At 36.6% G+C, this 57,671-nt stretch carries 60 protein-coding genes, 1 other RNA gene and 1 pseudogene (2 of these 62 running past the window's edge); 30 read left to right on the forward strand and 32 right to left on the reverse strand.

Features of this window, described 5'->3' with window-relative positions:
- The 3 genes in view from kdsB to SJY44_RS14095 are tightly spaced (at most 41 nt apart) and all read right to left on the reverse strand, a layout consistent with a single transcriptional unit that may run on beyond the window.
- Positions 1-415, reverse strand: the 5' portion of a protein-coding gene (gene kdsB / locus SJY44_RS14085; protein ID WP_396592094.1) for a 3-deoxy-manno-octulosonate cytidylyltransferase. Its footprint begins 299 nt before the window's first position; only the first 415 of its 714 coding nucleotides appear in the window; the start codon lies at positions 413-415; its stop codon lies beyond the left edge, outside the window.
- Between the two features lie 41 nt (positions 416-456).
- Entirely contained in the window at positions 457-1,032 is a 576-nt protein-coding gene (locus SJY44_RS14090) for a DUF4126 domain-containing protein (protein ID WP_396590223.1), read from the reverse strand.
- 24 nt (positions 1,033-1,056) lie between these two features.
- Entirely contained in the window at positions 1,057-2,490 is a 1,434-nt protein-coding gene (locus tag SJY44_RS14095; RefSeq protein ID WP_396590224.1) for an ATP-dependent RecD-like DNA helicase, read from the reverse strand.
- Between the two features lie 194 nt (positions 2,491-2,684).
- Between SJY44_RS14095 and SJY44_RS14100 the strand changes: the two genes are divergently transcribed.
- The 4 genes from SJY44_RS14100 to SJY44_RS14115 all read left to right on the forward strand — a co-directional run bounded on the left by SJY44_RS14100 (position 2,685) and on the right by SJY44_RS14115 (position 5,352).
- Positions 2,685-3,335, forward strand: coding sequence for a hypothetical protein (locus SJY44_RS14100; RefSeq protein WP_298927836.1), 651 nt, complete (start codon positions 2,685-2,687; stop codon positions 3,333-3,335).
- The gene (locus SJY44_RS14105; RefSeq protein ID WP_396590225.1) at positions 3,313-4,152 is read left to right on the forward strand and encodes a DUF3822 family protein; all 840 of its coding nucleotides are present in this window, start codon (positions 3,313-3,315) and stop codon (positions 4,150-4,152) included. The genes SJY44_RS14100 and SJY44_RS14105 overlap by 23 nt, the downstream gene beginning before the upstream one ends.
- Positions 4,152-4,694 (forward strand): RsmD family RNA methyltransferase, encoded by a 543-nt coding sequence (locus SJY44_RS14110; RefSeq protein WP_298927577.1) that lies wholly within the window; start codon positions 4,152-4,154, stop codon positions 4,692-4,694. Before SJY44_RS14105 ends, SJY44_RS14110 begins: the two co-directional genes overlap by 1 nt.
- A 97-nt stretch (positions 4,695-4,791) precedes the next feature.
- Positions 4,792-5,352, forward strand: coding sequence for a hypothetical protein (locus tag SJY44_RS14115; RefSeq protein WP_396590226.1), 561 nt, complete (start codon positions 4,792-4,794; stop codon positions 5,350-5,352).
- Positions 5,353-5,437: 85 nt separating this feature from the next.
- On the opposite strand, the gene rnpB is transcribed toward SJY44_RS14115, so the two are convergent.
- An RNA gene (rnpB, locus tag SJY44_RS14120) (RNase P RNA component class A) lies at positions 5,438-5,740 on the reverse strand.
- A gap of 107 nt (positions 5,741-5,847) precedes the next feature.
- Here rnpB and dnaX point away from each other — a divergent pair.
- A pseudogene (gene dnaX, locus SJY44_RS14125) lies at positions 5,848-7,568 on the forward strand (DNA polymerase III subunit gamma/tau).
- A 94-nt stretch (positions 7,569-7,662) separates the two neighbouring features.
- Positions 7,663-8,244 (forward strand): tRNA-(ms[2]io[6]A)-hydroxylase, encoded by a 582-nt coding sequence (locus tag SJY44_RS14130; protein ID WP_298927584.1) that lies wholly within the window; start codon positions 7,663-7,665, stop codon positions 8,242-8,244.
- On the opposite strand, the gene SJY44_RS14135 is transcribed toward SJY44_RS14130, so the two are convergent.
- From SJY44_RS14135 to rpsA, 9 genes are all read right to left on the reverse strand, one after another.
- Positions 8,245-9,132, reverse strand: coding sequence for an exopolyphosphatase (locus tag SJY44_RS14135; protein WP_396590227.1), 888 nt, complete (start codon positions 9,130-9,132; stop codon positions 8,245-8,247).
- A 10-nt stretch (positions 9,133-9,142) separates the two neighbouring features.
- On the reverse strand, positions 9,143-11,224 hold the full coding sequence (gene ppk1, locus SJY44_RS14140) for a polyphosphate kinase 1 (RefSeq protein WP_396590228.1): 2,082 nt from the start codon (positions 11,222-11,224) through the stop codon (positions 9,143-9,145).
- A 3-nt stretch (positions 11,225-11,227) separates the two neighbouring features.
- Positions 11,228-11,713: a SixA phosphatase family protein gene (locus SJY44_RS14145; RefSeq protein WP_396590229.1), complete on the reverse strand. Its 486-nt coding sequence runs from the start codon at positions 11,711-11,713 to the stop codon at positions 11,228-11,230.
- 35 nt (positions 11,714-11,748) lie between these two features.
- Positions 11,749-12,396, reverse strand: coding sequence for a pyridoxamine 5'-phosphate oxidase (gene pdxH / locus SJY44_RS14150; RefSeq protein WP_396590230.1), 648 nt, complete (start codon positions 12,394-12,396; stop codon positions 11,749-11,751).
- A gap of 84 nt (positions 12,397-12,480) precedes the next feature.
- On the reverse strand, positions 12,481-13,386 hold the full coding sequence (locus tag SJY44_RS14155) for a ribonuclease Z (protein WP_396590231.1): 906 nt from the start codon (positions 13,384-13,386) through the stop codon (positions 12,481-12,483).
- On the reverse strand, positions 13,383-13,715 hold the full coding sequence (locus SJY44_RS14160; RefSeq protein ID WP_298927598.1) for a ribonuclease Z: 333 nt from the start codon (positions 13,713-13,715) through the stop codon (positions 13,383-13,385). Before SJY44_RS14160 ends, SJY44_RS14155 begins: the two co-directional genes overlap by 4 nt.
- A 1-nt stretch (position 13,716) precedes the next feature.
- Positions 13,717-14,643: an aspartate carbamoyltransferase catalytic subunit gene (locus SJY44_RS14165; protein ID WP_396590232.1), complete on the reverse strand. Its 927-nt coding sequence runs from the start codon at positions 14,641-14,643 to the stop codon at positions 13,717-13,719.
- Between the two features lie 6 nt (positions 14,644-14,649).
- The gene (gene pyrR / locus SJY44_RS14170) at positions 14,650-15,189 is read right to left on the reverse strand and encodes a bifunctional pyr operon transcriptional regulator/uracil phosphoribosyltransferase PyrR (protein ID WP_396590233.1); all 540 of its coding nucleotides are present in this window, start codon (positions 15,187-15,189) and stop codon (positions 14,650-14,652) included.
- Positions 15,190-15,310: 121 nt separating this feature from the next.
- Positions 15,311-17,149, reverse strand: coding sequence for a 30S ribosomal protein S1 (gene rpsA / locus SJY44_RS14175; protein ID WP_396590234.1), 1,839 nt, complete (start codon positions 17,147-17,149; stop codon positions 15,311-15,313).
- Positions 17,150-17,408: 259 nt separating this feature from the next.
- On the opposite strand from rpsA, the gene SJY44_RS14180 reads away from it, so the two are divergent.
- The gene (locus SJY44_RS14180) at positions 17,409-17,789 is read left to right on the forward strand and encodes a LysM peptidoglycan-binding domain-containing protein (protein ID WP_163423400.1); all 381 of its coding nucleotides are present in this window, start codon (positions 17,409-17,411) and stop codon (positions 17,787-17,789) included.
- Positions 17,790-17,838: 49 nt separating this feature from the next.
- Here SJY44_RS14180 and cmk read toward each other — a convergent pair whose 3' ends face one another.
- On the reverse strand, positions 17,839-18,531 hold the full coding sequence (gene cmk, locus SJY44_RS14185) for a (d)CMP kinase (RefSeq protein WP_396590235.1): 693 nt from the start codon (positions 18,529-18,531) through the stop codon (positions 17,839-17,841).
- A gap of 52 nt (positions 18,532-18,583) precedes the next feature.
- Entirely contained in the window at positions 18,584-21,034 is a 2,451-nt protein-coding gene (gene lon / locus SJY44_RS14190) for an endopeptidase La (RefSeq protein WP_396590236.1), read from the reverse strand.
- Between the two features lie 217 nt (positions 21,035-21,251).
- On the opposite strand from lon, the gene SJY44_RS14195 reads away from it, so the two are divergent.
- From SJY44_RS14195 to SJY44_RS14215, 5 genes are read left to right on the forward strand one after another with little or no spacing between them, the layout of a single operon-like run.
- Positions 21,252-21,809 carry an RNA polymerase sigma factor gene (locus tag SJY44_RS14195; protein WP_298927615.1) on the forward strand — a complete coding sequence of 186 codons (558 nt, stop codon included), beginning with the start codon at positions 21,252-21,254 and terminating at the stop codon, positions 21,807-21,809.
- Positions 21,810-21,811: 2 nt separating this feature from the next.
- Positions 21,812-22,372, forward strand: a complete 561-nt coding sequence (locus SJY44_RS14200; RefSeq protein ID WP_396590237.1) for a hypothetical protein — start codon at positions 21,812-21,814, stop codon at positions 22,370-22,372.
- Positions 22,353-23,444: a hypothetical protein gene (locus tag SJY44_RS14205; RefSeq protein ID WP_396590238.1), complete on the forward strand. Its 1,092-nt coding sequence runs from the start codon at positions 22,353-22,355 to the stop codon at positions 23,442-23,444. Before SJY44_RS14200 ends, SJY44_RS14205 begins: the two co-directional genes overlap by 20 nt.
- A 33-nt stretch (positions 23,445-23,477) precedes the next feature.
- Entirely contained in the window at positions 23,478-24,215 is a 738-nt protein-coding gene (locus SJY44_RS14210) for a hypothetical protein (protein ID WP_396590239.1), read from the forward strand.
- 23 nt (positions 24,216-24,238) lie between these two features.
- Positions 24,239-24,964 (forward strand): head GIN domain-containing protein, encoded by a 726-nt coding sequence (locus SJY44_RS14215; RefSeq protein ID WP_396590240.1) that lies wholly within the window; start codon positions 24,239-24,241, stop codon positions 24,962-24,964.
- A gap of 77 nt (positions 24,965-25,041) precedes the next feature.
- On the opposite strand, the gene SJY44_RS14220 is transcribed toward SJY44_RS14215, so the two are convergent.
- From SJY44_RS14220 to glgB, 5 genes are all read right to left on the reverse strand, one after another.
- A complete protein-coding gene (locus SJY44_RS14220; protein ID WP_298927626.1) occupies positions 25,042-25,530 on the reverse strand; it encodes a nuclear transport factor 2 family protein in 489 nt (162 codons plus the stop codon).
- Positions 25,531-25,552: 22 nt separating this feature from the next.
- On the reverse strand, positions 25,553-26,878 hold the full coding sequence (locus tag SJY44_RS14225; RefSeq protein ID WP_396590241.1) for an MFS transporter: 1,326 nt from the start codon (positions 26,876-26,878) through the stop codon (positions 25,553-25,555).
- Between the two features lie 87 nt (positions 26,879-26,965).
- Positions 26,966-27,775 (reverse strand): M48 family metallopeptidase, encoded by an 810-nt coding sequence (locus SJY44_RS14230; RefSeq protein ID WP_298927631.1) that lies wholly within the window; start codon positions 27,773-27,775, stop codon positions 26,966-26,968.
- Between the two features lie 38 nt (positions 27,776-27,813).
- Complete coding sequence (locus tag SJY44_RS14235; protein WP_298927634.1) at positions 27,814-30,213, reverse strand: glycoside hydrolase family 31 protein; 2,400 nt, start codon at positions 30,211-30,213, stop codon at positions 27,814-27,816.
- A gap of 94 nt (positions 30,214-30,307) precedes the next feature.
- Positions 30,308-32,203 carry a 1,4-alpha-glucan branching protein GlgB gene (gene glgB, locus SJY44_RS14240; protein ID WP_299167892.1) on the reverse strand — a complete coding sequence of 632 codons (1,896 nt, stop codon included), beginning with the start codon at positions 32,201-32,203 and terminating at the stop codon, positions 30,308-30,310.
- Positions 32,204-32,362: 159 nt separating this feature from the next.
- Between glgB and SJY44_RS14245 the strand changes: the two genes are divergently transcribed.
- The 6 genes from SJY44_RS14245 to SJY44_RS14270 all read left to right on the forward strand — a co-directional run bounded on the left by SJY44_RS14245 (position 32,363) and on the right by SJY44_RS14270 (position 36,350).
- Positions 32,363-32,941: a collagen-like protein gene (locus SJY44_RS14245; RefSeq protein ID WP_396590242.1), complete on the forward strand. Its 579-nt coding sequence runs from the start codon at positions 32,363-32,365 to the stop codon at positions 32,939-32,941.
- Positions 32,942-33,055: 114 nt separating this feature from the next.
- Positions 33,056-33,547, forward strand: a complete 492-nt coding sequence (gene msrB / locus SJY44_RS14250) for a peptide-methionine (R)-S-oxide reductase MsrB (RefSeq protein WP_298927641.1) — start codon at positions 33,056-33,058, stop codon at positions 33,545-33,547.
- Positions 33,548-33,622: 75 nt separating this feature from the next.
- Positions 33,623-34,033, forward strand: coding sequence for a peptide-methionine (R)-S-oxide reductase MsrB (msrB, locus tag SJY44_RS14255; protein WP_396590243.1), 411 nt, complete (start codon positions 33,623-33,625; stop codon positions 34,031-34,033).
- Positions 34,030-34,566 (forward strand): DUF1572 family protein, encoded by a 537-nt coding sequence (locus SJY44_RS14260; RefSeq protein WP_396590244.1) that lies wholly within the window; start codon positions 34,030-34,032, stop codon positions 34,564-34,566. The genes msrB (SJY44_RS14255) and SJY44_RS14260 overlap by 4 nt, the downstream gene beginning before the upstream one ends.
- Before the next feature lie 98 nt (positions 34,567-34,664).
- Complete coding sequence (gene lpdA, locus SJY44_RS14265) at positions 34,665-36,056, forward strand: dihydrolipoyl dehydrogenase (protein WP_396590245.1); 1,392 nt, start codon at positions 34,665-34,667, stop codon at positions 36,054-36,056.
- 12 nt (positions 36,057-36,068) lie between these two features.
- Complete coding sequence (locus SJY44_RS14270) at positions 36,069-36,350, forward strand: DUF3817 domain-containing protein (RefSeq protein ID WP_396590246.1); 282 nt, start codon at positions 36,069-36,071, stop codon at positions 36,348-36,350.
- Here the strand turns inward: SJY44_RS14270 and aroQ are convergent.
- From aroQ to SJY44_RS14290, 4 genes are all read right to left on the reverse strand, one after another.
- Entirely contained in the window at positions 36,342-36,758 is a 417-nt protein-coding gene (aroQ, locus tag SJY44_RS14275; protein WP_299167899.1) for a type II 3-dehydroquinate dehydratase, read from the reverse strand. The genes SJY44_RS14270 and aroQ overlap by 9 nt on opposite strands.
- Positions 36,759-36,838: 80 nt before the next feature.
- Positions 36,839-37,342 carry an outer membrane beta-barrel protein gene (locus SJY44_RS14280; RefSeq protein WP_396590247.1) on the reverse strand — a complete coding sequence of 168 codons (504 nt, stop codon included), beginning with the start codon at positions 37,340-37,342 and terminating at the stop codon, positions 36,839-36,841.
- A 176-nt stretch (positions 37,343-37,518) separates the two neighbouring features.
- Positions 37,519-37,980, reverse strand: a complete 462-nt coding sequence (locus tag SJY44_RS14285; RefSeq protein ID WP_299167903.1) for a hypothetical protein — start codon at positions 37,978-37,980, stop codon at positions 37,519-37,521.
- 53 nt (positions 37,981-38,033) lie between these two features.
- Positions 38,034-38,549 (reverse strand): hypothetical protein, encoded by a 516-nt coding sequence (locus SJY44_RS14290; protein WP_396590248.1) that lies wholly within the window; start codon positions 38,547-38,549, stop codon positions 38,034-38,036.
- A gap of 266 nt (positions 38,550-38,815) precedes the next feature.
- Here SJY44_RS14290 and xerD point away from each other — a divergent pair, with 266 nt between their 5' ends.
- A complete protein-coding gene (xerD, locus tag SJY44_RS14295) occupies positions 38,816-39,712 on the forward strand; it encodes a site-specific tyrosine recombinase XerD (protein WP_396590249.1) in 897 nt (298 codons plus the stop codon).
- A 25-nt stretch (positions 39,713-39,737) separates the two neighbouring features.
- The gene (locus SJY44_RS14300) at positions 39,738-41,426 is read left to right on the forward strand and encodes an alpha-glucosidase (protein WP_396590250.1); all 1,689 of its coding nucleotides are present in this window, start codon (positions 39,738-39,740) and stop codon (positions 41,424-41,426) included.
- Positions 41,427-41,682: 256 nt separating this feature from the next.
- Here SJY44_RS14300 and SJY44_RS14305 read toward each other — a convergent pair whose 3' ends face one another.
- Together SJY44_RS14305 and SJY44_RS14310 are read right to left on the reverse strand one after the other, a co-directional pair.
- Positions 41,683-42,534, reverse strand: a complete 852-nt coding sequence (locus SJY44_RS14305; RefSeq protein ID WP_396590251.1) for an alpha/beta fold hydrolase — start codon at positions 42,532-42,534, stop codon at positions 41,683-41,685.
- A gap of 189 nt (positions 42,535-42,723) precedes the next feature.
- Complete coding sequence (locus SJY44_RS14310) at positions 42,724-44,007, reverse strand: NAD(P)/FAD-dependent oxidoreductase (RefSeq protein WP_396592095.1); 1,284 nt, start codon at positions 44,005-44,007, stop codon at positions 42,724-42,726.
- Positions 44,008-44,108: 101 nt separating this feature from the next.
- On the opposite strand from SJY44_RS14310, the gene SJY44_RS14315 reads away from it, so the two are divergent.
- The 3 genes from SJY44_RS14315 to SJY44_RS14325 all read left to right on the forward strand — a co-directional run bounded on the left by SJY44_RS14315 (position 44,109) and on the right by SJY44_RS14325 (position 46,752).
- Positions 44,109-45,536: an amidohydrolase gene (locus tag SJY44_RS14315; RefSeq protein WP_396590252.1), complete on the forward strand. Its 1,428-nt coding sequence runs from the start codon at positions 44,109-44,111 to the stop codon at positions 45,534-45,536.
- Between the two features lie 73 nt (positions 45,537-45,609).
- Positions 45,610-46,104 (forward strand): sigma-70 family RNA polymerase sigma factor, encoded by a 495-nt coding sequence (locus tag SJY44_RS14320; protein WP_298927673.1) that lies wholly within the window; start codon positions 45,610-45,612, stop codon positions 46,102-46,104.
- A 3-nt stretch (positions 46,105-46,107) separates the two neighbouring features.
- Positions 46,108-46,752 carry a hypothetical protein gene (locus tag SJY44_RS14325; protein ID WP_298927676.1) on the forward strand — a complete coding sequence of 215 codons (645 nt, stop codon included), beginning with the start codon at positions 46,108-46,110 and terminating at the stop codon, positions 46,750-46,752.
- Here SJY44_RS14325 and SJY44_RS14330 read toward each other — a convergent pair.
- Together SJY44_RS14330 and SJY44_RS14335 are read right to left on the reverse strand one after the other, a co-directional pair.
- Positions 46,749-47,561: a lysophospholipid acyltransferase family protein gene (locus SJY44_RS14330; RefSeq protein ID WP_298927678.1), complete on the reverse strand. Its 813-nt coding sequence runs from the start codon at positions 47,559-47,561 to the stop codon at positions 46,749-46,751. The two genes, SJY44_RS14325 and SJY44_RS14330, sit on opposite strands and share 4 nt — an antisense overlap.
- Before the next feature lie 36 nt (positions 47,562-47,597).
- Positions 47,598-48,239 (reverse strand): NUDIX hydrolase, encoded by a 642-nt coding sequence (locus SJY44_RS14335; RefSeq protein WP_396590253.1) that lies wholly within the window; start codon positions 48,237-48,239, stop codon positions 47,598-47,600.
- Here SJY44_RS14335 and SJY44_RS14340 point away from each other — a divergent pair.
- Positions 48,238-48,954, forward strand: coding sequence for a peptidylprolyl isomerase (locus SJY44_RS14340; protein ID WP_396590254.1), 717 nt, complete (start codon positions 48,238-48,240; stop codon positions 48,952-48,954). The genes SJY44_RS14335 and SJY44_RS14340 overlap by 2 nt on opposite strands.
- Here the strand turns inward: SJY44_RS14340 and SJY44_RS14345 are convergent, their stop codons facing one another.
- Together SJY44_RS14345 and SJY44_RS14350 are read right to left on the reverse strand one after the other, a co-directional pair.
- On the reverse strand, positions 48,955-49,566 hold the full coding sequence (locus SJY44_RS14345; RefSeq protein WP_298927686.1) for a trimeric intracellular cation channel family protein: 612 nt from the start codon (positions 49,564-49,566) through the stop codon (positions 48,955-48,957). It abuts the gene before it with no gap.
- A 2-nt stretch (positions 49,567-49,568) separates the two neighbouring features.
- On the reverse strand, positions 49,569-50,294 hold the full coding sequence (locus tag SJY44_RS14350; protein WP_298927688.1) for an RDD family protein: 726 nt from the start codon (positions 50,292-50,294) through the stop codon (positions 49,569-49,571).
- A gap of 34 nt (positions 50,295-50,328) precedes the next feature.
- Between SJY44_RS14350 and SJY44_RS14355 the strand changes: the two genes are divergently transcribed.
- From SJY44_RS14355 to SJY44_RS14380, 6 genes are read left to right on the forward strand one after another with little or no spacing between them, the layout of a single operon-like run.
- The gene (locus SJY44_RS14355) at positions 50,329-51,303 is read left to right on the forward strand and encodes a stage II sporulation protein M (protein ID WP_298927691.1); all 975 of its coding nucleotides are present in this window, start codon (positions 50,329-50,331) and stop codon (positions 51,301-51,303) included.
- Entirely contained in the window at positions 51,278-52,216 is a 939-nt protein-coding gene (locus SJY44_RS14360; protein ID WP_396590255.1) for a hypothetical protein, read from the forward strand. Before SJY44_RS14355 ends, SJY44_RS14360 begins: the two co-directional genes overlap by 26 nt.
- Positions 52,216-52,935 carry a hypothetical protein gene (locus SJY44_RS14365; protein ID WP_396590256.1) on the forward strand — a complete coding sequence of 240 codons (720 nt, stop codon included), beginning with the start codon at positions 52,216-52,218 and terminating at the stop codon, positions 52,933-52,935. Before SJY44_RS14360 ends, SJY44_RS14365 begins: the two co-directional genes overlap by 1 nt.
- Before the next feature lie 5 nt (positions 52,936-52,940).
- Complete coding sequence (locus SJY44_RS14370) at positions 52,941-54,152, forward strand: DUF4350 domain-containing protein (RefSeq protein WP_396590257.1); 1,212 nt, start codon at positions 52,941-52,943, stop codon at positions 54,150-54,152.
- Between the two features lie 4 nt (positions 54,153-54,156).
- Complete coding sequence (locus tag SJY44_RS14375; RefSeq protein ID WP_396590258.1) at positions 54,157-55,155, forward strand: AAA family ATPase; 999 nt, start codon at positions 54,157-54,159, stop codon at positions 55,153-55,155.
- A 12-nt stretch (positions 55,156-55,167) separates the two neighbouring features.
- A complete protein-coding gene (locus SJY44_RS14380; RefSeq protein WP_396590259.1) occupies positions 55,168-56,502 on the forward strand; it encodes a DUF58 domain-containing protein in 1,335 nt (444 codons plus the stop codon).
- Between the two features lie 6 nt (positions 56,503-56,508).
- Here the strand turns inward: SJY44_RS14380 and SJY44_RS14385 are convergent, their stop codons facing one another.
- Both SJY44_RS14385 and SJY44_RS14390 read right to left on the reverse strand, forming a co-directional pair.
- Positions 56,509-56,991, reverse strand: a complete 483-nt coding sequence (locus SJY44_RS14385) for a hypothetical protein (RefSeq protein WP_396590260.1) — start codon at positions 56,989-56,991, stop codon at positions 56,509-56,511.
- A 32-nt stretch (positions 56,992-57,023) separates the two neighbouring features.
- Positions 57,024-57,671, reverse strand: the 3' portion of a protein-coding gene (locus SJY44_RS14390; RefSeq protein ID WP_396590261.1) for an NAD(P)H-dependent flavin oxidoreductase. It continues 297 nt past the right edge of the window; 648 of the gene's 945 nt are visible here — the last part of the coding sequence; its start codon lies beyond the right edge, outside the window; its stop codon occupies positions 57,024-57,026.

Here is a 57,671-nt window from a genome sequence, read left to right on the forward strand (position 1 = left end):
TTACGGTGTTTGGGTTGGAAATTTCATCCCAATCTGTGATTGGGGTCATCAGAGAGGCCAAGTCTATTTCTTTTTCAGCATCCAGTTTAAATACTTCAATAACTTTTTTCAAACTCTCCCCATCGATAAAGGGTTCATCTCCTTGAACATTAATTACAATATCAACGTCCATATCCTCCACGGCCTCGGCAATTCTATCACTGCCACTTTCGTGCTCATTTTTGCTCATAAGCACTTGTCCGCCTATCCCCGAAATGGTTTCGAAGATGATATCACTATCCGTTACCACATGGACCTCATCAAATAAGCCCGTTTGCACAGCTGCCTCATATGTTCGCACAATGACCGGTTTCCCGCCTAGGTCTTGCATTAGTTTTGCAGGAAATCTTGAGGCCTGGTACCTCGCGGGTATCATAGAAATTATCTTCACTCCTATTATTAATTAATTTGATAAAATTACCTCTTTGGTTTTGGTCTCAGCTTGCGGTAAATCCTAAAAATGATAACCAATATTATAATAACCAAAATAGCTGCTATTGGGGGCACCAATATAGATGCCGTGGAGACCGCAACTGCAGTTCCTGTTTCTACGGTCGCCACAATGGGGTTTGCAATTCCTCCAGTGGTTGCTGTAGATGTTAACCTGCCCGCAGCATTTGCTCCTTTAATTGCTGTCGCCGTTCCTCCTCCCGCAATGATTGCTAAAGACCAAGTAACAACAGGATCTAAATTTGCTACTGTAGATACAACTACCGCAGTTCCTGCGATGGCAGCTAACGGAACCGCCACACTATCTAACGCATTATCTACCCAAGGGATGAAATAAGCAAAGATTTCAACAAAAGTGGCAACTCCAAGGGCAATAAGGGCTGCTAAACTTCCTATCCACTGCCAGCTTTCATTAAGTTCCCACACACCTAAATATGCAGCTAAGCTGAGTGCAAAAAGAGGTAAGAAAACTCTAAAGCCCACTGAAGCAGCTAAGCCTATACCTAAAAATATGCTTATTATTGTATCTGGTGCTATTCCCATGGTTGTGTCTAAAATAAGTTATTCCTAGTCAAGAAAAAAATCATCTTTAAATCCTATTAAAAATAGTTTTTGCTTAGCTCTTGTAACCGCGGTATACAACCATCTTAAATAGTCCTTATCCACTCCGTTGGGTAAATATGGCTGTTCCACAAAGACGTTATCCCATTGTCCTCCTTGTGATTTATGACATGTTATGGCATATGAGAATTTAACCTGCAGTGCATTGAAGAATTTATTGTTCTTTACACCTAAAAACTTTTTGTATTTTGATTTTTCATGGGCATAGTCCTTCATTACTTCTTGATACAATCTGTTGCCTTCTTCATAGGAAAGTGAAGGTGTTTCTGCATTTATGGTATCTAGTAGAAGTACTGTTTCAAATGGTCTTTGGTTTGGGTAATCCACCATTTTTACTTTTACCTCGGCAAACGAAAATCCGTACAATTCCTTAATAGAAAACAACTCCAATACTTCAATTATATCCCCATTTGCAATGAACCCTGCTTCTGAATTTGGTTTTAACCAGAAGTAATTATTCTTTACCACCATCATATAATCCCCTACGGCCAACTCATTGTCCAAAAACAGAATCCTTTCCCTTATATTTTGGTTATACAGGTTTGCACGTTTGTTGGAACGAACTATTATTGCGGTCTCTTCCTTTCCATTTTGACTATATGATGAATCGATAGCTTCCTGTATTTCAGTGCCATCAATCAATCTTACAACATCTTTGAATGTATTTACCTCAAATTTGAATTCATCGAAAAAATGAGATTGTAATTGCTCTCTAAGGTTAGTTGCATTGTATAGAATTCCTGAGTCACTGGTCTGTCTCATTACCTCGTCCAATTCCAAATGTTCAACATCCTTATTATAATTCAAGGAAAGCCTTTGTTCTTCCAACGCCGGGCTCAAATCTAATTTAACGGGTGGTAATTGTGCCGTATCACCAATCAACATTAATTTACAATTATGACCAGAATACACATAAAACATCAGGTCATCAAGCAAGGAACCATTTTCAAAAAGCTTGGAATCTGCTGGTGTATCCGGAATCATAGAAGCTTCATCGACAATAAAAAGTGTATTTCTATGCTTATTGGGCGCTAAAACGAATTGGATACCTCCCCCAGTCTGTTTTTTGGGGAAATATATTTTTTTATGTATGGTAAAAGCTTTGTTGCCTGAGTAAACTGACATGACCTTTGCCGCACGACCTGTTGGGGCCATCAAAACAGAACTCATTTTCACTTTCCACAGACTACTTACAATGGTTCCAACAATAGTAGTTTTACCAGTACCAGCAAATCCTGTAAGTAGAAAAACCTCTTCTTTGTTATCATTTAAAACAAAACTGGAAAGTTTTTCCATTGCCAAACCCTGTTTAATTGTTGGATTATGCGGGAATTTTTCAATTAATATGGTTAAAAATCCAGAAGATGTAAGATCATTCATAAGCTTCTAAAGATAGGATGGATTTTTAAAGCAAAAAGTTTCGTGATTAAAAAAAAATTGTAGATTTGTCTGTAACCGCTAAATTAACTCAGAAAGACAATATTAGTATGTTAAACTTAATTATTATCGTTTTAGTTATTTGCCTTTTGACCATAGGCCTAGTATTCTTAATTGATAAATATTTACCTCAAAAGATAAAACCAATTCTTGTTATTGTCTTTGGTCTCCTAAGTATTTTCTTAGGGTATAAAATTTATCAATCTATTAATGCACCTATTGAATTTAATAAGGTTAGAAAGGAAAGATTTTCTCAAGTCATTGCTAAGCTTAAAGATATTAGGGATTCCCAAGAAGCTTACAAAACAGTAAATGGCAGGTTTGCCAAGGACTTTGGCAGCTTGGTTAAATTTGTAGATACTGGAAGCTATACCATCACCCAGCAAAGAGATTCATCTTTTATGAGGTTTGATAAAACCTATGGGATTGAACTTCAAAAAGATACAATTATCATTGACACTCTAGGGTTCGTAAAAGTCAAAGATTCTATATTTAAAAATGATGATCGGTATAAAACTATGATGGAAGTGCCTTATGCCCAAGGAGGTGAGAAATTTGAAATGAAGGCCGACATTATTGATAAACAGGGTTACAAAGCACATGTTTTTGAAGCTAAGGCTAAGAAAAATATTATTCTTTATGATCAGCCAAAAGACTTGTTATCAAGAGAGAATGCCCATCAAAGTGTTGAAGAAGTAAATGGTACCGAAATTAAAGTTGGCTCACTAACAGATGTAAGCACAAACGGAAATTGGCCTCCTATTTATGACAGAAAAAAGAAACAATAGCATAGAAGATTCAACATCTAACAATAATACTTTCAAAAAATTGTCCATTCAGGTTGGCCTGAATGGACTTTCTTTTTGTGTGCTGGACACCATATCCAATGAAATACTCGTTTTCGAAAAAGTACTTTTCAAAACATCCTCTACCCCTTATCTAATACTCAAAGAGCTAAAATCAGCATTAAATCAACACAATATTGCCGACAGTGATTTTTCAGAAGTCATGGTTATACATAAAAATGGTTTATTTGGTTTAGTGCCCAAAACACTTTTCAATAAAGAAGAATTGCCCAATTATCTTAAGTTCAATGCCAAAATTATGGCAAATGACCATATTGTTTTTGATGAGATAATGAATCATGATATGGTCAATGTTTACATCCCTTTTACCAATGTGAACAATTATATTTTTGATCTTTTTGGGGAATTTGAATTTAAACACAGTGGCACTATCCTAATAGGAACACTTTTAAACCAAAGTAGCGCATCTAGGGACCCTATTTGCTATGTGCAGGTTTCTGAAAAGGAAATGGAAGCTGTAGTTATTTCAGAAAAAAAACTTCTTTTTTACAATCATTTCGAATATAAAACCAAAGAGGATTTTCTCTATTACTTACTCTTTAGTTTGGAACAATTACAATTGAATTTAGAGAATACACAACTTAAACTTTTTGGACTTGTTGAAGAGGGCGATGCTATCTATGAGCTGTGCTATCGTTATATAAAACATGTTTCCGTTTTTGCGCCAAACAACTCTTCATATCCATTGGAACAGTTGGAGGATCAAGCGATAGATTTTACAGTATTAAGCTCTCTGTAATGCGTATTATCTCAGGAAAATATAAAGGCAAAAGACTTACTGCACCTAAAAAACTCCCTGTTAGGCCCACCACAGATATGGCCAAAGAAGGACTCTTCAATATCTTAAATAACCGTTTTCATATAGGTGAACTTAAAGTGCTAGATCTTTTTGCTGGTACTGGAAACATAAGTTTTGAATTTGCTTCCAGAGGTGCTGTTGAAATAATATCTGTGGACAGTTTTACGGGTTGCGTACAATACATTTCAAAAATAACCAAAGAGCTTAGCTTCCCTATTTCAGTAATAAAATCCGATGTCTTCAAATATTTGGAAAGATCCAAACAAAAGACAAACATAGTCTTTGGTGACCCTCCGTATAGTTTTGAAGATGACAAGTTTTACAAAATTGTGGATTTAGTTTTTGAAAAGGAATTGATATTGGAAGATGGACTTTTAATTTTAGAACACTCTGATCAAACTGATCTATCTAAAAACCCATACTTTAAAGAAAGTAGAAAGTATGGTGGAAGTGTATTTAGTTTTTTTGAAAAAGACCAATAAAATTCATCCATACTCTTTAGAAGTGTACATTTCATAAATACGTTTTATGGTTTAGATTCGTTAGCTAGATATAAAACCTTATACCCCAATGGAAATTATGAAATCCTTCAAACTTCTTATAGCTCTTTTTGCCGTGTTCTTTTTTAATTCCTGTAGTGAAGACGACAGTACATCTCCAGTAGATGTAGAATCTTTGTTAGGAACCTGGACAGTAATTTCACTTAATGCAGATTCTAATGTTAACACCAATCTTTTACAAGTTCCTATACAAACTTCAACCACTTCGGTTGGTGAAAATTTTAACTATGACGTTACCTTTACGGAAACAGAATATACCGTAGTGGGCGGTTATGACCTTATCACCACCGGTACAATAAATGGTATACCAACAGATTTCGATCCGGTTTCTATTACTGATGTTTCAGAAACTGGTACTTACGCCCTAAATGGAAACGATATTACCATTGATGGAAATTTGTATGAATTTGAAGCAGACGGAATCAGTTTAAGCGAAACCTCTGAGCAACAAGTTGCACAAATTGCCTTTAACTCAAATAACGAGTTGGTAATGACCCAGAACGTTGAAGAAACCGTAAATCAAGATGGAATTGAGTTTGTAGTCAAAATTAAAGCGGTCTCCGTTTGGAGAAAAAAATAGCTCATTCAAAGACCTCTTTAAAACAAGAGATGGTCTCTTAATAAAGCAAAGAATCACCAAATGTAAAATTTGGTGACTCTTTGTTTAAAAAAGCAGGCCATAAGCCGGATTCTGTCTAGCCTTATCATTTATCTAGACTTTTAGTTACCCAAAAGTTCCAACCGCCTACCCTCCAACTTGGGCGTGCAGCCCTCAAACATTGGTTTACATGACGTTTCACCACATAGAGTTTACCTGATTTCACTACAGCCTAACTGTACTTGCTTTCTGTTGCACTTGTCCTTGCCTCTCGGCTGACGGGCGTTACCCGCTATGTTGCACTGTGGTGTCCGGACTTTCCTCTTCAATCTTAATTGCTCAAGATTTCAGCGATAAGGTGGCCTGCTGTCTGCAAAGGTAAAGCAATTGTTAATAAAAAAAGGCTTACTATGCAAAGCTTAAGTAGCTTTGCAGATTCCAATTTTTATATTTGTAGTAATCCAAAATTTTCTTGATTTGGAACCCTTTGTAGTATCTGCCAGAAAGTATCGTCCCCAGACCTTTAAAGATGTTGTGGGCCAGGGTGCTATTACCAATACTTTGCTAAACGCTATTGACAACAATCATTTGGCACAAGCGCTTTTGTTTTGTGGCCCAAGAGGTGTTGGCAAAACTACTTGTGCCCGTATTTTAGCAAAAAAAATAAATGAAGATGGTACCCATCAAGAAGATGAAGATTTTGCATTTAACATTTTTGAGTTGGATGCCGCTTCCAACAACTCAGTAGATGACATACGTAGTCTTATAGATCAAGTTCGAATACCTCCGCAAGTTGGAAAATATAAGGTCTATATTATTGATGAAGTACATATGCTTTCGCAATCTGCCTTTAATGCTTTTCTAAAAACGTTGGAGGAACCACCGAAACATGCCATTTTTATTTTAGCCACTACAGAGAAACATAAAATAATCCCTACCATTCTTTCTCGTTGTCAAATTTTTGACTTTAAGCGCATTACCGTCAAAGATGCTGCTGAATATTTAAAATACATTGCTGAACAACAAGGGATTAAGGCTGAGGAAAGTGCTTTACACGTTATAGCACAAAAAGCAGACGGTGCAATGCGCGATGCGCTCTCTATTTTTGACAGAGTTGTTAGTTTTTCAGGAAAGGAGCTTACCAGAAAGGCCGTTACCGAGAACTTAAATGTTCTGGATTATGACACCTATTTTACTGCAACCGATTTGATTCTTGAAAACAAGATTCCCGACTTGCTTGTTCTTTTTAATGAAACATTATCCCATGGCTTTGATGGGCATCACTTTATTTCTGGTTTAGCTACACATTTTAGGGATTTAATGGTATGTCAACATAAAGAGACCTTGTCACTGTTAGAAGTTGGGGAAGATGTTAAGCAACACTATCAAGAGCAATCCAAGAAGGTTCAAAAGGAATTTTTGTTAGAAGCTTTGGATATGGCCAATGATTGCGACCTAAAGTACAAAACCAGTAAAAATCAACATTTGCTCGTTGAACTTACTATCATGAAATTGGCGTCCATCACTTTTGATGGAGAAAAAAAAACTCTGATTTCATAATTCCAGCTTCATTTTTCACTTCAGAATCAAAATCCAATGGTGTCCCGATAGCCAAAAAAGTTGAAGAAAAGCAAGAAGTAAAAGAAGCTGTAAAGGATATAAAACCGCCTGTTGAAGTATTCAAACCTGAAGTACGTACTCCACCGCCGGTTAAGAAAATCCAACTAAAATCCCCAGAAAATAGAGTGTCTGGATTATCATTATCCAGCATCAAGGCAAAAAAAGCACATGAAAATGTGAAGGCCCCACCAACTGACCATAAAGAACTTCCAAAGCAACCATTTGCAGAAGAAGACATGCAAAAACATTGGAACGATTTTGTACAACAATTAGAGGATAAGGGGCGTAAAATATTGGCTAGTAATCTTCAAACCGATATTCCAAAACTAAAAGACAATTATGTTATTTGGATAGAGCTTCCAAATGATACAATGAAAAAAGAAGTGGAGCGGGAACAAAGCCTCATGTTAGATTATTTGAAGGAAAAAATGAATAATTACTCCATTTCATTGCACATAACTGTAAATGAAATTGTTGCCAAAAAATTTGCTTTTACCCCCGAAGAGAAATATCAAAAACTTAGAGAGAAAAATCCGGCCATAGATATTCTCCGTAAAGAATTTGATTTGGATTTTTAAAACAACCTCCCAAGTATATCATTTTACCGTTCATAAAACTTTATAAGGAATACCGCTATCTTTGTTGGTGGATTATTTTACTAAAAACTTATAAATGCTCGGCCTAAAACTACCTACAGACCCAAGATGGGTAAACATTGTTGAAAAGAACATTGAGGAAATTCTAACAGACCATGCGTATTGCGAACAAAAAGCTGCCAGCATGGCCATATCCCTTATTATTGGATTTCCAGAAAAATCTGATCTGGTAAAAGAGATGACCTCATTGGCAAGAGAAGAAATGGGGCATTTTAACATGGTTCATGACAAAATCGTAAAACGAGGCTGGGTATTGGGACGCGAACGCAAAGACGAGTATGTGCTTGAATTAATGAAATTTTTTCCTAAAGGAGGAAGCAAAGAAACACATCTGGTTCATAAACTCCTATATGCTGCAATGATTGAAGCAAGGAGTTGCGAACGTTTCAGACTACTTTCAGAAGAAATAAATGATAAAGAGCTTGCCGATTTTTACCGTGATCTCATGGTCAGTGAGGCAAATCACTATACGATGTTCCTGAAATTTGCTCGAAAATATGGAGAACGAGAGCTTGTGGACAAAAAATGGCAACAACTTCTGGACCATGAGGCCACATTAATGCAAAAATTGGGCAAGAAGGAAACTATCCACGGATAGTTATAGGGATTGATAGTAAAGTGTTTTTATCATACCATCCGCCAATCCAATTTTAGGAACATGTATTTTCTTTGCCCCGCTCCATTTTGCAGCAGATAAAAATATTTTTGCGGCAGGTATGATCACATCAGCCCTATCTTGATTTAGTCCTAGTTCTGAAATCCTATCATCGTACTCCATACTATTCAAAAAATGGTACTGCGCATTCAGCCAAATAAAAGATAAAGGCTGCCCCATTTTTCTACCTGACATTTTATGCAATTTATTAATGTTTCCACCGGAACCTATGATTTCAACCTTGCTTTCTTTATTAAAATGAGACATTATCCATTCCTTTATTTCATCCCACACAGAATCTTTTACCAAATCATTCAAGATTCTTACTGTACCTATTTTAAATGATTTTGAAGAAATGAGATTTCCTTGATCAAAAATGGTAAACTCAGTACTTCCACCGCCCACATCAACATATAGATATGATCTATCATTGTTAATTAGGTCTTTTAAATCAGTAGAAGCTATAATTGACGCCTCCTTCTTTCCATCAATGATATCAATCTTTATTCCAGAGTCTTTGTATATGTGTTCCACGACCTCGCGACCATTATTTGCCTCTCTTAACGCTGAAGTTGCACAGGCCATATACTTCTCCACACCATATACTTGCATTAATAAATCAAAAGATTTCATGGTCTTGGTAAGGCGATTCAAGGTTCCTTCAGATATTTCACCTTTAATAAAGGAATCTTCTCCCAAGCGGACTGGAACCCTTATCAATTCGCTTTTTTTGAATGTAGTTGGCTTACCCTTCTGCTCTATTACATTGTTTATCAATAATCTAATTGCATTAGATCCAATGTCAATCGCTGCAAATTTTCTTATTATCAATTTAGCAAAATTAGGATTCTAGCTTATCTTGGTAATAATCATAAAGTTTAAACTGAGACCTTAACCCAGGACTTGTTTCCTCTTTTTCTCTATAAGCGTTGTCCTGCTTATCAGAAAAAACCCGCGCTTTAAGATTATCCTGCCAAGAAATATTAAATGTATCCAATAGTTCTTGTTTAATGTCCTGGTCATAAATAGGACAACCTACCTCTACCCTAAAATCAAGATTTCTGGTCATCCAATCAGCTGATGAGAGATATATTTTTGGGTCCCCTTGATTCCCAAAAATGAACAATCTAGGGTGTTCCAAGAATTTATCCACTATACTGATTGCCTCAATATTCTCACTCATCCCCTCAACTCCAGGAATTAGGCAACAAACCCCTCTTATAATCAATTGAACTTTTACCCCTGCCCTACTTGCTTCGTATAACTTATCAACCATCTTATAGGAAGTGAGGCTGTTCATTTTAACTTTAATATAAGCTTCTTGACCCGCGAGTGCATTTTCTATCTCATTATCAATTAGCTTAATAAATGTTGATTTTGTATAATGCGGGGATAAAATAAGATGTTTATACTTGTTTATTTTGTAATTGGTCTCAAAGAATTCAAAGACCTTGCCCATCTCTTTTAGTATTCCTTCATGAGCAGTGAAAAGGGTATAATCTGTATAAATCTTGGCTGTAGATTCATTAAAGTTTCCTGTGCTTATAAAACCATATCTTTTGATTCCTTCTGTTTCCTCCCTTTCAATTAAACAGATTTTACTATGCACCTTAAGTCCTGGGACGCCAAAAATTAAGTTGATGCCTTCTGCCTGCAACTGATTCGCATATTGAATATTTGCTTGCTCATCAAACCTTGCTTGCAACTCAATCTGTACGGTAACTTGCTTTCCATTTTTTACAGCATTTATCAAAGCAGAAGCTATTTGACTATCATTTGCCAAACGGTACACGGTAATCTTTATAGCACGCACCTTTGGGTCAAGAGCTGCCTCTCTTAAAAACTTGGTAACATAAGTAAATGTATGATATGGGGTATAGATTAAATAATCTTTTTGGTGTATTTGCTCCAGAAGGCTTCCTGTCATGCTTAAACCTTTAACTGGTAGAGGTTCAATTTTTTTGTACATCAAATCGTGCCTACCTAAACTTGGGAAACCCATATAATCTCTTCTGTTATGGTATCTCCCCCCTGGAATAACACTATCTGTGTTAACAATATTCATTTTCTCTTTTAGAAACTGTAACGTATCCTTATCTATTCTTTTATCATAGACAAAACGCACCGGGTCACTAATTTTTCTATGTTCTACACTGGAAGAAATTTTTTCTATAAAACTTTTTGTCAAATCATTGTCAATATCCAATTCGGCATCACGGGTAATTTTTATCATGTGTGCACTAATGGATTCAAACTCGAACATGGTAAAAACACTATCCAAACAATACCGTATGAGGTCATCCAAAATGATGATATAGTTTTTCTCTCCTTGTTTGGGAAGCACTATAAAGCGGTCAATCCCCTTGGGGATTTCAATTAAGGCATATCTATTATTCCCATTGGTTCCTGATGTCTCATCATTTGCCATCACCATCTTAACAGCTAAGTAGGCTGCAGTATCCTTCAATAATGGAAATTCAGTTAAATCATTTAGGATAATGGTCATCAACTCTTGGTTGACTTTTTTGAAGAAATAATCCCTTATAAATTCTGCTTGAGTTTCATCTATCTCATTCTCATCTATAATAAAAATATTTTCCGTCCTAAGTTCTTCTTCAATACTATTAAGAATTTCAAGACTTCTTGCTTGTTGCGCAATTACAATCTTTGTAATTTCTTCCAACAAGTCTTGAGCTTTTTCTCCCCCTAAAACACTTTTTCCTTTTTTACCTGCATCTACAATACGTTTTACAGTTGCATACCTTACTTTGAAAAACTCATCTAGGTTATTACTGAAAATACCAAGGAACCGGAGTCTATCGATTAGCGGTACTTTTTTATCTGCACTTTCTTGAAGCACACGCGCATTAAAGTGCAACCAACTAATTTCCCTGTTTACGTACTCGTTCTTAACTTTAATCATTTATTATTTCAGCTGTTTTGGAAAGATTATTTCTTCTGTGGTTCCCTTTGAAATTTTAGACCATTCATTGGTATCAAACTTAATTTGCACCAGTCCAGATGTGGGAACGTTTTCAATATACTGATCTCCCCAAGTATTTGCAAGGTTTGTGAATGCATAATTATGCCCAAAAATCAGTACTGTGTTCATTTTATTATCAAAGCCGTCCACAAATGCCTTGACACTTTGTCCAGAAAAATCATAAAGCGTCTCGTTTACTTGAAAATTGCTTAAATCAAACTCAAGGTTTCTCAAAAAAATCATACTGGTATGCAAGGCTCTATTTGCAGGGCTTGAATAAGCAAAATCTATTTGAAGGTCTTTGGCCTTAAAGTTTCTTGCTACTATATGAGCATCATTGATTCCTCTTTCTTTTAACGGTCGGTCCTTATCGGAAACTTCATAATCCCACGATGATTTTCCATGCCTTACCAAGATGATTGTTTTCATTGTCCCTTTTGATTATACGCTAAGAAAGTACAAAATTAGGGTTGTAAACGTTCAATTTTCCAGTTAAAATCTTCTTGAAGTTTATATCTAATTCTATCATGTAAACGATTGGGACGCCCTTGCCAAAACTCTATAGAAACAGGTCTTACCAAATAGCCACCCCAGTAGGATGGTCTTTCAAGCTCTTTCCCAATAGATTCTTTTTCCATTTCAACTAGCTTCTCCTCCATTTCTTCTCTTGATGCTATTGTTTCACTCTGCTGTGATATTATAGCACCTAGTTGACTGCCAACCGGTCTGGATTCAAAATAACCGTCAGAAAGGTTTTCTGCTATTTTCTCTGCCTTTCCTTTGATGATTACTTGACGTTCTAAATTGGGCCAGAAAAATGAAAGACAGGTAGAAGGGTTTGTTTCAAGAGCTTTTCCTTTTTCACTTTGATAATTCGTGTAAAATATAAACCCTTCATGGGTATATCTTTTCATCAAGACTACTCTGTTTTTGGGAAATCCGTCTAAACCGATGGTAGAAACTGTCATGGCATTGGGTTCCTCCAACCCATCAGTAGCTTCAACCTCATAAAACCACTTCTGAAACTGCTCCAACGGGTTTTCTAAAATAGAATCCTCCATAAGAGCACTCTTTTCATAAGACTTTCTGTAATTACTTAAATCTTTTTGCATGATTTGGCTATAGGGATAAACAAATTTCAGCAAAAGAATGCAGATTAAAAAGGTAGACACCTTTTTGTTTTCACCGCATTGCCATTATATCTCAAAGGATTTTCCATCATCCGCCAGTTCTACACTGGGAAAAACTTCTAATGCTTCTTCTTTAAAGAGATCAATAGATTTGTATCTAGTGGAATAGTGACCCAAAATAAGATTGCCAACATTCGCTTTTAGGGCAATTTGGGCCGCCTGTTTGGCTGTTGCGTGCTTCGTTTTTTTACAAAGATCTACATTGGTCTCCAGAAAAGTGGATTCGTGATATAATGTGTCTACATTTTCTATTAGTGGCAGAATAGCTTCATTATAAGCCGTATCACTACAAAATGCATAGCTTTTTGGGTATGGTGGATCAATGGTTAAGTCCTTGTTGGAAATTATAGTGCCATTTTCCAATACTCCATCTGCCCCATTTTTTATATTACCATATTGGCTTCTATCAATTTCATGTTCAGCAACTGAATCAACATCAAGCTTACGAGGGTGCGGCTTTTCTTTAAATAAAAATCCATTGGTATAAACTCTGTGGTCCAATGGAATAGTATGTACACTTACTTTTTCATCCTCAAAAATAAGTTCTGATTCTTTAGAGTCCAATTCATGAAAAATCAAGGGGTAATTGGTCCATGAATCTCCAAGCTTGAGGAACAATGTAATCGCTTCTTTAATTCCCTTTGGGCCATAAACATGCATTTCTGTCTCTCTTCCTAAAAGCCTAAACGTAGAAATGAGCCCTGGTAACCCAAAAAAATGATCTCCATGCAAGTGTGAGATGAAGATATATTTGATTCTAGAGAATTTAATTTTGTTCTTTCTAAGTTGCACTTGTGTTCCTTCACCGCAATCAATCAAAAAAAGATGATTACGTATCTCCAGTATTTGCGAAGTGGGGTTTGTAAATGTTCTGGGGGTAGCCGAATAGCAGCCAAGTATGGTCAACTTCATATACCCAAATCGCGTTCTATTTCTTCCATTTCAATGAGGTCTTTTGCTTCTTGCATTGTTGGCACTACACTAATTTCATCTGGTGTTTCGTCATATGCCACCTTGTTCGTTACCAAAACAAAAGACTTATTGGAACTTCTATGCGTGTTAGAAATCTCTAAAAACTCTAAAATATCTCCTGCGGTCAATTTGCTAAAAGAGAAAAGGTTTACAATAATATTGTCATGTTTTAATCTGGGGTAAGCTTTGTTCAAATTTTCCAAGAAGGTAGAAAGTGAAATTTTTTCTTGGAAAACAGTGGTGGTTGTTCCTTTTTTGTCGAAAATCATTTTACCGAATTTTTGATGCCAATAAGTAAATCACTGCCATACGGATTGCAACTCCATTCTCAACTTGTTCCAAAATGATGGACTGGTTAGAATCCGCTACGTCACTTGTAATCTCCACACCTCTGTTAATTGGTCCTGGGTGCATGATTACAATCTGTTTGTCCAAGCTATTTAATAGCTTTTTGTTAATCCCAAACTGTTGCGTATATTCTCTGGTTGTTGGGAAATAACTAATATCCATTCGTTCGTTCTGTACACGTAGCATGTTTGCCACATCGCACCATTCCAAGGCCTTTCTTAGGTCGGTTTCAACCGTTACGCCCAAAGATTCAATATGTTTGGGAATCAGTGTTCTTGGCCCGCATACTTTTACATTGGCTCCCTGCAATTTTAGAGCAAAAATATTGGATAATGCCACTCTGGAATGCAAAATATCACCTACAATAACCACATTTTTATCGCCGACATCCCCTAATTTTTCTCGTATTGAGTAGGAATCCAGCAAAGCTTGAGTTGGGTGCTCATGAGCTCCATCCCCTGCATTGATTATAGATGCTTTAACGTGTTTTGAAAGGAAAATACCTGCTCCTGGATTTGGATGGCGCATTACCACCATATCCACCTTCATAGAAAGGATGTTATTTACCGTATCTATTAGCGTTTCTCCTTTTTTGACCGATGACTGCGAAGCTGAAAAATTAATTACATCTGCTGACAATCTTTTTTCCGCAAGTTCAAAAGAGAGTTTTGTTCGCGTGCTATTCTCAAAAAAGATATTTGCAATGGTGGTATCTCTTAGGGTAGGAACCTTTTTAATAGACCTATTTATAACTTCTTTAAAATGGTCAGCAGTTTCAAAAATGAGCCCTATATCCTTTTTGTTCAGATATTTTATTCCCAGTAAGTGATTTACACTTAATTCGCTCATTTTAAATTATTTGTTTACTAAATACACAATATCCTTCCCATCATTTTCCTCCCACATTACCTTCACCTTTTCTTCATTAATTGCATCTACCTGTCTACCTTTATAGTTAGGTTGTATAGGTAAATGCCTACTGAATCTTCTATCTATTAGGGTCAACAATTCAATATCCGAAGGCCTTCCAAAAGATTGAATGGCGGTAAGGGCCGCCCGTATACTCCTTCCGGTGTACAATACATCATCAACAAAAACTACATTTTTATCGTCAACCAGAAAATCTATTTTGGTAGTGTTCGCCTCTAAGGTTTTCTCTCCTCTTCTAAAATCGTCTCGGTAGAATGTAATATCCAAAAAACCCAAGTCTATATCTTTTACTTTATATTCTTCTTTTAGGATTTTTGCCAAGCGTTCTGCTAGAAATATACCTCTTGGCTGAATTCCTATTAAAACGGTGTTACTAAAGTCCAAGTGGTTTTCTAAAAGTTGACAAGCCAGACGGTGCAGTATGATGTGGATTTCTTTTGAGGTAAGAAGTACTTTTTGACTCATTTGCTATGCTACCAACTCTGTTGTATGCAAAAGTAAACAATTCTTTAAAAAGGTTGATTATATAAAAAAGCCCCGTCTGTTTCCAGCGGCGGGGCTTCTAATTGATTTTAATAAAACCTGATTACTTTTTAGAATCAGCTTCCATTTTATCCTTCAATGCTTGCAATTGAGAGTTGGCGTCACCCAATGTGGTTTTTGCTTCCTCTGCAGTAGCGGCAGCTTTTCTTTTTGCTGTGCTAATGTTGCGTTCTTCTTGCGCCTTAAAGATAGCTGTATGACTAGCTACCACACGTTTGAAGTCTTTATTGAATTCTATGATCTTAAATTCTACTTCTTCACCTTTTCCAAGGGTTTTGCCATCTTCTTTTTCCATGTGTCTTGAAGGAACAAATCCTACAATATCTTCATTGAAATTAACGGTGGCTCCTTTATCAACAATTTCAGAAATAGCTGCCTTGTGAACGGTACCTTCAGCAAATTCTGCCGCGTATTTGTCCCAAGGGTTTTCTGTAGTTTGTTTGTGACCAAGACTTAACTTACGTCCTTCAACATCCAATTCCAATACTTCAACTTCCAAAGTATCGCTAACAGCTACAAACTCAGATGGGTGCTTAATTTTCTTGGTCCATGAAAGGTCAGAGATGTAAATTAATCCATCTATTCCTTCTTCCATTTCTACAAATACGCCAAAGTTGGTAAAGTTTCTAACAATCCCTTTGTGTCTTGAACCTACAGGGTATTTAGAAGTAATATCTGTCCATGGGTCTGGAGTTAATTGCTTAATGCCCAATGACATTTTGCGATCTTCTCTATCCAATGTTAATACCACTGCTTCTACCTCATCACCTACTTTCACAAAATCCTGTGCAGATCTTAAGTGTGTAGACCATGACATTTCAGAAACGTGAATCAATCCTTCAACACCTTCAGCAACTTCTATAAAGGCGCCGTAGTCAGCAATAACCACAACTTTACCTTTAACTTTATCACCAATTTTTATTTCATCACCCAAGGCATCCCATGGATGTTTCTCTAATTGTTTAAGACCTAGTTGGATTCTTGATTTGTTATCATCAAAATCAAGGATTACAACATTCATTTTCTGATCTAGCTCAACAACTTCATTTGGATGGTTGATTCTGCTCCAAGAAAGGTCAGTAATGTGGATTAATCCATCAACACCACCAAGGTCAATAAAGACACCGTATGAAGTAACATTCTTAACAATACCTTCCAGTACTTGACCTTTTTCAAGCTGGCCGATGATTTCTTTCTTCTGTTCTTCAATATCAGCTTCAATCAACGCTTTGTGCGAAACAACAACGTTCTTGAACTCATGATTAATCTTAACCACTTTGAATTCCATGGTCTTACCAACATACTGATCGTAATCACGGATAGGTTTAACATCGATTTGAGAACCAGGCAAGAACGCCTCGATTCCAAATACATCCACAATCATACCTCCTTTGGTTCTGCACTTTACAAAACCTTGAACAATTTCTTCTTTGTCATGGGCAGCATTAACTCTGTCCCAAGCCATAATTGTTCTTGCTTTTCTGTGAGACAATACCAATTGACCTGTCTTGTCTTCACGGATATCTATAAGAACCTCAACTTTATCTCCAACCTTAAGATCAGGATTGTAACGGAACTCATTCAATGAAATAACACCTTCAGACTTTGCATTGATATCAATGATAGCCTCACGATCTGTCATGTGAACTACTGTTCCCTTAACCACCTCTTCATCAGCGGTATCAACAAAATTCTCCTCTACAAGTAGTTCAAATTCTTTAAGTTTCGTATCATCTACGCGCTCAATTCCTTCTTCGTACTTTTCCCAATCAAAATTCTCAAGATATTCTTTTGGATCTTGTTGAGTTTGAACTTCTTCTTTTACTTCTTGTACTGCTGCTGTAGTTTCTTCTACCTCAACGTTTGTTTTTTCTTCAGCCATTTGCTGATTAAAATTTGTATTCTACAGTTTTACAAGAGTTAAACAATTACTGTAGAAGTTGTTATTGATTTTCTATTCCCTTTTTCCTCTTGTCTATTTGTTAAAAAGGAGTGCAAAAATACAATTAATTCCTTGTTTTACAAACCCTTGCCGCCCACTTATTCGTTTGGAACAATAATTAGTGAAAAATTAGGCTGAAATGTGACTTTTATATATATCTTGTTTCTTAATATTAACCATTAAAACAATTAAGAATATTATGAGTGCAAAAGCAAAATACCAAGCAGTTTTAGATTTAGGTCAAGAATTAGGCATAAAAGATGGCGATGTATCTGAAGATGGAGGAGTCTTGAAAATTAAAGGGGTAGCCAATACGCCTTATGAGAAGAACGCCATTTGGGACAAAATCAAACAAATTGGTGGTGAAAGTCCATCTGATGTTAAAGCAAACATTAGTGTTGCAGATGATTCTGTTTACCACAGACATACTGTAAAAGGTGGCGAGTCTTTAAGCAAAATCGCAAAACACTATTATGGTGATGCCATGAAGTACAATAAAATCTTTGATGCAAACACTAACATCCTAAGTAATCCAGATGTTATTCACCCTGATCAGGTTTTAGTAATTCCAAATATCTAGGAAAAGAAGATTGTTATTTATTGAAAAAGGCGCTCGTTAAGCGCCTTTTTTAATTGTTTTTATTTATCACCCGAAGGGAGTAATTATATATTCGTTCAAATTGCTCTTCAAGTCCCATATCGCTATTATCAAATTCAATAGCATCTTCAGCTTTCTTTAAAGGAGACATTTCACGTGTTGAATCTATTCTGTCTCGTTTTTGGACGTTCTTAAGTACTTCATCAAAAGTTACCTCTTCCCCTCTCTCCAAGAGTTCTTTGTAACGTCTTGTAGCACGTGTCTCTGGGGAAGCTGTCATAAATATTTTCAATTCCGCATTGGGAAAAACAACAGTGCCAATATCACGGCCATCCATCACAATTCCTTTTTCCTCACCCATTTGCTGTTGCATAGCCACAAGCATATGTCTAACTTCTTCAATGGTTGCAACTTTACTTACATGGTCGGAGACTTCCATCGTCCTAATTTGCCTTTCTACATTTTCATCATTCAAATACATCTCTGAAAGACCCAAAGTTTTATTTGGCACGAACTTTAAATTGATATTTGGCAATTGTTTTACCAGGGATGGAATATCTTCATTAGTCCCAACATACTTATTGTTCAAAGCGAAAAGTGTAACTGCGCGATACATGGCGCCTGTATCTACATAAACATAATTGAGTGCGGAAGCCAATCTTTTTGCCAAAGTGCTTTTACCTGTTGATGAATAACCATCTATGGCGATTGTAATCTTTCCCATCACTTAAAAATACCAAGAAAATGAGTCACTGAGGCCACCAAAAAAAATAAAATTATAATTTTTTTGCCTTCTTCACCTTTACATCCGTAACGGCAATATCAATGACCTCACTCATATCCGAAACATAATGGAATATAAGCCCTTTTAAATAGTCTTCCTTAATTTCTTGAATATCCTTTCGGTTGTCCTCACAAAGAATAATCTCTTTGATTCTCGCTCTCTTTGCAGCTAAAATCTTTTCTTTAATTCCACCAACGGGCAATACTTTACCACGCAAGGTTATCTCCCCTGTCATTGCCAAACTCTTTTTCACCTTACGTTGCGTAAAGAGCGAAACCAATGAGGTAAGCATTGTTATTCCTGCACTTGGGCCATCTTTTGGTGTTGCACCTTCTGGCACGTGAATATGAACATTATACTTTTCAAAAACATCAGAATCTATTCCGAAGGCGTCGGCATTGGATTTAATATACTCCATGGCAATGGTAGCAGATTCTTTCATCACTTTACCAAGGTTTCCGGTAATGTTTAAGGTACCTTTTCCTTTGGATAAAATAGATTCAATAAAAAGAATGTCACCTCCTACACTTGTCCATGCCAAACCAGTGACCACTCCTGCCACATCATTATTCTCATACTTGTCGCGTTCCAATCTTGCAGGACCTAATATTTTCTCTACATCCTGGTTATTGACCTTGATGTTATATTCTTCTTCAATAGCTATTGATTTTGCAGCATAACGTACCATTTTAGCCAATTGTTTTTCCAAACTTCGCACACCAGATTCTCTTGTGTACCCTTCTACAATTTTCTCCATTTGGGGTTTTCCAATCTTCAAATCTTTAGAAGTAAGTCCGTGCTCTTTTAACTGTTTTGGCAACAAATGCTTTTTACCAATTTCAACCTTTTCTTCAATGGTGTATCCAGTTACGTTGATGATTTCCATACGATCACGTAGAGCAGGCTGAATGGTTCCTAAATTATTTGCGGTAGCAATGAACATTACTTTTGACAAGTCATAACCCATTTCCAAGAAGTTGTCATAGAATTCGCTATTCTGTTCGGGATCCAATACCTCTAACATTGCTGAGGAAGGGTCACCTTGATGGCTATTGGAGAGTTTATCAATTTCATCCAAAATAAAAACCGGATTGGATTTACCCGCTTTCTTCAGACTCTGAATAATTCTTCCGGGCATTGCTCCAATATAGGTTTTTCTATGCCCTCTAATCTCAGCTTCGTCTCTTAAACCTCCTAAAGAAATTCTAACATATTCTCTTCCTAAAGCTTCCGCAACTGATTTTCCTAAAGAAGTCTTACCAACTCCTGGAGGGCCATAAAGACAAAGTATTGGTGATTTCATATCGTTACGTAGCTTTAGTACAGCTAAATACTCTATGATTCTTCGTTTTACATCTTCAAGACCATAATGATCTCTGTCTAAAATTTGTTGCGCTCGTTTTAAGTCAAATTTATCTTTTGAAAATTCATCCCAAGGAAGGTCCAAAAACAAATCCAAATAGTTGCGCTGAATAGAGTATTCTGCAACTTGCGGATTCATACGCTGCATTTTGGCAAGTTCTTTTTCAAAATGCTCTTTAATGTTTTTAGCCCATTTTTTCTTTTTGGCCTTTACTCTCATTTCATCCACCTCTTCCTCATAAGACAACCCACCAAGTTCTTCTTGGATTGTTTTCATCTGCTGGTGTAAAAAATACTCTCTTTGTTGTTGGTCCATATCGCTCCGAACCTTGGATTGAATATCATTCTTCAATTCCAATTTTTGAAGCTCCATATTCATGTACTTCAAAGTTGTAAGAGCACGCTCCTGAAGGTTTGGAATTTCCAGAAGTTTTTGCTTTTCGCCAACACTCAAATTAAGATTAGAGGATACAAAATTGATGAGGAACGAATTGCTTTGAATGTTCTTAATAGCGAATGTAGCTTCACTGGGTATATTTGGGTTGTCCTTTATAATCTTAAAAGCCAATTCTTTGATAGAATCTATAATCGCCTCAAACTCCTTGCTCTTTTCATTAGGTCGCTCTTCCGATGCTTCTTTTACCGTAGCGGTAAGGTAAGGTTGCTCAGTAATTACCTCAGCAATCTCAAACCGTTTTTTACCTTGAATAATAACCGTGGTATTTCCATCGGGCATTTGTAATACTCTCAAGATTCTAGCAACGGTTCCCAGTGTATTAATATCTTCTACTCCAGGGTTTTCTGTCTCCTCATCCTTTTGGGAAACTACCCCAATAGTCTTATTGCCGTTATTGGCATCTTTAATTAGGTTTATGGATTTATCCCTTCCAGCGGTAATTGGAATAACCACTCCTGGAAAAAGGACAGTATTTCTAAGAGGTAAAACCGGTAAAGTTTCAGGTAATTCTTCCTTATTCATTTCCTCTTCGTCCTCTGGTGTCAACAAAGGAATCAATTCTGCATCTTCATCAAGACCTTGCAGGGATATATTGTCAAAAGTTGAAATTTTTATTTCTCCCATATCATATGTTTCGGTCATTTTGTCACAAATGACACAAATCTTCAGTTTATACTAGAACATTAAGCCCACGCAATGTCTTAAAAGTAAGTATTACAAAAGGGTTTAGGTTCTTTTCTTCTCCTATTAAGGCAATTCTTGTGCCATTAAAAATTAAAAATTTAGAAAAAAGTGTAACAATTGATAAATTCATCCATCTATAAGACAAACCATTCATTTTTTGAGCCACCAAAATGAACATACTGATACGCTGCTTCAATCGTGCTTAAAGGGTAAGCAAAGTGCACAATTGGAAATTTATAATAAGTACTATAAAGCTATGTACAACATTGCTTTTAGGATTGTGAAGGACTCGGCAGAAGCTGAAGATGTAATGCAAGAATCGTTTTTGAACGCGTTTACGAAACTGCATACATTTAAAGGGGATGTCACGTTTGGCGCATGGTTAAAGCGAATTGTGATAAACAACAGTATATATCATTACAAAAAACAGCAAAAAAGTAGAGCTGTTAATCTAGATGAAGTAATGTACAAGGTCGAAGACAATGATGAAGTTGCTTTGAATCACAATGGTTACACTGAATTGAAGGCTCAAAAAGTGATTGATACCATGAAAAGTTTAAAAGACAATTACAGAGTTTCTTTGACCTTACATTTAATTGAAGGGTATGATTACGAGGAAATCAGTGATATAATGGACATTAGCTATGCAAATTGTAGAACCACAATTTCTAGAGCTAAAGAAAGTCTGAGAAAAAAATTGACTGTAAATGCTTGATTATGAGTAAAGATAATTTAGAACAATTGTTTGAGAAGCTTCAAAATGATTTTGATTTTGAAGAACCCAAAAATGGGCATCAAGAACGATTTTTAGAAAAATTGAGCCAAAACAATGAGGTAGTGACCTTACACCAGAAAAAAACAAATTGGTGGAAACCACTGTCCATAGCAGCATCCATTGCTCTTATCTGTTTGCTGGGTATTCAGGTATTCAACACAAGGCCTTCCATAAAAGAGCAGGTGGTAGAGATTGCCCCAGAAATTTCAAAAACCGAGTTCTATTTTGCCAGCCTTATTGAAGAACAAGTACAGTTGTTAAAGGGTGAAAAATCCCCTGAAACTGCAAAGTTGGTAGATGATACTTTACAAAGACTGGAAAAACTGGAGTTAAACTATCAAAATCTAGAGAAAGAGCTAGTATCTGGGGGTAACAGCAAAATTTTATTGAATGCCATGATAACCAATTTCCAAACCAGAATTGATTTATTAAAGGAAGTATTGACCAATATTGAAAATATTAAAAATTTAAAATCATACAATGATGAAAACATTACTATATAAATATGCCTTTTTGGCATTAGCCCTAATTCCTTTCGCTTTGGGAGCCAATACCGATAAAATGGGTGGCAGGTATACCAAGGAAAAGACTATAAAAAAGGAATTCAATGTAAATCCAGATGCACTTTTTAAAGTAAAGAACAGCTATGGAAATCTAAACATCACATCCTGGAATGAGGATAGGGTTGTAATAGAAGTTCACATAAAAACAAATGGCAATAATGAAGATAAAGTGCAAAACAGGCTAAACGAGATTGACGTAGACTTTGAAAACAGCGCCAGTTTAGTATCTGCACGTACTCTTTTTGGAGACAGGAACAACAATTGGGGATGGAAATGGGGAAAGCGAAACAATGTAAGTGTAGAGGTAAACTACACCATTAAAATACCAGTGAAGAACAGTGTCAATCTCAACAACGATTACGGAAACATCTATCTTAATCGTGTAGACGGACATGCCAAAATAAACTGTGATTACGGTAAAATTGATATTGGGGAATTACGTGGAAGAAACAACGAACTACGATTTGATTACACCTCCCGCTCTACATTCGAATATATTAATAGTGGTGAGATTATAGCAGATTACTCAGGCTTTACGATAGAAAAGGCTGGAGACCTCACCGTAAAAGCGGATTACACCAACGCCGTAATAAATGAAATGGAAAATTTGGACTATTCCAGTGATTATGGCTCAATTGAAGTAAACAATGTCAATAATGTAAATGGCAATGGGGACTATATTGGAGTAAAATTGGGAACGGTACACGGAAACGTTACCATAAATTCTGATTACGGTTCGCTAAAAATAAGTGAAATGGCCGCTGATGCAGGTGATATGAATATCAAGACCGATTACACGGGGATTAAGATAGGGTACAGTCCAGATTATTATTTTGATTTTGAAATTTCAACCGAGTACGCTGGTGTAAGCGGTAGGGATGCTTTTGAAATCAATGTGAGTAAAGAAAAATCGAACCAAAAGTATTTTAAAGGATATCATGGTAAAGAGAACTCAGGAAACACAGTATACATTACTAGTGACTATGGCGGGGTTACTTTTTATAAAAACTAGGAGTTCGCTAAGACATTGAATAATAAAAGGTTTATGAGCAAATTAGGTATAGCATTACTCTCTCTAATAGTAGCTTTTTATAGTTGCAAAACAAAGGCTGAGCACGAAAAAAATAATGCCGCTCAAGATTCTTTCACCAAAATACCCGAGCAAAGGCATGTTGAAGGGAACAGGCTTATTTCAAAAGAATATCCAAACATAGAAATTGAGATAAACGATGAGTTTACATATGTTGGTAACTTTGATTTCGAGATTATTGCTTCTTCAGATGAATATCCTGAAGATATGAGAGGGAAGGCATTGGCGGCTGGTGAAAGGTTTGTTTTTGCCGTAACCGATGAACATCAAAATGTAGAGAAATTATTCATTGCTCAATTTGAGGGGTTTTTGGACAATAATGACTATATCTATAATTACAATTTTGATAATGCTGCTTTTATCGGAAATAATAAGTATCGTCAAAACACTTGGTTTTACAACAGCAAAAAGCTAGCACAGGAAAATCCAAGGAATGAAGGAGCTCTTACCCGTGCCTTTTTAGAAAAAAAAGGATATGTATTGGAAGATGAATTTATGATGTCTAGATATGTTGGTTTGGCAAGCGAGGATAGAAAAAAGGAAGTTATATTTTTCTATTTGGAAATGTTGAAAGGTGTTACCGGATACAATCTAAATGAATACCAAAATACACTAAGTAAGGAGAAAACAACTGAAATTGAACGTTCACTTGTTGAACGTTCAGAACAAAGTTTTTCAATAGTAAAAGGATGAAAAAACAATCAAAAAACACAATCATGAAAAAAATTATCACACTAGGATTAGCGCTATCGATGGTAGCAATTACAAATGCCCAATGGGGCAAAAGAATTAAAGGAAATGGCAATGTTGTAACCGTTGAACGTTCTGTAGGCGATTATGATGCCGTTGCACTGGCAGGTTGGTTTGATGTTGAACTGGTTGCTGGTGATGAAGGGGAGTTAACGCTAAAAGGAGAATCCAATCTATTGGAATACATTAAAACTGAAGTGAAAAACGGAAAATTGATTGTTAAGGTTGAAAAAGGGGTCAATCTTAAACCTTCCAATTGGAATTCAGGGATTTATATAACCGTACCCGTTGAAACCATCAATTCTGTTACTTTATCGGGTTCGGGAGATATAGTAGGTAAAACCACGCTTAAATCTGATAATTTTGATACTAGAATATCTGGTTCTGGAGACATTACCTTGGCAATAGAAGCAGAAAACGTAGAGGCCACACTGTCAGGTTCAGGTGATATTAACTTAGAAGGGAGAGCCACAAATTTGGATATTCAAGTTTCAGGTTCTGGAGACATAAAGGCGTATGAGCTAGAAGCTGAATTTGCTACCGTACAAGTATCAGGTTCTGCAGATGTGAAAGTGACTGTCAACCAATCTATTGATGCACGAGTTTCTGGCTCTGGAGATATTTCCTATCGTGGGAATCCTAAGAAAATTAAAAGTAAATCTTCAGGTGCAGGAGATATTTCTAAGGGATAATTAGGAGTTTATTACCAATCAAAAACAAATCATCATCAATCAATAGTTTAAAAGCCTTGGCACAAATGCCAAGGCTTTTAGTTTTTTATCCATTCATTAGAATTCTTCCTTTTCGTGTAGTCAACCAAATTGGATGGATAATTTATCCAATCAACATGCTTAACAATCTTCCCAGATTGATTGAATGTTAAAATTGTGACAAAGTGCATTGCTTCAAATTTCTGTTCTCCCCAAAGAAATTCATTAAAATAACCACTGGTAACCACTCTATTACCTTCAATTGTCTGTTCATAAATTACGAGTGCGTCTGCAGCTATCTTTTTATATCCTGGATTATTCCAATCAAAAAAATCTTCAAGAGCTTTTTTCCCAACAATTCTATCGGCATTGATAATATCCTCCAGAACTATTTTTTCATCATAAAAACCCAAAAACTTTTCAAAATCATTCCGGTCTTGATAGGTTTTATAATATTGCTCTATAGTTTTTGAAATATCATTGTCTTTGGTGGTGCAAGAAATTGTTGTGATTAAGACAACAGCATAAAACAATATGTGCGACTTCATAATTTTAGAATCTATAGGTTCTCTATTCAGTTTTCTTGTTCACTCTTGTAAGCAAAAAAGCTCCTACTAAAAAGAATACAGCTAAGAAGATAGTACTGTTTCGCATACTTCCGGTAAGTTGGGCCACAGCTCCATATAAAAAAGTTCCTATTACAATACCTATTTTTTCAGCCACATCGTAAAAACTAAAAAATGAAGTGGTATCTGTGGTTTCTGGTAAAAACTTGGAGTAGGTAGATCTTGATAAGGCCTGAATGCCCCCCATAACAACTCCTACCAAACCTGCGGCAATATAGAAATCTGTAGGTGTCTGTAAAAAGTAGGCATACACACAAAGTAGAATCCAGATAATATTGATAAAAATCAGGGTCTTGATGTTGCCATATGCTTTGGAGGCATACGCTGTAACGGTAGCTCCAAAAATTGCCACTATCTGAATCACCAAAATACTGATAATAAGCCCAGTGGTGCGCTCGCCATCTGTTCCCCAGCTTATTTCCTCCTCTCCAAAATACGTGGCAATCAGCATTATGGTCTGTACAGCCATGCTATACACAAAAAAGGCCCCTAAATAGCGTTTAAGCCTTGTTTCAGTACCCAATTGCTTCCAAACGCTTTTCAGCTCTTTAAACCCGTTAAGAACAATGTTGGTTCGTGCTCCTTCTCTCTTGTACCCTTTAGGCAAATGCATAAAAGTATACTGGCTAAAAAGAATCCACCAAATTCCTACGGAGATAAAGGAATATTTCATGGCTTTTATTTCTGCAACTTCCCCTCCACTATCCGTAATTCCAAAAACGGCAGGCTGCATTACCATTGCTAGATTAAAAACCAACAAAATCACACTACCTATATATCCCAAGGAGAATCCTTTGGCACTGATTCCATCTTGTTGTTCTGGAAAGGCCACATCTGGCAGATAAGAATTATTGATGGCAAAGCTTACCCAAAAACCGACTAAACCAAAAAAGTAGCAAGTCAAACCAAAATAGATATTTTCCAATGAAAACCAATAGAGGCCGATACAGGATAAAGCCCCCAAATAGCAAAAGAATTTTAGAAAAATCTTTTTGTTCCCTAAATAATCAGCTATCCCTGAAATCAATGGAGTCACTATTGCAATAAAAATAAAAGCCAGAGAGGTTACATAACTTATTAAAGGAGCCCGCGCAATCTCACCGCCAAATATGGTCACCTTTTCAATTTCCGCTGCGCGAAACAAAGCTCCATAAAAAATTGGGAAAACCGCGGAGGAGATGACCAAACTATATACTGAATTTGCCCAGTCATAGAAGGCCCATGCATTTAATAACTTCTTGCTTCCCTTTAATGCGAGTGCTCGTGCCATAGGTTTTTAAATAAAAATGCCACCACAAACATTCCCATTTTCTTAGGAATGTTTGAGATGACATTAAATGTTAATTTGGTCAATTGGTTATTTAAATGATGTTACTCCAAACTTTGCGGCTTCTTGCTTTGCAGCTGGCGCCCATGCCATTAAATTATTAATTCTAGTATCGTTTGAAGGGTGTGTGCTCATAAACTCTGGCGGTGCCTGTCCCCCAGACTTTGCCTTCATTCTTCTCCAAAGGTTAGCAGCCTCATCTGGATTATAGCCGGCAATGGCCATAATTTGCAATCCTATCCTATCCGCCTCAGTCTCATGGCTTCTACTAAATGGTAACATAACACCTACTGTTGAACCTAAGCCATAGGCTTGATTGAACATGTTACGTTTTTCGGGGTCTTTAATAGCTACGTTTCCTGCTACAGCTCCTATTTGCTGCACCATTCCTGCGCTCATTCGTTGTGCACCATGATCTGCTAAAGCATGTGCAACTTCATGTCCCATAACCACAGCTACGCCCGTTTCTGTTTGTGTGATAGGCAAAATTCCGGTATAAAAAACAATCTTACCACCAGGCATACACCATGCATTTACCGTTTCATCATTCACCAAGTTGTATTCCCATTTGTAATCCTTTAAATACCCGGGATATCCATTTGAATCCAACCAACGTTCTGCTGCGGAGGATATCCGTAGTCCAACTTTGGTTATCATCTGAGCATCTGACGTCCCGGTTATGACCTTGTTATCGGTCAAAAACTGGTCATATTGCGCAAAGGCCATTGGGAAAATTTGACTATTGGGGTAAAAATTAAGCGTACTTTTCCCAGTAAAGGGGTTTGTTTTGCATGCTGAAACGGCTAAAAAAATTACCGCTGTAATGATTAACTTTTTCATTTTATTTATAGTGTTTAGTGTAGGTAAATTACAAAAAATTATTTTCCAACTATATGAAGTTCTGTAAAATCCTTGCTCACTTCAATGGTGTTGTTTCCATTTAGTTTTATATCCTTTCCATTAACCACCTCATTATCCAACTCTATGGTACCAATGGTAAACGGTAAACCATGAAACCTTAGCTTGAACTTGTTATAAGAAGTGATGAAGTCCCCATCTTTGAACTGCTGTATAATCAATTCGTTTTCTTTTCCGCGTAACCTGAATTTTCTTAAGCTGTAGCGTCCTTTTTTATAATCATATCCATCTTGCTGGTCTTCATAAACACTTGAGTTCTCAATTCCCTCTTTGTAGTATACATCTATTTCTAACTCTTTAATCTCTTTTTCACCAACGTATTGCTGTACAGGGTATTTAGGAATCATTGATCCTTCTTTTACAAACAAGGGTATTGTATCTATTTCTGCGGCTACCCATTTTTCTGCGCCTCCTGTCACTACTTCATCCGTCCAGTAGTTAAACCACTTTCCTTTAGGAAAATACATTCTCCTGCCCTGCGCATTTGGTTCTTGTATTGGACACACTAACAGTTGTTTTCCAAAAAGAAACTCATCCGTTCTAAAATGTGTTTGGACATCTTCTTGATCATAAAAAACCAAAGACTGAAGCATGGGCACCCCATTCTTGATATATCTATAAAACATAGTATATAAATAGGGCAGTAACATATATCTTAACTCAATATATTTTCTAACAATATCTGTTATTTCATCACCGAAAGACCATGGCTCTTGTTCTCCATGATCCCCGCTAGAATGAACTCTACAAAATGGATGGAAAATCGCCAGTTGCATCCATCTAGCAAACAATTCTCCGTTGGGCTGTTCTGCAAAACCACCAATATCTGATCCTACAAAAGAATAACCGCTCATACACATACGCTGCATCTGCACATTGGCTATCCATAAATGTTCCCATGTTGCAACGTTATCTCCTGTCCAGGTTGCACTGTATCTTTGTGTTCCCGAATATGCGGCTCGAGTCAATACGAATGGTCTTCTAGGAAACATGAATTTTTTAACCCCTTCGTATGTAGCACGCACCATTTGCATGCCATATACGTTATGTGCCTTTCTATGACTACAAGGATGTCCATCATAATCATGTCTTACATCTAGGTTTGCAGTTTTACTGGGAACTTCCATGATTGCCGGTTCGTTCATATCGTTCCAAACGCCTTTTACACCTAAATCTGCAATCATCTCTTTATACAACCCTGCCCACCATTCTCTAACTTCTGGGTCTGTAAAATCTGGAAATTTACATTCTCCAGGCCATACTTTTCCTTTAAAATGCGGACCATCTGCTCGACGACAGAAAAATCCATTATCCATAGCCTGTTGATATACCCAATAATCGCGATCTATTTTTATTCCTGGATCGATCATAGTGATAGTTTTAAAACCATCTTCCTCCAGTTCTTCTATCATCTTTTTTGGATTGGGGAAATGGCGGTTATTCCATGTAAAACAGCGAAAACCTTCCATATAATCAATATCCAGATAAATTGCGTCACAAGGAATTTTCAGCTTCCTGAAAGTTGATGCTATGTTTTTTACCTTTTTTTCTGGAAAATAGCTCCATTTAGATTGGTGGAACCCCAAAGCCCATAAGGGTGGTAGTTCTGGAACACCGGTTAAATCCGTATACGCTTCTACTACTTGGTTCATTTTTGGCCCGTAGAAGAAATAATAGTTCATTTCACCTCCATCTGCCCAAAAACTGGTCACATTTCTTTTTTCGTTTGCAAAATCAAAATAGGTGCTAAAAGAATTATCAAAGAAAACACCATAAGCAATATTCTCTTTAAGCCCTACGTAAAAAGGTATGGACTTATATAAAGGTTCTTGATCTTTACCATAGGCATAAGAATCTGTAGCCCAATTATTAACTCGCTTTCCTTTTAAATTGGTGTGTGAAGCCTTGTCTCCCATTCCATAGTAACTCTCTCCAGAATGGCAAGTTTTACTCATCTTCACTATGTTTCCTCCGTAATCGTAGTTCTCTTCCCAGTGAAATCCTAACTCATCTTCAATAATCACCATATCTTCTAAATCCAGGATATGAACCTTCAAATTGGACTTATTAACAAATATTTTGATTTTTGAAGTAGTTATAACGTACTCAGGAACCTCTTCTTTTACGGTAAGTTCATTATATCCTAAACTTACATCGTCACTTATAGCGTATGAAAAATCGGGCTCAAAAACATGTTCGGTAGCATATCTGAAACGAATTGCGCTATCTCGCAATATGGTAAGCTCTAAAATAACCCCGTTATGGGTGGTAAAATAGAGTTTATCATTCTCTTGCTTAAAGTCAACTATATGGTTTGGGTATTGGTTACCTCTTTTTTCTACTTCTGTATTGGTAATCATTCTCAGTGGATTAAGACTAACAAAAGAAAGACTTTAGAGCGAGAAATTAAAAAGATGTTTTGAACAAACTAACTATAACGTTTTAGTAAATTCATTATCGATAAATCACAACACTTAATGGAGGAAGTGTCATAACTACGGATTGCTCATGCCCATTCCACGCTTTTGATGATGGTTTTAGTGTTTTTTTACCCATTCCACTTCCAGCATATTTGGTGTCATTACTGTTAAAAAGCAATTTTAATTGTGAGGTCTTAGGTACTCCAACTCTATAATCTTCTCTTGGAACAGGTGTGAAATTACAGGCTATAATTAAATCATCCTTAGGATCCCGCCCTTTTCTTATATACGTTAATACCGTATTTTCCTGGTCGTTGTATTCAATCCATTGAAAGCCATCTGCGTCAAATTGTTTTTCATAAAGCGCAGGGTTGTTTTTATAAACCTTATTTAAGTCTTTTATTACTTCTTGGATTCCAGCATGAAAATCAAATTGGGTCAAGTGCCAATCTAAGCCGGTTTCAAAATCCCATTCGGAGGATTGTCCAAATTCCGCTCCCATAAAAAGAAGATTGGTCCCTGGGTGGGTAAACATAAAGCCAAAAAGCAGCCTTAAATTAGCAAATCGTTGCCACTCATCACCGGGCATACGATAGAGCAAGGATTTTTTCCCATACACCACTTCATCATGAGAAAATGGTAACATAAAGTTTTCAGTAAAAGCATAGGTCATGCTAAAAGTGATATCATTTAGATCATAAGACCTGTGTACCGGTTCTTTTTTAAAGAATTCCAATGTATCGTGCATCCAGCCCATCATCCATTTCATACCAAAACCAAGTCCACCAAAATGTACGGGCTTAGAAACACCTGTAAAAGCAGTAGATTCCTCAGCAATGGTCTGCACTCCTTTAAAGCTAGCATATACTTCTTGGTTCATTTCCCTTATAAAGGACATGGCTTCTAAATTTTCATTATTGCCATATATATTGGGTTCCCATTCGCCTTCTTCTCGCGAATAGTCCAAATATAACATAGAAGCCACCGCATCTACGCGAAGACCATCTACATGATATTGATCCAACCAAAAAATTGCATTGCTTATCAAAAATGCGCGTACCTCATTTCTTCCATAGTTGAAAATTAAACTTTTCCAATCTGGATGATAACCCCTTTTTCTATCTGGATGCTCATAAAGGTGAGATCCATCAAAAAACCCAAGTCCATGGGCATCTTCTGGAAAATGAGATGGTACCCAGTCCAAAATCACTCCTATTCCACGTTGGTGAAATTTATCAACAAGAAATTTAAAATCCTCAGGTTTTCCAAATCTGGATGTAGGAGCAAAATACCCTGTTAACTGATATCCCCAAGAAGGATCATAAGGGTATTCCATAATAGGCATGAACTCCACATGGGTAAATCCCATTTCCTCTACATAGTCCACAAGTTCATCTGCCAGTTCCACATAGGAAAGCGATTCCCAACCATTTTTTTTCTTCCAAGACCCTAAATGAACTTCGTAAACAGAGTAAGGTTTGTCCAACGCATTTTTCTCCTCACGGGTATCCATCCATTTCTTATCCTTCCAGCTATGTGAAGCTTCCCAAACTACCGAAGCAGTATTGGGTGGCTGTTCACAATATCTACCAAAAGGATCTGCTTTTTCTGTCCAGATGTCATTATTGTTAGACTGAATCTTGAATTTATACTTGGTGCCCTTGTCCACTCCGGGAATAAAGCCTTCCCAAATACCGCTTTCATCCCATCGAACAAATAATTGGTGATTGTCTGCTTTCCAAAAATTAAAGTCTCCAATTACTGAAACTGACTTTGCAGAAGGGGCCCAAACGGCAAAATAGGTGCCTTTTACACCATCCACTTCAGTCAAGTGCGAACCCAATTTATCATAAAGTCTGTAATGCTTTCCAGCTTTAAAAAGATTGATATCAAACTCGGTGAAAAGACTGTGGACGACTACCTTGGACATATAAGCTGGTTTACAATTACAATATTACACATCTTTGACCAAGAATCCGATTTTGCTCTCTTTGTTTGTAAAATAAATTGATGGCACGGCAAAAATGGAATGCTTTTTGATTTTGAGTTGAAAACAAATGAAATGAGTACAAATCAAAAATCAAAAATCATGAATAAATTCAACACAATTATTGGGGCATTCCTTGTTTTGCTTACCGTATCCTGCGAAGGACCAACAGGACCTCCTGGTTTTGATGGGTTTGATGGAGTCGACGGCCAAGATGGTCTGGATGGAATACAGGGACAAGTAGTAGAAATAGATGGTGTCAATTTTGGGTATGATGTTGACGGCAACATATTTAGTACGCTGATAAATTTTGGGGATGAAACAAATTATGAAGTGAGGGAAGCCGATGCCGTTTTAGTATATCGATTTGATGGAACTATTGATCTCGATGATAATAGCACAGCTGATGCTTGGAGTCAAATTCCACAGAATTTTTTCCTTCCTGAAGGTACCATACAATATGTATTTGCTCACACCTTTGTAGATTTTGAAATCTTTATTGACGGAAATTTTGACCTTTCCGCAATAAGCACAGATTTCACAGATAATCAGTCCTTTAGAATTGTGTTTGTACCTAGTGTATTTGCAAACTCTTCTAAAATGGATACCTCTAACATAGAGAATGTAATGAGTGCTTTAGGTATTGAAGAAAGCCAAGTTATGAAGATTGATATAGATTAATCTCATAAAAATCTTAATTTAAAGACCTGCTGGAAAACCAGTGGGTCTTTTTATATTATAAGGATATTGTGAAAGGATAATCAAAAAAAAACGTCTATTTAATAAAATAAAGAAATGGGAAAACAATTGCTTTTGATCGCATTCCTTATGATGTTGGGATGTAAGGGTGTATCACAGGAAGAGAAAAAAGAAACAGAAAAAGAAGTTGCTTTTGCAATAACTAAAACTGATGCTGAATGGAAAGCTGAACTTACCGATATGGAGTATTATGTGCTCAGAAAAGCAGCAACAGAAAATGCTTTTACCAGTGATCTACTCGATAATAAGGAAAAAGGAACCTATGTTTGCGCCGCATGCGCTACGCCACTTTTCCGTAGCGAAAACAAATTTAAATCGGGAACTGGATGGCCAAGTTTTGATAGGGAAATTGAAGGCAATGTTGCTTACGATGTTGATTATAAGATTGGTTATGAACGGACAGAAGAGCACTGTGGCACTTGTGGAGGGCATTTAGGACATGTTTTTAATGACGGCCCTAGAAATACCACAGGAAAAAGGCACTGTATTAATGGTGTTGCTTTGGATTTTATTCCAGATTCCAACTAGTCCAAAATTTTAGGCATCCCGTTTATAATTTTACAGTTTCAAGATTTAATTCATTTTTTCCTTTAATTTGAGGTTATGGACAACAAGCACAGCTCAGAAAAATCAGAAGCAGAGTGGAAAGAGCAACTTTCTGCGGAAGAATACTACGTTCTAAGACAAAAGGGTACTGAAAGACCACATACAGGGCAATACGACCTACATTTTGAAAATGGTGACTATCATTGCAAAGCCTGTAACGCCAAGCTTTTTGAAAGTGAACACAAATTTGAAAGCGGCTGTGGTTGGCCTTCTTTTGATGAAGCAGTAGAAGGCGCCATTGAATATATTAGGGATACTACGCATGGAATGATGCGAACAGAAACGGTTTGCGCCAATTGCGGTGGCCATTTAGGTCATGTTTTTAACGACGGTCCAAGAGAAACAACAGGGCAACGTTATTGTATCAATTCAGTCAGTATAGATTTTGATCCAACGGGGGAAAAATGAATTTTCAAGAAAACTATCTTAAGAACATAGTTTTTGAATTCCATCGTTACAAAACAATGGGCGACAATACTTTTGCCCAACTTTCCGATAACGAAATCCTTTGGAAGTATAAAGACACAGACAATTCCATAGCAATAATTGTAAAGCATATGGTAGGGAATATGTTGAGTAGATGGACTAATTTTTTAACTGAAGATGGTGAAAAATCTTGGCGTAATCGAGAAATGGAATTTGAAGAACCGTACACCTCAAAAGTTGAAATGTTAGCTGCTTGGGAAAAGGGTTGGAAATGCCTTTTTGATACTTTGGAAAGTATCAATAGTTCAAATTTTGAAACCAAAATTAAAATCAGGGACGAAGAACATACCATTATTGAAGCTGTAAACCGGCAATTGGCGCATTACCCAAGTCATGTAGGACAGTTAGCTTTCCTAGGAAAAATGATAAAAGGCCCTGATTGGATTTCACTTTCAATTCCAAAAGGAGGTTCAGATTCATTCAATAAAAAGATGTTCGGGCAACCTAAATCATAAATTCAGCCTCTAGAAAATCAGGAATCCTAAATCTTGGTATTTGGTATCTGAATTACGTACTTTTGCACTTCATTTTAAACAACTAAAATCAAATTCTAATGAGCAACTTCGATGTAATTGTTTTGGGTAGTGGTCCTGGAGGATATGTAACGGCTATAAGAGCCTCGCAACTTGGACTCAAAACAGCCATTGTAGAAAAGGAAAGTCTAGGAGGTGTATGTCTTAATTGGGGATGCATCCCTACTAAAGCCCTACTAAAATCTGCTCAGGTTTTTGATTATTTAAAGCATGCCGAAGACTATGGGTTAAGTGCCAAAAAAGTAGAGCACGATTTTGATGCCGTGGTAAAAAGAAGTCGCGGTGTTGCTGATGGAATGAGCAAGGGAGTTCAATTCTTGATGAAGAAAAACAAGATTGAAGTTCTAAATGGCTATGGAAAAGTGCAGCCTGGCAAAAAAGTAGTGGTAAAAGGTGAACATGGGGATCCCGCAGAGTATACTGCTGATCATATTATAATTGCTACTGGAGCTAGAAGTCGGGAATTACCAAGTCTTCCTCAAGATGGCAAAAAGGTAATTGGCTATAGAGAAGCAATGACTTTAGAAACACAACCAAAGAAAATGATTGTTGTAGGTAGTGGTGCCATTGGTATTGAGTTCGCTTACTTCTACAACGCTATGGGAACCGAAGTAACCGTAGTTGAGTACCTTCCAAATATTGTTCCTATTGAAGACGAAGATATTTCCAAACAATTGGAGCGTAGTTTTAAAAAAGCAGGTGTTAAGATTAAAACTTCAGCAGAAGTTACGCATGTCGATACTTCCGGAGAAGGTGTAAAAGCTACCATAAAAACTACAAAAGGAGAAGAAGTTCTGGAAGCTGATATTGTTCTTTCTGCAGTTGGTATTAAAACCAATATTGAAAATATAGGATTAGAAGACGTTGGTATTGCTGTTGATAGAGATAAAATCTTGGTCAATGATTACTACCAAACCAACATTCCTGGGTATTATGCCATAGGCGATGTTACACCGGGACAAGCTTTGGCTCACGTAGCCTCAGCTGAAGGAATCCTTTGTGTTGAAAAAATAGCTGGTATGCATGTTGAAGCGTTAGACTATGGAAACATACCAGGATGTACGTATTGTATCCCAGAAGTAGCTTCTGTAGGTCTTACCGAAAAACAGGCCAAAGAACAGGGATATGATATCAAAGTAGGTAAATTTCCATTTTCAGCAAGCGGAAAAGCAAAAGCTGCAGGAACTCCTGATGGTTTTGTAAAAGTTATTTTTGATGCAAAATATGGCGAATGGCTAGGATGCCACATGATCGGTGTTGGTGTAACGGACATGATTGCTGAAGCTGTGGTTGCAAGAAAATTAGAGACTACGGGACATGAAATCCTAAAAGCGGTTCACCCACACCCAACCATGAGTGAGGCTGTTATGGAAGCTGTAGCTGCTGCATATGGTGAAGTAATTCATTTATAATTTTTATCATCTGTGTTAAAAGTATTCAGGGCAACAGCGATATTGGAAGGAATATCATATTTACTTCTATTTGGACTAACAATGCCATTAAAGTATTGGGCAGGTATGTTAGAACCCAACAAAGTTGTGGGCTATGCCCACGGGGCACTCTTTATTATTTATGTGATTGTAGCATTGGTTTTTTGTTGGGAACGAAAATGGACCATTAAAAGGTTTAGTATCCTTTTTGTAGCATCATTGCTTCCTTTTGGGACATTTTACGCCGATAAGAAATATTTGAGTAACCTAGCCTAAAAAGCTTTGAATAGCAAGGTTATAACTCTGAAGTCCAAAACCTAAAATCACACCTTTGGCTCCTGAAGAAATATAGGAAACATGCCTAAAATCTTCTCGTTTATGGGTATTTGAAATATGAACCTCAACAACGGGGGTATTCACTGCCTTTACAGCATCTCCTATACCAACTGAAGTGTGTGTATAAGACGCAGCATTTAAAACAATACCATCATAAGTAAAACCAACTTCTTGAATTTTACCTATAAGCTCTCCTTCTATGTTGGATTGAAAATATTCCAATTCAACTTTGGGGAATCTTTGCTGTAGTTGTAAAAAATAGTCTTCAAAAGTGGTACTTCCGTAGACTTCAGGTTCACGTTTTCCCAGTAAGTTTAAGTTAGGGCCGTTGATGATAATTAGTTTCATAGGATAAATGTACCAATATTTTTAGGGCATAAAAAAAGAGGAAGCAACAACTTCCCCTTTTTAAAGCTATTATTAATTTCTTAATTAAATCTATAACCAGCTCCCACTGTTAGGGTATTGATATCCAAAAAATCTCCTAATTCGCCTCCTCTTGAAACCTGAATACCATAGCGAGCTTCAACAAACCAATTGTCATCTATTTGATAACCACCTCCAAATGCTATATCCAGTCCAAATTCACCATCAGGAAGGTCTTCCAACAAATAATTGATTTGAGGACCAGCTTGAACATTGAATTGATCAGTAATCCTGTATTTACCCATTATAGGAAGGTACAAGGATGTTAAATCATCCACAAAACTAAAAAGTAAAGATGGCTCAATATCAAAGCTTTCACATACTTCAAAATTATAACCTCCGCCAACAAAAAATCCTAGTTCACTATCACTGGCATCAAAAAACCCACCAGTATCAACACTGATAGATACGTTATTAAAACCTGCTTTGACCGCAAAGCCTTCTTGGCCATAGGTTGTAGATACAATACTAATAAAGAATACAATTAAAATGAATGATTTCTTCATGATATGTTATTTAGTTATGAGTTACAAATATACTAAAGACAATTTCCTTTAACAGGCGGAAAGCTTCAAAACATAAATATTTCACTTAAACAGAGTATGGCAGTTTTAGTACTTAATTGTACTAAAATTGCCATACTATTCATGGAAAAAAGCTTCCACAAAAAAATCTTTTTTTGCTAGTTAAATGCGTATTGTATACCAAAGCCAAAAGCACCCGCTTCTCCATCTCCAGCATCGCTTATAACTATAGCTGGTCTCCAATCAAAATTGACCACTATTGGTACGCCATCAATTTTAAAGTCTAGACCCGCATGAGGGCGTAGGGAAAAAATATTATCAAAATCGTCAATCAAAATTATACTTGGCCCTATCCCTGCGTACCATCTAAGTCCGGGAGCTCCATCAAATTGTTTGTGATAAGAATAGAGAAAGGTGAGTATTGTGGCATTGTCTTCAAAACCTAAATCTGCTTGCCCAACATGATTACTTGAGAAAAAGTATTTTGCACTGGGGCCAACAAAAGTAGCATTGTCATAAAGATCAATTCCTAGTCCAACTGCTCCTTTATAGCTAGTTTGTGCTGTAGCACTAAAGGCCAACATAAGGGTTAAGACAAATACAAAAGATAATTTTTTCATTTTACTTTATTTATGGTTATTATTTACTTATCTAAGCTGTTCTTTAGCTCCAATTAAAATAAAAACAGAAGTCCTACCATAGCAATGGAAAATGTTGCACCATTATTGTCCACTGCAACGTAAGAAACATTTAGTTCTGTATTTCCAGTGATATTATAACCAATCAAAGGTCTATAATAAAGTCCTCCTTCATTCCCTTCATTAATGCCAACTGCATATCCAGCATCTACTCCTAACTTAAATTGATACGTTGGATAAATCCTTACTGAGGCGGCCAACGGTAAAAACTGAAAATCTTCAAACTCGGCTTGTATTTCCACATCACCTACTGAGGCATCAATGTTATCGCCAAAAGCATTTATAAATCCCGTGGCTAAACCTACGTCAAATACTTCTGAAACACCCCAATGGTAAGCTGCATCTAATCCAATAGCAAAACTTGAAATATTTGCTGCATCACCAACAGGTATTCCTGCGATTAAACCTGCCTTAAAACTACTTCTGTCCTGGGCGTTTGCGGTAAAACCTGCTATAAATACGGTTACAATAACTAAAATGGTTTTTTTCATGGTTGTTAAAATTTATTAAAAGCTACAACGTGCTTGTAATAAATAAAGTATTTATAATTGTTAAAATTCGTTATCCAATATAAATACACACCAATATCTTTTTCTGTAAACCAGTATAAAAAAATAGCGGGGCGAAAGTAATATTCCTTGTTATTTTTTGGCACTCCTTTTTGACTGTCACCTTGTTTCAATTGACCAATTACACATTACAAAAAAGCTTTTCAACAAAAGTTAAAATGAAATTCATTTGTAGCTATCTTTAAACCATGAACTGGCCACAAGCTTTGCAGGATTATCAAAATTATTTGAAAATAGAGCGAGGGCTTTCTGAAAATTCTATTTCCAGTTATATCTTGGATTTGGAAAAACTAATGGCTCATCTAAAGGCATATGAAATTAACGAATCGCCAATTCAGGTAAGCGCAGAAACAGTTCAGAAGTTTATCTATGATATAGCTAAAACAGTAAATCCACGTTCTCAGGCACGCATTATTTCTGGTCTAAAAGGATTTTTCAATTATCTCATATTTGAAGATTACAGAACAGATAACCCTATGGATCTTATAGAAGCTCCAAAAATTGGCAGAAAACTACCGGATACCTTATCTACTGATGAAATTAATCAACTTATTCTGGCTATTGACCTCTCAAAACCTGAAGGAGAGCGTAATAGGGCTATTTTAGAAACTTTATATGGTTGCGGGCTCAGAGTATCCGAATTGGTCAACCTTAAGCTTTCTGACCTTTATTTTGAAGAAGATTTCATAAAGGTTACGGGTAAAGGCGATAAACAAAGATTTGTGCCTATTAGTAATTTGAACAAGAAATACATCAACATCTATAGAGGTGAAATTAGGATTCATTTACAAATTCAGAAAGAACATGAAGACTATCTTTTTCTCAACAGAAGGGGAAAACAACTTACAAGGGCAATGATTTTTACCATCATCAAACAGTTGTCCGAGAAAATTGGATTAGATAAGAACATTAGCCCCCATACCTTTAGGCATTCCTTTGCCACCCATCTTTTAGAAAATGGTGCCGATCTACGTGCAATTCAACAAATGCTGGGACATGAAAGCATTACAACAACAGAAATTTATATGCATGTAAACCGCAGCCATTTAGTAAAAGTCTTGAATGAATTTCATCCAAGAAAGTAATATATTCGTTGCTTAAAAATTTTGCATGGAACAATCTCGTACTTGGTGGAAAGAGGGAGTAGTATACCAAATATACCCTAGAAGTTTTCAAGATACCACAGGAAATGGCGTTGGTGATATTCAAGGTATCATCAAGCGGCTGGATTATATAAAAAGCTTAGGAGTAGATATTATCTGGCTTTGCCCTGTATATAAATCTCCAAATGATGATAACGGGTATGACATTAGTGATTACCGTGATATCATGGAAGAATTTGGCTCAATGTCCGATTTTGATTCATTGCTTGAAGAAATGCATGCACGCGGTTTAAAATTGGTCATGGATTTAGTGGTAAACCATACTAGCGATGAGCACCAATGGTTCCAAGAATCTAGAAAATCAAGGGATAATGCATATCGCGATTACTACCATTGGTGGCCTGCTGAAAATGGGACTCCACCCAAACGCTTTAGTTATTTTGATGTAGATGGAAACGCTTGGAAATATGACGAACTTACTGATAGCTACTACCTACATTACTTTTCCGTAAAACAACCCGATCTAAAATGGGAAAACCCAAAAGTGCGCCAAGAAATATATGATATGATGCATTTCTGGTTCAAAAAAGGGGTAGATGGCTTCCGGATGGATGTTATTCCTTTTATTTCCAAAGACACTACATATCCAGAATTACCTGAGAAATACAATGGGAATTTTATTCCCTTTTATTCCGATGGACCAAAATTGCATGAGTACTTGCATGAAATGAACCAAGAAGTCCTTAGTAAGTATGATATTATGACCGTTGGGGAAACTCCTGGGGTTGCAAGAGATCAAGCGTTGCTTTTTGTGGATGAAGAAAGAAAAGAACTCAATATGTTCTTTCATTTTGAATTGATGTCTCTTGACCGAGACGGAGATGAAGTATTTTGGATGCGAGAAGACCGTTGGAAACTCACGGAGTTCAAAAAAATACATTCTGACTGGGATGAAACTTTTGCAGAAAAAGGCTGGGGCAGCATGTTCTTGAGCAATCATGATAATCCAAGAAGTGTAAGCAGATGGGGTAATGATTCTCCTGAACATTGGCATAATTCCGCCACCATGCTCCACACCTTCTTATTGACCATGAAAGGCACCCCATATTTTTATTATGGTGATGAAATAGGAATGTCCAATATTAGGTTTGATTCTATTGATGATTATCAAGATATCAACACTCTAAACAGATATGAGCTGTTAAAACAACAAGGGGTTGATTTGGAAACTTTTATCGAGAATGAAAAAGAGGCCGGGCGCGATAACGGAAGAACACCAATGCAATGGGATGCTTCAGAAAATGCAGGTTTTTCCAATGAAACCCCATGGTTAAAAGTTCATCCAAATCATAAAAAAGGACTCAATGTAGCTGAACAAGAGAAAGACGAAGATTCTATATTGAATTATTTCAAAAAGATGGTTCAGATACGTAAGGACCATCTGGGATTGGTCTATGGAGATTACCAATTATTACAAGAAGATAATGAGCAGGTCTATGCTTATACCAGAAGTATGAATGATGAAAACTACTTGATACTACTAAGTTTTTCCGAGGAAAAAGCAGATTTGGAATTAGGAGATTTAGCAAGTTCCACCCTGCAACTGCTTATTTCTAACGACACCAACGAAGCGTTGAAAAGCAGTACTCGTTTTGAGCTAAATCCGTATCAGGCCTGCGTTTATAAAATTGATTAAATCAATTTAGTTTGATTTAAAATAATACCTCAAAATTAGGGTGACACTTATCGGTCTTGTGTATGAAACGTAGCGTGTAAGAAGACACTAACTTTTCGGTTAAACACAGAGCCGAATTTTTATATTTTGTTTTTAATTTATCAATCTTAAAAGCCAAATTTAAAAATTTGGCGGTCTTTATAAATAAGTACGAACCTCTCGGAAAGCCTACATTAGCTATGTTTTATACACGTTGTTAGGTGCAGTTATTTATGTGTTAACTCTCTAAAATGAATTTTTTAAGTCGAGTAAATGCTGTATTTGGATTATCTCTCCACACACCATGACCACAATCACTAAATTGCTCAAATTGGACAAACTGTTCTGGTAAAGCATCAACGATATCACGAGAATCATCTATAGGACATACTGGGTCAAGTTCACCAGCAAGGACAAGTACAGGACATTGCGCATGAGTTAGACCAGAAAGAAGGTTCATATCTTTATACTCTCCATTTATCCATCTAAAAAGTATCTTACTGTTAAAGGTTGCACGTAATGCGGCATTGTTATTTGAGGAAGTAACAGTATTGTAAAATGGTCTGCATACTTTTTGATAAACATCATAAGATGACTCATTTGGGTTTGTCCAAAATTCACTTGCGACATTACTAGTTTCGTCACCACCTAATCGTTTAAACATTGCTAACTTTCGAGTGAGTCCAAAATTATGAGATGTACTTGACAATATTACTTTTAATGGGTGCTTTGGATGTCTTTCAATATATCGTTGTGCTACAAATCCTCCGAAAGATTGTCCAAACACAATAGGTTTTGTAATACCAAGAGTATCACAGAGCTTCACTATGTCGTCCGCTAAGTTATCAAGTGTCAATTCGTCCATTGGACGTTTATCACTTCTACCATGTCCTCGGTGATCGTAATAGATGATTTGGGCTATGTCAGATAGTTGAGAGAAAGCAGGCTTGAAACTAGCGTGATCATAACCAGGTCCTCCATGAAGAAGAATTAGCGTGGGTTTTTCTCTCATTGTCGAAGCATCTGGCACTAAACTTACTCCTTCTGTATCTACAAAAAGATGAACATTCGGTTCAATTAAAATTTTCATTTAAGTTTCATTCTTTTATAAGATATTAAGAAATCTTTAGTCATAATCTCAATGGTTCGGACTAATTGCACCTAACGATAAGCTAAAAATCGTTTCAATGATTCTTTAGCAACTGATAAGTGAAGTTCGGGAATTTTAACTAAAAAAGCTAGTATACATTGACAGCCATACCTTTTGATCTGATAAAATTTATTTAGCCGTTACTTTCTTAAACGGCCTAATGATCAATCGGGCTTCGCGATCAAACCGGATGTAGTTATAGACCCAATTAATAAAAACCACTACCCTATTTCTAAAACCAATTAAAAAATAGAGGTGCACAAACATCCAAACAAACCAAGCAAAAACCCCTTGAAACTTAAACTTGGGTAAATCAACAACAGCCTTATTTCTTCCTACGGTGGCCATGCTACCTTTGTCTTTATACACAAAAGGTTTTAGCGGTTTATTTTCCACTATTCTAACCAAGTTCTCTCCCAAATTTTCTCCTTGCTGCATAGCGGGTTGCGCCATCATAGGGTGTCCATGTGGAAAAGCTTCGGTTTCCATTTGCGCCACATCGCCTATGGCAAAGATCTCTTTGAATCCCTCAACCTGATGGAATTGGTTTACTCTTAACCTACCGCCACGACAAAGCAACTCTTTTGCATCCAAACCATCGATACAAGCCGCTTTTACTCCTGCTGCCCAAACCAAAGTTTCCGATTCAAAAGAAGTATCCGTATTAGTGGACACATGCTTGCCATCATAGTCCGTAACTCTAATATTCTTCCAGACATTGACTCCAAGGTCTTCCAAAAAACCTTCCGCCTTGCTTGATGCAATTTCACTCATAGCAGGAAGAATTCTATCGCTGCCCTGTATTAAATTGATTTGTGCTCTTCTAGTGTCTAAATCTGGATAATCCTTTGGTAAAATTCCTTTTTTAATTTCTGCCAACGCACCTGCAAGTTCAACTCCTGTAGGGCCGCCGCCAACAATAACAAAATTCATTAAAGCATCACGTTCATGTAAATCATCCGTCAGCAATGCTTGTTCAAAATTTTCTAAAATAAGGCTACGAAGGTTCAAAGACTGGGGAATGGACTTCATGGCCATCCCTTTGGTCTCAATATTTTTATTTCCGAAGAAATTAGTTTCAGATCCTGTGGCAACAACCAAGTAATCATAATCTATTTCTCCAATATTGGTTTGCAACATCTGTTTATCAGGATTAATCCTTCTAACCTCGGCCAATCTAAAGTAAAAATTGGGGTATCCCTGAAGCACCTTTCGTATAGGGTAAGCAATTGAATCTGGTTCCAAACCTCCAGTAGATACTTGGTATAACAGAGGTTGAAAAGTGTGGTAGTTGTGCTTATCTATTAAAACCACCTGTACTTCTTTTTTACAGAGTTTTTTAGCAAGTGCTATGCCTCCAAAGCCACCACCTATGATAATGACCCGAGGAAAACTGGATTGAGGAATATTCATAGTTGACATGGCGGCAAATTTACGCATTCCCTAATGTTCAAAATCATTTTAGGATAGGTTTTTTAGTATCTTTAAAACCTGACTAATCAAATAATAATCCAATGAAAAGAATACTACTATTCAGCATCGCCCTTGTCTTATTTATTTCTTCATCTTTTTCACAAGAAGACAGAGACATTGCACTAAAGAGTTTAAATAGCAAAGCCCAAGAATATGGAGACATAGCACACGAAATCTGGGAGCTCGCTGAAATGGGGTATTTGGAAAACAAGAGTTCCGCCTTATTGCAGAAAACACTTTCTGATCAAGGTTTTTCCATTAAAAAGGGAGTTGCCGGTATTCCAACTGCTTTTATTGCTGAATATGGTTCTGGTTATCCCGTAATTGCTATTCTGGGGGAATATGATGCATTACCAGGTTTGTCCCAACAAGCAGTTCCTGAAAAGAAATCAGCCGACAAAGCTGCCGGACATGCTTGTGGACATCATCTTTTTGGAACTGCCTCTACCGCTGCTGCAATCGCAGTAAAAGACTGGTTAAGGAAAAGTAAAACACAAGGCACCATCCGTTTTTATGGCTGCCCTGCCGAAGAAGGAGGTTCAGGTAAAGTGTATATGGTTAGAGAAGGGCTTTTTAATGATGTAGATGCTGCATTGCATTGGCACCCAGGATCTCAAAATGCGGCAAGTGCCGGGGCTGCTTTAGCGAATAAATCTGCGAAATTCAGGTTTCATGGGGTCTCTGCCCATGCTGCAGGAGCACCAGAAAGAGGTCGTTCTGCACTTGATGGTGTTGAAGCCATGAACAATATGGTGAATATGATGAGGGAGCATATTCCACAAGAAGCACGTATACATTATGTGATTACAGATGGGGGAAAAGCGCCAAATGTGGTTCCCAACTATGCAGAAGTCTATTACTATGCCAGACATAACAAAAGAGATGTTGTTATAGATATTTTTGATCGCATGGTTAAAGCTGCGGAAGGAGCGGCTTTAGGTACAGGAACAACAATGGAATATGAAATGATCGGTGGTACTCATGAACTATTGCCCAACCTTACCTTGCAAAAGATAATGCACGATAACTTATCAAAAGTTGGTGGCATTACATACACTGCTGAAGAAAAAGCATTTGCAGATAAAATTTCCGTTAGTTTAGGTTATGAGGAACTGGATATGGATAGAGCAACAGGAGTTCAACCGTATAAAGAAGAAGCAAGAGCTTACGGATCTACAGATGTTGGTGATGTCAGTTATACAATTCCGACTGTAGGTATGGGCGCTGCAACTTGGGTGCCAGGCACTCCCGCTCACAGCTGGCAAGCTGTTGCCGCAGGGGGAACTTCCATAGGTACAAAAGGGATGATGGTGGCTGCAAAAACCCTCACACTTACTGCAATGGATCTTTTTGAAAAACCAAGCACCATTGATAAGGCTAAAGCTGAACTAGAGGAGCGAAGAGGGAAAGACTTTAAATATATTCCTTTATTAGGAGATAGACCACCAGCGCTTGACTACCGAAAGTAAAGACAGGTTTTCTTAAGAAGAATGTAACAAATGTTGCTTTATGGGTACATATAAGGCAAACTTACCAACCTAAGTGAATAAAGAACTGGAACATCGTTTTGTGACGGAGCTTGAGAACAATCAGAACATTGTTCACAAGGTGTGTACGTTGTACACCAACGATAGAGACTCGCACAATGACCTGTTCCAAGAAATCACTATTCAGTTATGGAAAGCGTATCCCAAATTTAGAGGAGATGCCAAGTTTAGTACATGGATGTACAGAGTGGCATTGAATACTGCCATAACACTTTATAGAAAATCAAAGAAACGAGTACAGACCCAAGACTACGATTCGGTAATTTTTAAAATTAAGACCGACGAATATGATGACACGGAGGAAAAACAGCTAAAGCTGATGTATGATGCAGTAAAGCAATTGGGTGATATTGACAAAGCATTGGTTTTTCTATATCTGGAAGACAAAGATTATGCAGAAATATCGGAAACCTTGGGTATAACCGAAGTAAATGCGCGAGTGAAAATGAATAGAGTGAAAAACAAGTTAAGAACCATACTAAATCCTTAAGTTATGATGGATGAACTGGAACTCTTAAAGAAAGACTGGCAGAATAAAGAAGAACATCTTCCTAAACTCTCCTATGATCAGATCTATAAAATGATTTGGAAAAAATCATCTTCCATAGTCAAATGGATTTTTTATATAAGTCTTATTGAGTTTGTCTTTTGGGCAGGAATAAATATTGTATTCAGTGACCCAGAATCTATGCAAGAGCTAAAAGCCATGCATATCTACAATGTTATGATGGTTTTAAATTTTGTGAACTATGGCGTAATTCTATATTTCATTTATAAATTTTATAAAAATTATAGAAAAATATCCTTTACTGATTCCTCAAAAAAATTAATGAGAACCATACTTGATGTAAAGAAAACAGTAACCCAATATGTTTGGTTCAACCTCATAATCTTCGCTATTACGATGATCATAAGCATTTATGGGGTTCTTATATTCGGTCCACAGGGAAAGGAAATAATAGCATCTGCCATGCAAGATGGGAATGAGGCTACTTTCTGGTTTTTGGTGATTACGGTCTCTATCGTTTTTACAGCGGTGCTACTGGTATTAATATGGCTGTTTTATAAGTTACTTTACGGAATTCTTCTTAAAAGACTCAAAGAAAATTATAACGATTTAAAAAAGTTGGAAGTCTAGTCACCACGGTAACTATATCTCCTTTTTTGATGATCTGCTTCATAAGCAGCAAGTTCTTCTTTAGAAAGCACCTTTAAGAAAGAAGGATGTTGTTCTATAGCATATTCCAACTTCTCCATAATGGAATCAATAGACTCATTTTCGTAGTCGATCTCAAGTGGTTCCTTTATCTGCATGGACTGGAGTATTCCTTTCTTTTTGACCCGCAATCCTTTTTTATCAAAAGACCGTCTAAAACCATCAATGACAACGGGCACCACAACTGGTTTGTATCTCTTAATAATATGGGCTGTTCCTTTTCTAAGTGGTTTCCATGGAGTGGTTGTGCCTTGTGGGAAAGTAATAACCCATCCATCTTCCAAAGCCATTGCTATATTGCTAATATCACTGAATTTAACTTGTCTCTTAACATCTTGCCCGTCTGCTCTCCAAGTTCTTTCAATGCTAATGGAACCCGCATAGGCCAAGATTTTGGCAATCAAGCTTTGCTTCATGGTTTCTTTGGCTGCTACATAATAAATGTTCAGCTTAGGGTTCCAGAGGTAGCCAAGATTTCTTATGGAATCATCCCTACCTTTTAAACTGGCATTGAAAACATGAAACATCGCAACCACATCAGCAAAATAAGTTTGATGATTACTAACAAAAAGAACGTTCGTATCTGGTAAATCGCGAATGATTTGGGAACCCTCAATTTCCAAAGTATTAAATCCTTTGTATCGCTGATGGGTCATCATTCCAGCAATACGAATCAACCATCGCTTTAAAAATAAAATATGCCCAAAAGGATTTTCTTTAAATAGCCCCATGTAGTATTCTGATATGGGCTAATTTACAAAATAGGATTAAAGCACTTGCTCCAAAAGTTCCTTGATTTCACTCATCATCATTGCTGTTGCTCCCCAAACCGTATAACCATTTAATTTATAGGCTGGTACATTAATGTTTTTTGCATAAGAGGTACTCAGATTTTCTTCAATATGATTAGAATTATCAAGAAAATCACGTAAATACACCTCAACCAAGGCTTCTACTTCGCTCTCCTGTATTACAAAACGTCCCGGATTTGAGTAGATTCCCATAAAAGGTTGTACCAAAAAATTACTGGGTGGTATATACACCTCACTTAGTTCTTTTAGCACTTCAACAGATTCTGGGGTCACTCCAACTTCCTCATGTGTTTCTCGCAACGCAGTTTCTAAAATGTTTTCATCTTTTTCTTCCACTTTACCTCCGGGAAATCCAATTTGATTGGAGTGAACCCCTTGATATGTTTTACGTAGAATAAGAAGCAATTTGGTGTTTTGATTTACATCTGGGTAAAAAAGAGCCATAACCCCTGCCCTTTTGGGGTTCTTTTTTGCTATTTCATTGGATTTCAACCATTGAATTCTCATTAAAGGGGACATTTTATGATGAGAATCTGTTCCGGGAAGTGGTAGATCTTTTATTTTTAAAGCTTGTTGATAAAATTCTTTAAAATCCATGTTTTTAAAACAATCGGCTTTAATTACAAGTATACTATTATTTTTCTTGGTCTCTTGTGGAGAATCTCCTAAAAAAAATAATTCTACAACTCAAGAAACCACTGCAAAAATAGATTCTGTTCCTAAAGAAACTATTGCTGAAGAAGTAAAATCTGAAGAAGAAGCATTTATTCTGAATGAAGAGAATGCTATTGATTTCTTTTTCAACTACGCAAAAGATTTAAAGGAAGACAAAGTGAAGCTGACCACCAGCATGGGAAGTTTCACGGTTCAACTTTATGACAACGTCCCGTACCACAAAGCAAATTTCATCTATTTAACCCGAATGGGATATTTTGATAATACCCAATTCCACCGTATTGTTAAAAATTTCATCATTCAAGGTGGAAATTCTGATGATAAAGAAACTCCAAGAAAGAGAAGAGCCATAGGAAGGTATCTTCTTCCACCAGATGTTAATAAAGGGCACAAACACCATAGAGGAACCATTTCTATGCCAAGCAGTGATAGGAGTAACCCCCATAAACTGGCATCACCATATGAGTTTTTTATTGTTGTGACCAAACCAGGGTCTTATCATCTAGATGGGTCTTATACCCCTTTTGGAAAGGTAATCAACGGAATGGATGTTGTAGACGCCATTAGCAATGTTGAGGTTGGAGATGGCGATTGGCCTTGGAAAAACGTATATATTCTTAAAGCCGAAGTACTGTAATCAAGCTTCTTTTTTATAAATATTGGGTAATCGTATTCCCAATTTCACTGCTAAAACTCTTAACATAATTACTACAAAAATTGCGGCCATGTATGCGTAATTCTCTTCTATAGGAAGCTGGGTAAATAAAAAATAGCTGGCTCCTCCCAAAATACAGGCAGTGGCATAGATTTCTTTTCTAAAGATCACTGGGATTTCATTGCAAAGAATATCCCTAAGTACTCCGCCAAAACTTGCTGTCATGGTACCAAGAGCAATGCACATAATAGGTGAAAGTTCAGCTTGCAGCCCTTGTTCTATACCTAGCATTGTATACAGCCCAATACCAATGGTATCAAACAAAAACAATGATTTTCTAAGGTATTTTAATTGATTGACGAAAATAACGGCAAAAACAACAGTTATTGCAATTGTTGAAACATAGGTCAAATCCCGCATCCAGACAACAGGGGTGTTGCCAATAAGCAAATCGCGCAAAGTTCCACCTCCTATTGCCGTTACAAAAGCAATGATAAGCACTCCGAACAAATCCAATCGCTTCTCCATAGCGACCAACACTCCAGATATAGCGAATGCCACAGTTCCTAAAATATCTATGGATTGATAAAACATACTTACAGGTTTTGAGTGTAGTAATTATAATCTTTTAAAACTGTATCTAAAAATTGGACATCGTATAAGTTGGAGTTTGTGTTTAAAATACTCTCAACCTTTACCCTTAATGCTGTAAGCGTTTTAAAATCATTGCTCTTTCTGGCAATTCGGAACGTATCTTTTATAAGCCTCACATCTTTATCGGTGAGCAAGGTCACATTGGTAAATTGAGGAACATATTCATCATTAACTTCTTCTAAAATGGTGTGGGATACTTTTGTTTTGTTTTTGGTGCTTATTACCACAGTGCCTGCTGCTGCATCCCCTACGCGTTGTCTTCTTTCTGAAAAAAGTATTGACAATATTCCAATGGAGCCTAAAAATATCCAAATATCTACCAATCGTAACATCCATCTAACCAAATAATTGCTCCAGTGAACCGGTGTACCATCTAATCTAACAACTCGCATTTTAAGCAGCATTTTGCCAACGGTTCTACCATTGAAAATACTGTGCATTAAAAGTGAATAAAACATGGCTGGTAAAAAAATAAGTGATGCAAGGCCCCTTTGGGTCCAAGTGTCATCATAGATATAACCAATAGCATTGCTTACAACACTGACCAAATATGCGTACATATACAATATGAGGCCATCAATCAAAAATGCAACAATTCTTTCTCCAATACTTACAATTTTATAATCTAGGTTAACATTTTGCGTTGTATTGATTTGGAGGTTACCCATATAACAGTAATTTTAGCTTTACTTATCTCTTTTTATGCGCGAAGCAGCCTTTGTAAAACAAAATAAGGAAAAATGGATAGCATTTGAAAAAGCTATTGCACTTAGTTCCAAAACCAACCCTGATGTTTTAGTAGATGGTTACATTCAACTTACAAATGACTTGGCATATGCACAAACGTATTACGAGGAAAGTAAGACTTTATTGTATCTGAACTCATTAGCGTCTCAGGCCCATCAGAAGATTTATAAGAACAAAAAGGAATCGGGCAACAGAATAATTAACTTTTGGGCACGTGAGTTTCCTCTATTTTTCAAACAATATCATAGCACATTAGCTACAACTTTCTTAATCTTCCTTTTGGCTTCGGCTATTGGATGCATCTCTGCATTAAATGATTCAACCTTTGTACGGCTAATACTAGGAGATGGTTATGTAAATGAAACACTGAACAACATTGCAAATGGTGAGCCAACGGCTATTTACAAAAGTGGAAGTGAGATTGGAACCTTTCTTGGCATTACAATCAATAATATAAGAGTGGCATTTTTAGCATTTGCTTTTGGAGTAATTACAAGCATTGGAACAGTTTATATTCTTTTTAGTAACGGAGTTATGCTGGGCGCTTTTATTACATTTTTTTATACCAAAGGTGTTTTCTTTGAAGCCAACAAACAGATATGGCTGCATGGTACCATAGAAATATCAGTAATTATAATTGCCGGTTGTGCAGGTCTTATTATGGGAAATAGTATTTTGTTTCCCAAAACATTTTCTAGGCGTGTTTCGTTTATGAAAGGCGCAAAAGATGGGCTAAAAGTTGTGGTGAGCACTATTCCATTTTTTATTATCGCCGGATTTATTGAAGGGTTTATTACCCGCTACTCCAACATGCCAAATTGGTTGGCTTTTGCAATAATTGGCCTGTCATTGTTGTTAATAGTATTTTACTATATCCTTTATCCCATTTTAGTAAACAGATCATATGAAAGACAAATACATAGAACTTAGAGTAAACCATGATTTTGGTGATATTCTAACCACTTATTTTGATTTTTTAAAACAAAACATAAAGAAATTTACCAACGTTTTTATTAGCTACAATGGAGTATTTCTTGTAGGCTTACTTATTACAAGCTACCTGTTGGTATCTGGTTTTGTCGGACTTATTGCTGAAGAAGGGGGTTTTTCTGGAAGTGGACTGGGACAGAGCGGTGATGAAACGTATTGGATCTACATTATAACAGGTGGAATTTTGTTTTTTGTGATTTTTATTCTTGTAGCTGGGTTAAATTTTAGCCTAAGTTCTTCTTATTTGGTACAATATGAAAAATCCAAGGGTCTTGGGTTTGATAAAAAAGATGTTTGGAATCTTACAAAAAGTAAATTTGGCAATACATTGGTTTTTATTTTACTCCTCATTCCAATTTACTTGGTGTTTGTAGTTGTAGTAGTCATTACAGCTTTTATTCCATTGATAGGTTTGTTTGCCCAATATATTCTTCAATTTTCTCTCGCTGCCTGGATCGGGGTCTCCTTTTTCAGTATGCTAGAACAGAATAAAGGAGTAACGGAGGCATTTGGTGAAGGTTGGAATCTGGTGAGTAAAAACTTTTGGAAGTCCGTTGGTGTAAATTTCATTCTTGGCTTGCTCAATGGCCTCCTTTTTTTCATCATATTGCTTATTCCCCTTATCATTGTGGGTCTTTATACTTTTCATGTTGTAGAAAATGGGGTTGATGTAGCAAGTTCCATAGTATCAACCGTTGTATATACGTTGGGGCTTTGTCTATTGTTGATTTTATCAATCTATGCACAATGTCTTTCTCAAATTGTAAATGGTATTCTTTTCTATACACTACATGAGAAAACCTATAATGTAAACACAAGAAGTAAAATAGAGCAAATAGGACAATCTAACTAGTGATAAAAAACATCTTCTATTTATTTTTTCTTTTGTGGGTATCCACAATATTCTCTCAGAATGATTCTATAGTCTTGCCTATTGATGAAAATTCTGTGCTACAAGAACGTAGAATGTATGAGGATTTAAAAGAGAAGTACACTGGAGATGAGTTTAATTATGAAACAAATACCGGGGAGTCCAAAAATCTATTGGCTCGTTTTATAAAATGGCTTTTTCAAGGTATTGGTGATGCCGTTGGAATAAATATCGCACCCAATACACTCTTAGTGCTTGAATATATTATTTACGGTTTAATGGGGATATTGGTCATCTACCTTTTAATAAGAATATTTATCAATGAAAAGTTTAACTCCATATTCACCAAAAAAGCAAAAGCCATACTAGATATTGATTTAACCGAACAGCATATTGAGGTAATCGATTTAGACTCTTTAATGAGTGCAGCGCTTAAAAACAAAGATTACCGGCTAGCTATACGATACCAATACCTGAAAATCTTAAAACAATTATCGCAAAAGGAGATTATTGAATGGCACTTTGATAAAACCAATGTGGATTATGAGAAAGAAATTGGGGAATCCAAATTGAGAAATGACTTTAAGAAAGTTTCATATCTATATGAGTATATCTGGTATGGTGAGCAAATCATTGATGAGGTAGGTTATACAAATGCCAGTTTTAGATTTACCCAATTAAACAACGCAATATCGCAATAGTATCTATGGATAAGAAATCTAAAATAGTACTGATTATCTTCTCTCTAGTTGTAGTGGGTATTATCGTTGCGGAAATTGTAAGGCCCAAACCAATTAACTGGAGGCCATCCTATACCGCATCCTCTAAGATACCTTTTGGCTGTTATGTTCTTTACAATGAACTATCCACTATTTTTAATGGCAGCGATATTGATACTGTTGAAGAAAGTGTTTATGATGTGCTTGTGGACAGGGATAAATCAATTGAGTCCAACTATATATTTATCAACGAGTATATTAACCTTGACAAACAAGAGACCAATCAAATGTTGGATTATGTGAGTGATGGAAATACGATTTTCATTTCTGCCACAGGTTTTGGGAACTATCTGTCCGACACACTGAACATTAGCATTGAATCAGATTATAACTTGAAAGAAGGCTCCACTAAATTGAGTTTGACACACAAAGAACTAAAATCTAAAAAATTTGACCTCTCTCGTGGAATTTATAACTCCCATTTTACAAGTGTAGATTCCACCAATACTACAATTTTGGGCCACATAACCTATCTAAAAGAAGACTTTATTGATGCTAAACCTGCACAAAAATTTAGGAAGGCCAACTTTATAAAAACAAAATTTGGAAAGGGCCATTTCATTTTAAACACTACCCCGCAAGCCTATTCTAATTTTTACATGCTCAAAGGAAACCAAGAGTATGTTTCCCATACCTTTTCTTACTTAAAAGACAAGGAGGTTTTATATTGGGATAATTATAAAAAAGCTGGGCGTGTTATCATTAATTCACCAATGCGTTTTGTTTTAAACCAACCAGCGCTTAAATGGTCATATTATTTAATGATTTCGGGGGTTTTACTTTTTGTTTTTTTTAAAAGTAAAAGGGAACAAAGAATTATTCCGGTCATTGAGCCTTTAAAAAACTCATCAGTGGAATTTGCACAAGCTGTGGGTTCGCTATATAATCAAAACAAGGATTTCACAGATTTAATCAATAAAAAACTCAACTATTTTTTAGAACATGTTAGAAGCCATTTCCATATAGACACTTCAAAGCTAAACGATAAGACCATTCAGGTTTTGGCAGCTAAATCTGGTAAAGGGATAGAAGAAACAAAAAACTTAATAGATTACATCATCAAACTAAAAAACAAGGCTACGCATACTGAGCAAGATAGCATTGAACTTAATAAAAAAATAACTGCCTTTAAGCAATAATAGAATGGAAGAAAAAGAACGACAAGAGGATTCATTACAGTTTAACTCAAGAGTAGACCTAACCAAATTACAGGAGGCAGTTGCCCAAATAAAATCCGAATTGGGGAAAGTGATCATTGGCCAACAAAATATGATTGAATTGCTCATTATTTCAATTCTTTCCAATGGCCACTCACTTATAGAAGGTGTTCCCGGTGTGGCCAAAACGGTAACCGCAAAGCTGTTGGCAAAAACAATGAATGTTGATTTTAGCCGTATTCAGTTTACTCCAGATTTAATGCCGAGTGATATTTTGGGAACTTCAATTTTTAATGTAAAAACATCGGAGTTTGAATTTAAGAAAGGTCCATTGTTTTCCAACATCATTCTAATTGACGAAATCAATCGTGCTCCGGCAAAAACGCAGGCAGCACTATTTGAAGCCATGGCGGAGAGACAAATTACCATAGACGGCACAGAATACAGTATGGAACCTCCATTTTTAGTATTCGCCACCCAGAACCCTGTTGAACAAGAAGGCACATATAGGTTACCAGAGGCGCAATTGGACCGTTTTCTTTTTAAAATCAATGTCCAATACCCAACCCTAGAGGAAGAGGTGGAAATTCTTGAAAGAAAACATGAACAAAAGAATACCCAGGTAGAACTACTAATAAATTCAATATTGTCTGCAAAGCAAATTGCAGAATATCAAAATACCATAAAGGAAATAATAGCTGAAAAGAACCTAATAAAATATATAGCCTCCATAGTTGACAATACAAGGACCAACGCCAATCTTTATCTTGGGGCATCACCAAGGGCATCAATTGCCATTATGGATGCATCAAAAGCATTGGCCGCTATAAGTGGGCGGGATTTTATTACACCTGATGATATTAAAAAAGTGGCAACACCTATACTAGCCCATAGGATTATTTTAACCCCAGAAAGAGAAATGGAAGGATTAACGGCAGAGCATGTGGTTAAGCAGATTATAGAAAGCATAGAGATTCCTAGATAAAAACCATAATCCTTGAAAAAACTGTTCAGACATATTTACTTGCAAAAACGCTTTTTTATAGTGATAACAGCCATTGTATTTGGTTTTTTGCTGTCATACATGGTAGAAAATATTTTTGGGGCGATAAAAGTTTTATTCTATGTGTTTACACTCTTACTTATAGTCGATGTGTTATTGCTGTTCACTTCAAAAGGGAAATTGGTAGGCCAACGAATCTTGCCGGACAAACTTTCTAACGGAGATGACAATTTAATCCAGCTAGAAATAACAAACACCTACCTTTTTCAGGTCAACACAAAAATAATTGACGAGATACCGTTTCAATTCCAAAAAAGGGATTTTGGTTTAACCAGTAAGATTGCAAGCGGTGGAAGTAAGAGCTATAACTATATGCTTAGACCAACTGAACGAGGCGTCTATTCTTTTGGCAGTCTAAACCTTTTTGCTATTTCCCCAATTGGTTTTCTTGCAAAAAAGTATGAGTTCAATCTGGATCAAAAAGTATCGGTATATCCTTCTTTCCTTCAACTTCAAAAATATGACCTCATTGCTTTTACAAATCGCTTACATGAATATGGCCTAAAAAAAATTAGGCGTATTGGACATACCATGGAGTTTGAACAAATTAAAGATTATGTTCTAGGGGATGACATTAGAAACATTAATTGGAAAGCTACAGCAAAGAGAAACCAACTAATGGTCAATCAATATCAAGATGAAAAGTCCCAACCCATATATTCTGTTATTGATAAGGGAAGAGTAATGAAGATGCCTTTTGATGAGCTGAGTCTTCTAGATTATGCGATTAATGCAACTTTGGTAATTAGCAATATCGCAATAAAAAAACACGACAAAGCAGGTATGTTTTCATTCAGTGATAAAATTGAAAACCGCGTTGTTGCTGAACGAAGAAGCTCACAAATGAATTTAATTTTAGAAACACTCTATAATTTAGAAACCAATTTTATTGAAACTGATTTTAGTAGATTATATATTGATGTCAAAAGAAATCTAAATCAAAGGAGCCTTTTGCTGCTTTACACAAATTTTGAAACATTGGATGCCCTGCATCGGCAATTACCATATTTACAGGCCATTGCCAAACAACATCTGTTGGTGATCATATTTTTTGAAAATACTGAGTTGAATAAATTTGCAACTGAAAAAGCTGAGACAGTACATCAAATTTTTGAACAAACCATTGCTGAGAAATTCATTTACGAGAAAAAACTAATTGTAAATGAACTTAGAAAATATGGGATACAAACCATTTTGACCAAACCTGAAAACTTGACCATCAATACTATCAATAAATATCTGGAAATTAAAGCAAGAGGCCTTATCTAGACCTTCTTATTGAGAGTAGTTATTTCTTAAAAATGTTGAAGAAAATCCAAATGAGGTTAGGCTTGGTAGCTCTCCATCGTCAACCAACCAATTTTTATCTCCCATTTTAACCTGAAAATCATCTGTTTCTATATGTTCCGTTGTAAAACTTCCCCGAAGTCGTTTATTACGTTTTTTAGAAAAGACATCAATAACAATTCCTACGGTAACTCCCCCTAAAATAGTTGCTAATAAATCGTCATTGTCCCAGCCATTATCTCGTTGGCCAGCATCCACAGTTTCTTTAGCCAAACCAATTAATGTACTTCCAGCCACTGCTCCTACAAACGTCCAGACTCTATTTCCGTCTGAAGCTTGTTTGGCAATACCGGCTCCGGCCAAACCAAAAAGACTTCCTCCTAAAAAATGAAGTGCCTTATCACGCTCTATTTGACCATAGAGCTGTGACACAAGTACAAACAACACTAATGTGGGGATTAGTTTTTTCATATGCCCGGTAAATGTAAAAAAAGTTGGCTACTTTAAAAATTTTTAACTGCTTCTCTGGCTTCACCAAATTCTGTCATCAAATTTTTCACGATTTCAGCTACGGGTTTAATTTCATGAATCAACCCAGATACTTGTCCAATCTCCAATTCTCCTTCAACAAGGTCACCCTCAAACATTCCACGCTTGGCCCTTGCCCTGCCCAATAAATTCTTTAAATCTTCAGGTGAAGCACCTTGCTCGTATGCCTTTTGCACATCTTCATAAAATTTATTTTTGAGCAAACGTACCGGAGCTAATTCCTTTAGGGTTAAATGGGTGTCCCCTTCTTGGGCTGCAACTATTTCTTCTTTAAATAAATCATGTGAGGAACCTTCTTCGCTTGCCGCAAATCGGCTACCTAACTGAACGCCATCTGCACCCAATACCATAGTTGCAAGCATGGCTTGCCCAGTGGCAATTCCCCCTGCTGCAATCAACGGAATACTGATTTTTTCTTTCACCGAAGGAATCAAGATCAAGGTGGTTGTTTCATCCCTACCATTATGTCCTCCTGCTTCAAATCCTTCAGCTACAATTGCATCAACACCTGCATCTTGTGCTTTTAATGCAAATTTTACACTGCTGACTACATGTACCACCGTAATTCCATGTTTCTTTAAAAACGCTGTCCATGTTTTTGG

This window comes from Allomuricauda sp. R78024, from assembly GCF_044596045.1.
GTDB lineage: Bacteria > Bacteroidota > Bacteroidia > Flavobacteriales > Flavobacteriaceae > Flagellimonas.

Coding starts and splice junctions, on each gene's coding strand:
- SJY44_RS14130 (WP_298927584.1), top strand. CDS start 7,663: ATGCTCGGCCTAAAACTACCTACAGACCCAAGATGGGTAAACATTGTT.
- SJY44_RS14205 (WP_396590238.1), top strand. CDS start 22,353: ATGAAAACATTACTATATAAATATGCCTTTTTGGCATTAGCCCTAATT.
- SJY44_RS14370 (WP_396590257.1), top strand. CDS start 52,941: ATGGATAAGAAATCTAAAATAGTACTGATTATCTTCTCTCTAGTTGTA.
- SJY44_RS14285 (WP_299167903.1), bottom strand. CDS start 37,980: ATGAAAAAATTATCTTTTGTATTTGTCTTAACCCTTATGTTGGCCTTT.
- msrB (WP_396590243.1), top strand. CDS start 33,623: ATGGACAACAAGCACAGCTCAGAAAAATCAGAAGCAGAGTGGAAAGAG.
- SJY44_RS14385 (WP_396590260.1), bottom strand. CDS start 56,991: ATGAAAAAACTAATCCCCACATTAGTGTTGTTTGTACTTGTGTCACAG.
- SJY44_RS14345 (WP_298927686.1), bottom strand. CDS start 49,566: ATGTTTTATCAATCCATAGATATTTTAGGAACTGTGGCATTCGCTATA.
- cmk (WP_396590235.1), bottom strand. CDS start 18,531: ATGGGAAAGATTACAATCGCCATAGATGGTTATTCATCAACAGGTAAA.
- pyrR (WP_396590233.1), bottom strand. CDS start 15,189: ATGAGTCAAAAAGTACTTCTTACCTCAAAAGAAATCCACATCATACTG.
- SJY44_RS14110 (WP_298927577.1), top strand. CDS start 4,152: ATGCGTATTATCTCAGGAAAATATAAAGGCAAAAGACTTACTGCACCT.
- SJY44_RS14105 (WP_396590225.1), top strand. CDS start 3,313: ATGACAGAAAAAAGAAACAATAGCATAGAAGATTCAACATCTAACAAT.
- SJY44_RS14350 (WP_298927688.1), bottom strand. CDS start 50,294: ATGGGTAACCTCCAAATCAATACAACGCAAAATGTTAACCTAGATTAT.
- SJY44_RS14360 (WP_396590255.1), top strand. CDS start 51,278: ATGAAAGACAAATACATAGAACTTAGAGTAAACCATGATTTTGGTGAT.
- SJY44_RS14375 (WP_396590258.1), top strand. CDS start 54,157: ATGGAAGAAAAAGAACGACAAGAGGATTCATTACAGTTTAACTCAAGA.
- SJY44_RS14340 (WP_396590254.1), top strand. CDS start 48,238: ATGTTTTTAAAACAATCGGCTTTAATTACAAGTATACTATTATTTTTC.
- aroQ (WP_299167899.1), bottom strand. CDS start 36,758: ATGAAACTAATTATCATCAACGGCCCTAACTTAAACTTACTGGGAAAA.
- ppk1 (WP_396590228.1), bottom strand. CDS start 11,224: ATGATTAAAGTTAAGAACGAGTACGTAAACAGGGAAATTAGTTGGTTG.
- SJY44_RS14300 (WP_396590250.1), top strand. CDS start 39,738: ATGGAACAATCTCGTACTTGGTGGAAAGAGGGAGTAGTATACCAAATA.
- SJY44_RS14230 (WP_298927631.1), bottom strand. CDS start 27,775: ATGAAAAAGTTAATCATTACAGCGGTAATTTTTTTAGCCGTTTCAGCA.
- SJY44_RS14325 (WP_298927676.1), top strand. CDS start 46,108: ATGATGGATGAACTGGAACTCTTAAAGAAAGACTGGCAGAATAAAGAA.
- SJY44_RS14280 (WP_396590247.1), bottom strand. CDS start 37,342: ATGAAGAAATCATTCATTTTAATTGTATTCTTTATTAGTATTGTATCT.
- SJY44_RS14180 (WP_163423400.1), top strand. CDS start 17,409: ATGAGTGCAAAAGCAAAATACCAAGCAGTTTTAGATTTAGGTCAAGAA.
- SJY44_RS14160 (WP_298927598.1), bottom strand. CDS start 13,715: ATGATTTTCGACAAAAAAGGAACAACCACCACTGTTTTCCAAGAAAAA.
- SJY44_RS14215 (WP_396590240.1), top strand. CDS start 24,239: ATGAAAAAAATTATCACACTAGGATTAGCGCTATCGATGGTAGCAATT.
- SJY44_RS14155 (WP_396590231.1), bottom strand. CDS start 13,386: ATGAAGTTGACCATACTTGGCTGCTATTCGGCTACCCCCAGAACATTT.
- msrB (WP_298927641.1), top strand. CDS start 33,056: ATGGGAAAACAATTGCTTTTGATCGCATTCCTTATGATGTTGGGATGT.
- xerD (WP_396590249.1), top strand. CDS start 38,816: ATGAACTGGCCACAAGCTTTGCAGGATTATCAAAATTATTTGAAAATA.
- lon (WP_396590236.1), bottom strand. CDS start 21,034: ATGGGAGAAATAAAAATTTCAACTTTTGACAATATATCCCTGCAAGGT.
- SJY44_RS14335 (WP_396590253.1), bottom strand. CDS start 48,239: ATGGATTTTAAAGAATTTTATCAACAAGCTTTAAAAATAAAAGATCTA.
- SJY44_RS14220 (WP_298927626.1), bottom strand. CDS start 25,530: ATGAAGTCGCACATATTGTTTTATGCTGTTGTCTTAATCACAACAATT.
- pdxH (WP_396590230.1), bottom strand. CDS start 12,396: ATGCAAAAAGATTTAAGTAATTACAGAAAGTCTTATGAAAAGAGTGCT.
- SJY44_RS14145 (WP_396590229.1), bottom strand. CDS start 11,713: ATGAAAACAATCATCTTGGTAAGGCATGGAAAATCATCGTGGGATTAT.
- SJY44_RS14235 (WP_298927634.1), bottom strand. CDS start 30,213: ATGATTACCAATACAGAAGTAGAAAAAAGAGGTAACCAATACCCAAAC.
- SJY44_RS14225 (WP_396590241.1), bottom strand. CDS start 26,878: ATGGCACGAGCACTCGCATTAAAGGGAAGCAAGAAGTTATTAAATGCA.
- SJY44_RS14095 (WP_396590224.1), bottom strand. CDS start 2,490: ATGAATGATCTTACATCTTCTGGATTTTTAACCATATTAATTGAAAAA.
- SJY44_RS14245 (WP_396590242.1), top strand. CDS start 32,363: ATGAATAAATTCAACACAATTATTGGGGCATTCCTTGTTTTGCTTACC.
- SJY44_RS14330 (WP_298927678.1), bottom strand. CDS start 47,561: ATGGGGCTATTTAAAGAAAATCCTTTTGGGCATATTTTATTTTTAAAG.
- glgB (WP_299167892.1), bottom strand. CDS start 32,203: ATGTCCAAGGTAGTCGTCCACAGTCTTTTCACCGAGTTTGATATCAAT.
- lpdA (WP_396590245.1), top strand. CDS start 34,665: ATGAGCAACTTCGATGTAATTGTTTTGGGTAGTGGTCCTGGAGGATAT.
- SJY44_RS14165 (WP_396590232.1), bottom strand. CDS start 14,643: ATGAGCGAATTAAGTGTAAATCACTTACTGGGAATAAAATATCTGAAC.
- SJY44_RS14115 (WP_396590226.1), top strand. CDS start 4,792: ATGAAATCCTTCAAACTTCTTATAGCTCTTTTTGCCGTGTTCTTTTTT.
- SJY44_RS14290 (WP_396590248.1), bottom strand. CDS start 38,549: ATGAAAAAAACCATTTTAGTTATTGTAACCGTATTTATAGCAGGTTTT.
- SJY44_RS14305 (WP_396590251.1), bottom strand. CDS start 42,534: ATGAAAATTTTAATTGAACCGAATGTTCATCTTTTTGTAGATACAGAA.
- SJY44_RS14090 (WP_396590223.1), bottom strand. CDS start 1,032: ATGGGAATAGCACCAGATACAATAATAAGCATATTTTTAGGTATAGGC.
- SJY44_RS14310 (WP_396592095.1), bottom strand. CDS start 44,007: ATGAATATTCCTCAATCCAGTTTTCCTCGGGTCATTATCATAGGTGGT.
- SJY44_RS14260 (WP_396590244.1), top strand. CDS start 34,030: ATGAATTTTCAAGAAAACTATCTTAAGAACATAGTTTTTGAATTCCAT.
- SJY44_RS14210 (WP_396590239.1), top strand. CDS start 23,478: ATGAGCAAATTAGGTATAGCATTACTCTCTCTAATAGTAGCTTTTTAT.
- SJY44_RS14315 (WP_396590252.1), top strand. CDS start 44,109: ATGAAAAGAATACTACTATTCAGCATCGCCCTTGTCTTATTTATTTCT.
- SJY44_RS14200 (WP_396590237.1), top strand. CDS start 21,812: ATGAGTAAAGATAATTTAGAACAATTGTTTGAGAAGCTTCAAAATGAT.
- rpsA (WP_396590234.1), bottom strand. CDS start 17,149: ATGGCTGAAGAAAAAACAAACGTTGAGGTAGAAGAAACTACAGCAGCA.
- SJY44_RS14355 (WP_298927691.1), top strand. CDS start 50,329: ATGCGCGAAGCAGCCTTTGTAAAACAAAATAAGGAAAAATGGATAGCA.